The sequence below is a fragment of the Amycolatopsis melonis genome (assembly GCF_040064235.1).
Classification (GTDB): Bacteria; Actinomycetota; Actinomycetes; order Mycobacteriales; family Pseudonocardiaceae; genus Amycolatopsis; species Amycolatopsis melonis.
In genome coordinates, this window is the sequence record NZ_JBDZYD010000024.1 from 1 (window position 1) to 57671 (window position 57671).

The window sequence follows — 57671 nt, forward strand, 5'->3', positions numbered from 1 at the left end:
CACGACCGCGGAGCCCTAGTTCGTGGCCTTGCCCGCTTCGAGTTCGATCGCGGTGACCGCGAGCAGCTTGCCCGTCGCCGAGTCGCGGAGTGCCATGTCGGCGATCTCGGTCTCCGGGCGGGTCGTGTTGCGCCAGTTGCGGACCGTGATGGTGAAGACCGCGCCCGGGTCCGCGTTGCCGAAGTAGCCGACCTTCTGGTCGATCACCCGGCGGCGCAGGAACTGCTCGTCGCCACGGCCGAGGGAACGCCACAGGCGCAGCAACGCCGTGTCGAAGATGGAGAAGTACGACGCGAAATACACCAGTCCCGCGCCGTTGATGTCCCGCGTGACGTCCAGTTCGTACTCGACGGTGAGTTCGGGGCCCGCCACGGCGAATCCCGGCGGGGCAGGCTCACAGAAACCGCCCGCCTCGCGGGCCCGGCCGACGAGCGTGCGCGGCGAATACTCGTTCGGCAGGCGCGGCAGGTCCGCGAAGGCGAAGTCGGGGGGCGAGGTCCGGGCCAGGCCCCGGTTGCTGTCCGGGCGGCTGCGGGCGATCCAGCGGTTGAAGTTCTCCGCGTACATGCAGTCCGGGTGCGGATCGTCGTACACCTCCGCCGGATCCAGCGGCGTGTCCGGCAGATCGAGGTCGGCGGGCGCGAGCCGGTGCAGCGTGAGCACCGACTGGCTGCCGAACTGGAACACCCGGGAACTCACCCGCAGCTCGTCGCCGAACGTGAGCCCGTGGGGGTGGATGGTCTTCCCGCCGCGCACGCGGTAGTAGTAGAACGACAGGTAGGCGGGCTGTCCCTCCGCCGTGCGTGCCGCGTGCACGTTGGTGCGGCAGGCCGCGGCCACCGCATCCCAGGTCCAGTCCCCGATCCGGCCGAAGACGAGTGACCCGCCGCTGCACATCCCCGGGGAGACGACCACCCGCCGGGACACCGAGCTTGCGTCCGGCATGCTGTCCACTGACATCACTTCACCACCGTTGTCAGGCCGCCGCTTCGGCGGGATCGACCGGCCCGGCGAGCCGGCGTTGCTCCATCAGCCTGGCGACGTCGCCGACCGTGGCGAGCTCCAGCAGCTCGTAGTCGTGGATCTCGATGCCGAGCCGGTTGCTCAGCACGATCGAAAGTTCCACCGCGGTCAGGGAGTCCAGCCCCACCTCGGCGCAGCCCGCGGCCGGGGTGATGTCCTCCGTCCGCAGCTGGATGTCGTCCACCAGGATGCGCTTGAGCACCTCATACATGACTTGCCCTCCTGTCGGTGGTTCCCGTGCCGGATTCGCGCAGGGCGAGCGCCACGTCCACGATGAGGTCCTCCTGGCCGGCCACCGCCTGACGGCGGCCGAGCTCGAAGAAGACGTCACGCGGGTCGACGCCCTCGCGTGCGGAGATGTCGAGCACGCGGGCCTTGAACCCGGAGAACACCCCGGCCAGACCGCTGACGATGGAGATGGAGTCGACCTTGGGCGGGGCGGGCATCAGCTCGCGTTCGGCGATGTCCGCCGCGTCCAGGAGCCGGTACAGGTCGATGCCGGTGCGGTAGCCGACGCGTTCGAGCACCGGCACCAGCACTTCCAGCTGGGTGTTTCCGGCGCCGGCCCCGAATCCGCGGGCACAGGCGTCCAAAATGGACGCTCCGGCGTCGGCGGCCGCGATCGAGTTCGCCACGGCCATGCCGAGGTTGTTGTGGCCGTGGAACATCACCGGCACGTCGACCGCGGCGCACATGGCCGAGATCCGCTCGGTCACGTCGGCAGGCAGGTAGTGACCGGCGGAATCCATGATGCCGACCCCGGTCGCGCCGAACGCGACCAGCTGCGCGCAGTGCTCGGCGAGCTGCGCGGGGGTGGCCATGTGGCTCATCAGGAGCACGGCGTGTGCCTCGACCCCCCGCTCGCGCAGGAACCCGAGGTGCCGTTCGGCCAGGCTGGACTCGGTGCAGTGGGTGCCGATGCGGACCAGGTCGACGCCGTGGGCGACGGCCTTCTCCAGGTCGGCGATCGACCCCCAGCCGGGCAGCATGAAGACGCCGAGCTTGCTCGTCGTCAAGGCGTCCCGGGTGATCGACAGCATCTCGTCGTCGCTGAGCCGGGCCCGGCCGACCTGGAGCGACGACGCGCCCAGCCCGTTGCCGTGCCCGACCTCGACCACCGGGATGCCCGCGGCGTCTGCGGCCAGCGCGTAGGCACGCAGCTGGTCGGCACCGAGGCTGTGGCGGACGGCGTGGTGGCCGTCGCGCAGGCTCGGGTCGTGGATCAGGATCGGCTTTGCCTCGGTCATGAGTTCACCACACCTGCCGTCGAAAACCGGTCCGCCGCATAGCTCTCCGCGACCAGGAGCGCAGCGGAATTGATGATGTCGAGGTTGCCGGCGTACTTCGGGATGCGGTCCCCGTGCGAGGTGACCTCCACGGCGACGAACGCCCTGTCGCCCTCGGCGGTGCAGGCCTTCACCTCGTACCCGCGGGCGAAGGTGCGGACATCGGCCGCGGCGCGGTCGACTGCCGCGCGGACGGCTTCGAGGGTGAGTTCCCGGCCCAGCAACGACATGGCGACCCGAAACGTCGCCGGCGGCCGCGCCGGGCTGACGTTGAGGATCGCCTTGACGTCCTGGACGCCGGTGAAGGTGCGGACCGCTTCGGCCGTGGTGTCGATGTACTCGTCGAGGTTCATCCGCGTGCCGCGGCCGATGCTGAGGCTGGCGGCGGTCGTCACGACCTCGATGTAGTCGACCGCGCAGTCACGGGTGATCGCGTGCAGGATCGGCACCGCCGCCTGGCCGCCGCAGCTGACCATGCTGACGTCGCGGTGCGCGGCGATGTCCGCCCGGTTGACCGTCGGGAAGATCATCGGCCCGTTGCGGCTCGGCGTCAGGTCGACGATCATCGTGCCGAACGGCGCGAGCTTCTCGACGTGCTCCAGGTGGGCGGAGGCGTTGGTGGCGTCGAAGACCAGGTCGAACGGGCGCTCGGCGTCCACAAGGGACTGGACGCCGCCCGCCGCGACCGGCACGCCGAGCTTGGCCGCCTGCCGCAGTCCCGAAGTGGCTTCGTCCCGGCCCGCGACGAGCCCCAGGTCGAGGTGGTCGGAACGGATGACCTTGGTCATCAGGTCGATGCCGATGAGGCCGGCGCCGAGCACCGCCACGGACAGCCGGCCTGCCGCTGTCCGCGAGCCGTTGTCGGTCATTCGTCACTCCTGACGCGAGAAAGCCTGGTTGCCGGCCACCATGGTCGCAGCCGCCGGCTCCGGCGGACGTCTCCGAAGCTGCGAACCGGGCAGGCGCGGTGCGCAACAAAGGAGGTGCCCCGCTCCGGCGCCCTGAGCATGCTGAACGGGAACCGCGCCGACCGGGAGATGATGGAGCCTGCACCGTGGATCAGTATCCGCTGAGTACCAAGCAGAAAGACCCGTCAGGCGAAGCGCGCTCGCCCCGGCACGTCGTCGCACTCGCCCTCCGCATCAAGGGAGAACTGGACGTCGACGCGCTCCGGGGCGCGCTCGACGAGGTCGTGGCACGGCAGGAGGCCCTGCGCACGCGGCTGCACTACGACGAGCACGACGGCTCGGCCGGATTCCAGGAAGTGCTGCCGCCGCAGCCGGTTGCGCTCACCGTGCACGACACTCCGCTGCCTCCCGGCCGCACGCGCGACGAGCGGGCGTTCGAGGTGCACCGGGCGCTGCACCACGCGGAACTCGCCTATTCCGTCACGCCGTCCCTGCGTGCCGAGCTGTACCGCTTCGACGCCGAGGACGCGGTGCTGACCCTGGTGACCCACCACCTCTTCAGCGACGGCTGGTCGTCCGACGTGCTCCGCCGCGAGATCGCGGCGTGCTACCGGGCCGAGGTGACCGGGGTCCCGCACACGCTGCCGGACCCGGCACCGTACGGGAAGTTCGCCACCTGGCAGCAGGAGTTCCTGCGCAGCGACCAGGCGGCGGAGAACCGCCGGTTCTGGGGTGAGACGCTGGCCGGCGCCGAGCTGTACACGATGCCCGCCGACCGGCCGCACGGCCCCGAGACGCAGGCGCCGCGCAACGAGGTGCAGACCTTCTTCCTCGACCCCGGCCGGTTCGCCGAGGTGACCGCGGGCGCGGCCCGGCTCCGCTGCACGGCGTGGCACGTCTTCCTGGCGGCGTTCATGGTGCTCGCGGAACGGGTCTCCGGCCGGACCGACCTCACCCTGCTCACCATCAACAACGGGCGGCAGGCCGAGGAGTTCTACCACACCATGGGTTTCTTCACCGACCTCGTGCCGGTGCGCGTCGAATTCGGGGACTGCACGAGTTTCCGCGACCTCATGGCCGTCGCCCGCCGGGCGAGCGGGGACGCCCAGCGGCACCGGCTGCCGTTCGAGACGATGCTGGAGCTCGTCCCCGACCTGATGAAGGCGGCGCAGGATCCGCTGGCACTGGTGCCGGGCTTCAACTACGTCCGCTCGCCGAAGGCACAGGAGCAGACCGAGTTCACCACCAGCGTCGAACCGGTCGTGCCGCCGGAAGAGGTGTCGGTCTCCCACCACCGCGGCGCGCTCATCTGGACCTTCCTCGTCCTGCCCTCCGGCGAGCTGCGGTGTGTCATGGAGTACGAGCCCGACGCGGTCGACGCGGCCACGATCCACCGCTGGGGCACCGAGTTCGTCGAGCTGGTGCAGGCCATTCCCGACTCACCCGACCAGCACTGGAAAGACCGCCGGTAACCGCCGGCCACCGGCACCGAGTCGTGGAGGTTCTCATGCCGACAGACATCGACGTATGGCTCCAGGCGAGTCCGAACAACACGCTGCCCGAGTTCGGCGACCCGCTGGTGCTCGCGGCCGAGTCGTTCAACCGGGCCCACCCCGGCTACCGGGTGCGCATCCGCCGGATCGAGGCCCACCTGCTGCCGCAGAAGGTCGCCGAGGCGGTCGAACACGGGAATCCGCCGGACATCGCGGAGTACATGTACTCGTCGATGCAGACCGCGCTGGACACCCGTGCCGCCAACGGGGATCCGCTGTTCGTGCCGGTCGAGCGCGCGATCGACGGCCGGGCCAAGATCCTGGGCGAGCCGGTCGTCGTCGACGACCTCGTGCCCGCGGTGCGGGACTACTACACCGTCGGCGGGGAGCTGGCCGCCATCCCGACCTTCGTGTCGACGAACATCTTGTTCGCGAACCGGACCGTGCTGGCCGCCGCCGGGATCGAGCGGCTGCCGTCGACCTGGGCGGAGCTGGAGGCCGCGTGCGCCGCCGTCGCCGCGCTGCCGGACGGCCCCGGGCACGGGGTCAGCTGGCCGAACTACGGCTGGGTGTTCCACCAGGAACTCGCCGGGCAGCGCGGGGTGCTGGTCAACAACGGCAACGGCCGGTCCGGCCGGGCCACCCGCGTCTTCCTCGACTCCCCCGAGCTGCTCGCCTACGCGCGCTGGTGGAAGCGGATGCTCGACGACGGCCACTACCTGCCCACCGAGGAACTCCACTACTTCACCACGATGCAGGCCTTCGCGCGCCAGGAGATCGCGTTCGTGGTTTCGTCCTCGGCCATCGGCCGGATGCTCGGCGAAATGGCCGCCGAGGCGGGCTTCGAACTCACCGCGGGCCAGCTGCCGCGGCCGGTCGCGGACTGCTCGCCCGGTGGCCCGGTCGCCGGCGAGGCGCTGTTCCTCGCCCGTGGCCTGGCGAAGGAGAAGGAGGACGGCGCGCTCGCCTTCCTGCAGCACCAGCTCAACGACGTGCACGCGGTGGCCCGCCTGTACGACCCCGCGAGCCCGATGACGTCGCTGCCGATCACCCTCGCCGCCCTCGGGCAGGCGACGGCCGACGAGTGGCCCGAGCCGTTCCCCGGCTACCGCGCGGCGATCGAGCAGGTGACCACGGCCGAGCGCACCCCGGCCGGGGCGGGCCCGGTGGCGGGCAACCTCAACGGCATCAACATCGCCCTGACCGAGGCGATGGCGGACGTGCTGCTCGAGGGTGCCGAGCCGGCGGCCCGGTTCCGGCTGGCGACCGAACAGGCCCAGCGCGTGCTCGACCGGTACAACGCCGCGGCACTGGCCTACCCACCGCGGACTCCCGACGAGCTGGAGGCGGGCTGACCGTCTCCGTCGTCTCCGGCAGTGCGCCGTCGTGTTCCCCACCGGGCAGGCAGGGAGATGAGCACGACGGGCCGCCGGGGGGAGAGTGGAAACCGCCGGCCCCCGTTTGCCTTCCCACCGCGCCCGTCTGCCCGCCGACGAAAGAGAGCAGCACGACGATGTCCCCCTTCACCAACATGTTCGTCGACCACGTCGAGTTCTCGGTGACCGACATCCAGGCGAAAGCCGCCTGGTGGGTCGGCAGCTACGGCTTCGCCGTGAGCGCGACGTCGGACGAGGACGCGCCCGCGCGGTCGATCGGGCTCACCCACCGCCAGGTCGAGCTGGTGCTCACCGAGGCGAAGGACGACGGCCACCCCGCCGCCGCGTACGTGCGCAAGCACGGTGACGGCGTGTCCGGCATCGGCCTCGGGGTCGCCGACGCCGAAGCGGCGTTCCACGAGGCGGTCCGGCGCGGTGCCCGCCCGGTGTCCGCGCCGGCCACCGTCGACGGGGTGACCACCGCGTCGATCATCGGCTTCGGCGACGTGGTCCACACCTTCGTCACGCGGGCGGCCGGGGTGTCGCCGCGGGCGCTGCCCGGGCTGCGGCCGGTGGAGTTCTCCGGCGACTTCGCGGTCGCGCTCGGCGAGGTGGACCACTTCGCCATCTGCGTGCCCGGCGGCCTGCTCGACGAGCACGTCGAGTTCTACCGGGACGTGCTGGACTTCGAGCTGACCTTCGCCGAGCGGATCGCGGTCGGCAAGCAGGCCATGACCACGAAGGTGGTGGAAAGCACCTCCCGCGCGGTGACCCTGACGCTCATCGAGCCGGACGTTTCGCTGGAACCCGGCCACATCAGCGAGTTCCTGCGCGACCACGAGGGCGCCGGTGTGCAGCACATGGCCTTCGCGACCGACGACATCCTGACGACGCTGGACGCCCTGCGCGAGCGGGACATCGCCTTCCTGAACGCGCCGGGCAGCTACTACCAGCTGCTCGCCGAGCGGGTGGACCCGGTCCGGTACCCGATCGAGGAACTGCGGCAGCGCAACATCCTGATCGACGAGGACCACGACGGGCAGCTCTACCAGATCTTCGCCGAGTCCGTGCACCCGCGGAACACGATCTTCTTCGAGCTCATCGAGCGGCTCGGGGCACAGGGATTCGGCAGCGGCAACATCACGGCGCTGTACGAGGCGGTCGAACTCCAGCACCGCCAGGACCAGGAGCACGGCCGGGCGGCCTAGCCCACCCAGACCTTGACGAGGAGAACGGCATGGCAGCCCTTTCGATCCCCGCCCGGTTCGCCGAGCAGCTCGCGCGGACCCCGGACGCGACGGCGGTGACCGAAGCCGCGACCGGCGCGACGCTGACCTATCGGGAACTGGACCGGCGGGCCAACCGGCTCGCGCAGCACCTCATCGGCCTCGGCGCCGGGCACGAGGACCCGGTCGCGGTCCTGATGGAACGGTCAGCGGGCCTGGTGGTGGCGTTCCTCGCCATCCTCAAGGCCGGCGCGGTGTACCTGCCGATCCACGAGTCCTACCCGGCCGACCGCCGTCAGTGGGTGGTCGACCGGGCGGGCGCCAAGGTGCTGGTGACCGACGCGGTGACGCGCGCGGCGGGGCTGCCCTCCGGTGTCCCGGTCGTCGACGTGAACGACCCGGCGCTGGACGGGGAACCGGACGGCGAGCCGGGCGTGACCGTCCACCCCGGACAGCTGGCCTACGTCATCCACACCTCGGGGTCCACCGGCCTGCCGAAGGGCGTCGCGGTGACCCAGCAGGACGTCGTGCGGCTGCTTGACGATCCACAGTGGACACCCGAGCGGTACGAGCGGTTGCTGCTGCTGGCGCCGTACGCCTTCGACATCTTCGTCTTCGAGGTCTGGCTGCCGCTGCTGCACGGCGGCCGGATCGTCGTCGCGCCGCCGGGACGGCTGGAGCCGACGGTGCTGCGCCGGCTGATCGAGACGCACGGGATCACCGGGCTGCACTTGACCGCGGGCCTGTTCCGCGTCATCGCGGAAGAGGCGCCGGAGACGTTGCGCGGGCTGCGGGAGGTGCTCACCGGCGGCGACGTCATCGCGCCGACCGCGGTCAGCCGCGTCCTGGAGGTCTGCGACGGCCTCGTCGTCCACGCGACGTACGGCGCGACCGAAGCGACCGTGCTGTCCACCAGCCAGCCGCTGACCGCGGAGACGCCGATCGGCACCACCGTGCCGCTCGGCGGGCCGCTGACCGGCGTCACCATCCGGGTGCTGGACGACCGGCTCACGCCGGTGGCCGACGACGCGGTCGGCGAGATCTGGCTCGCCGACGGCGGTCTCGCCCGCGGCTACCTCGGCCAGCCCGGCCTCACCGCCGAGCGGTTCGTGGCCGACCCGTTCGGCGCGCCCGGCTCGCGCATGTACCGCACCGGCGACCTGGCCCGCCGCAAGGCCGGCGGCGTCCTCGAATTCCTCGGGCGGGTGGACAGCCAGCTGAAGATCCTCGGCTTCCTCGTCGAACCGGCCGAGGTCGAGGCGACGCTGGCCGGTCACCCGGGGGTCGCGCAGGCCGTCGTCCTGGCCCGCGAGCTGGACAACGGCGAGAAGCAGCTGGTCGGTTACGTCGTCCCGCAGGGCGGCCGGCTCGACGTCGCCGCGGTGCGCGCCCACACCCGCACCCGGTTGCCGGACTACATGGTGCCGTCCGCGTTCGTCGAGCTGGACTCGCTGCCGCTGACCGCCAACGGCAAGCTCGACCGGGCGGCGCTGCCGGAACCGGACTTCGACCAGGCCGCGACCTCGCGCGCCCCGGAAACGGACCTGCAGCGGACCCTCTGCGGGCTCTTCGCCTCCGTGCTCGAAGTGGCCGAGGTCGGCATCGACGACAGCTTCTTCGAGCTCGGCGGCCAGTCGCTGCAGGCCATGCGGCTGCTCAACCGGATCCGCACCGAGCTCGGCGTCGACGTGGTGATCAACGCGCTGTTCGACGCCCCGACCGTGGCCGAGCTGGCCGCGTACGTCGACGCCCAGCAGACCGCGGCCTGAGACGAGGAGAACGCGATGACCGGACCGACCCGGCCGCTGACCGGCGACGAGTACCTGGAAAGCCTGCGCGACCACCGCGAGATCTACCTCTACGGCGAACGCGTCAAGGACGTCACCGAGCACGCCGCGTTCCGCAACCCGGCACGGATGACGGCCCGGCTCTACGACGCCCTGCACGACCCGGCACACCGGGACGTGCTGACCACCGCCACCGACTCCGGCGGCCCCGGCGGCTACACCCACCGGTTCTTCACGACACCGCACAGCGCGGAGGACCTGGTCGCCGACCAGCAGGCCATCGCCGCGTGGTCGCGGCTGGGCTACGGCTGGATGGGCCGCGGCCCGGACTACAAGGCGTCGTTCCTCGGCACGCTGGGCGCGAACGCCGACTTCTACAACCCGTTCGCCGCCAACGCGCGGCGCTGGTACCGGGAGTCGCAGGAGAAGGTCCTGTACTGGAACCACGCCTTCGTGCACCCGCCGGTGGACCGGAACCGGCCACCGGACGAGGTCGCCGACGTGTTCGTGCACGTCGAGAAGGAAACCGACAGCGGGCTGGTGGTCAGCGGCGCGAAGGTCGTCGCGACGAACTCCGCGCTCACGCACTACAACTTCATCGCCCACACCGGCCTGCCGATCAAGGACCGCAAGTTCGCCATCGTGGCCACCGTGCCGATGAACGCGCCGGGCCAGAAACTGATCTGCCGCCAGTCGTATGCCGCGTCGGCCGCGCTGACCGGCAGCCCGTTCGACTATCCGCTGTCCTCGCGGCTGGACGAGAACGACAGCATCCTGGTGATGGACAAGGTCCTGATCCCGTGGGAGAACGTGTTCATCTACGGCGACGTCGCCAAGGTCGGCATGTTCACCGGGCACTCCGGCTTCAACGAGCGCGCGATGTTCCACGGGTGCACGCGCCTTGCGGTGAAACTGGAGTTCATCGCCGGCCTGCTGGCCAAGGCGCTGGACATCACCGGGACCGCGGAGTTCCGCGGGGTGCAGACGCGGCTGGGCGAAGTCCTCGCCTGGCGCAACCTGTTCTGGGGCCTGTCCGACGCGGCGGCGCGCAACCCGGTGCCGTGGCGCAACGGCGCGGTCCTGCCCAACCCGGACTACGCCATGGCCTACCGCTGGTTCTCCCAGGTCGGTTACGCCCGGATCCGCGAGATCGTGCTCCAGGACGTCGCAAGTGGACTGATCTACCTGAACTCCAGCGCACGCGACTTCCACAACGACGACATCCGGCCGTACCTGGACAAGTACCTGCGCGGCTCGAACGGCGTCGACGCGGTCGAGCGCGTCAAGGTGATGAAGCTGCTCTGGGACTCGGTCGGCACCGAGTTCGGCGGACGGCACGAGCTGTACGAGCGCAACTACTCCGGCAACCACGAGAACACCCGGACCGAGCTGCTGCGTGCCCAGCTCGGCGACGGCAAGCTCGACGGCTACCGCGCGTTCGTCGACCGCTGCCTCGCCGAGTACGACCTGGACGGCTGGCAGGTCCCCGACCTGGAGTCGTTCCCCGACCTCGGTGCGGCAGGCCGCGCCGCACTCGGCTGACCCGTGATCATGTTCGGTGAAAGGACGGTCGGCAGATGACAGCCGCCATGGACACCCCGGCGCACGAGCACCGGCTCCCGCCGGAGCCCGGCCTGACCGAGCAGGAGGTACTGGCCCGCGCCGAGCGGATCGCCGAGACCCTCGTCGACCGGCAGCAGGAGACCGAGGACCGCGGGTACTGCGCGCTGGACACGCAGGAAGCACTGAAGAAGGCCGGGTTCTACCGGCTGCTGGTGCCGAAGCGCTACGGCGGCTACGAGTTCGGGATCGACACCCACATGCAGGTGGTGGCCCGGCTCGCCCGCGGGTGCGCGTCGACGGCGTGGATGTACACCTTCGGCGCGTCCCACGCCCACCTGGCGGCCACCCTGTTCAGCGAAGAAGCGCAGGACGAGCTGTTCGCGGACGGCGACTTCATCTGCCCGGGCGTCGTCGCGCCCGCCGGCGTCGCCGAGCCGGCCGACGACGGCGGCTGGATCGTGGACGGCGTCTTCCGCTACGCCTCCGGCTCCCCGTACGCCACCCACTTCGTCGGCCAGACCTTCGTCGCGGGCCGGGAAGGGGAACCGGACGGCCAGCTGATGTTCATCGTGCCGAGGAACCAGTGGGAACGGCTGGACGACTGGGGTTCCCAGATCGGGCTGAAGGGCAGTGGCTCCTCCAGCGTCAAGATCGAGCGGGCGCACATCCCCGCGTACTTCGCGTTGCCGGGCACGCACATGGGGCTGACCTCCGTCGTCGGCGGCACCCCCGGCCTCCGGCTGCACCGCAACAGCCTGTACGGCGGCAGTGTGCTGGCCCCGCTGAACTTCCAGGTCGGCGCGCTGGCCGTGGGCATGGCCACCGCGGCACTGGACGTCTACGGCGAGCTGACGCGGGAACGCCGGATCGCGTACCCGCCGTTCCACCTGCGTGCCGAGGACCCGGACTTCCAGCTGCGCTACGGCGAGGCGGCCGGCCGCATCGCGGCGGCCCGCGCGGCGATGACGGACATGCTGCGGCAGTGGCAGGAGACGGCCGAGCTGGGCAACGCCGACCGGGCGGTGGAGCTGCGGATGTCGATCATCAGCCGCGAAGTCGTGCGGCTGGCGTGGAGCACGGTGTCGGAGATCCTGATGCCGACCGCGGGCACCAGCGCCATCCGGGCGGGCGAACGGCTCGAGCGGATCTGGCGGGACATGTCGACCCTGCACACGCACGCCGGCGTGAACATCTACCTGGCCAGCATCGCCCCCCGTGAGCTCGCGCGGCTGGCGCTCGGCGTCGCGAGCTGAACCCCCACCCCCGTACCGCCATGCTCAGGAGGAACCGGTGATCCACAGTCTGGTGCTGGACCAGCAGATCCAGGAATACGTGACGGACATGTCCCTGCGCGAGGACGACATCGCGCGCGAGCTGCGGGAGGCCACCCTGCAGCTGGGCCTGGCAGGCGGCATGCTGACGCCGCCGGAGGAGGCCCAGCTGCTCGGCTTCCTCGTCCGGCTGACGGGCGCGGCCTCCGTCGTCGAGGTCGGGACGTTCACCGGGTACGGCACGCTGGCGATGGCCCGCGCGGTGCCCGCGCACGGACAGGTCGTCACGTGCGACCTGTCCGCCGAGTGGGCCGGGATCGGCCGTCCGTTCTGGGAGCGGGCCGGCGTCGCCGACCGCGTCCGGCTGGAGATCGGGCCCGCCGTCGACACCCTGGACCGGCTCCTGGCCGAGGGTGCCGCCGGCACCGTGGACTTCGCGTTCATCGACTGCAACAAGGAAAGCTACGCCGACTACTACGAGCGGTGCCTCGAACTGCTCCGGCCCGGCGGGCTGCTGGTGGTGGACAACGTGCTGTGGTCCGGCAAGGTGGCGCGTCCGGGCGTCAGCGACGCGGAGACGGACTCGCTGCGCGCCCTGAACGCCAAGCTGCGCGACGACGACCGGGTCGAGCTGAGCATGCTCCCGGTCTTCGACGGCGTGACACTGGCGCACAAGCGCGCCGGCACCGCGCAAGCCGCGGCCTGAGCGGAGAGCGCGCACGCCCGGCTTGTCGTGAGCCGAAGGGCACCTTCCTTGCGTCACATGCAGGAAGGTGCCCTTCGGTGCGGTGCGGGCCATTCCGGTGCCGTCGCCACACCGCATGCAGGGAGAACGCCGCGGCCCGGGCGGATGCGACGATCCCTGAAGCCGGTCTCCTCGACGCCGGCACTGGGGAGTGAAACGAAATGCTGAACAGAAGACGCGTGCTCACCCTCGGCGGGCTGACCGTGGGCGGCGCGGCCGCCGGGCTCCTGCTGCCCAAGGGCACGCCCCCGCACGTGCAGCCGCTGGCCGACGCGCACATGGGCGGGCAGCTGGCCGGGACGGACATGGCAGGCATGATGCACCACACCGGTGCCGTCCCCGCCGCGGCACCGCCGCCGCCCGTCACCCCGTTCACCACCGCGATGCCCGTGTCGCCGGTCCTGCGCCCGGTGGCGCGCAGCTCCACAACGGACTTCTACCGGCTGGCGATCAGGCCGGCGAACCTGGAGATCTTCCCGGGCACGACGACTCCGCTGCTCACCTACGGCGGTCTCTTCCCCGGCCCGACCATCCGCGCCCGCACCGGCCGCGCCGTGCAGATCGTCTACACCAACGGCCTTGCCGACGGCTCCAACGTCCACCTCCACGGCGGGTACACGCCGCAGGACAGCGACGGCTACTCGATGGACATCGTCTCGCCCGGTGCGTCGCGCACGTACCGGTACCCGAACCTGCAGCAGGGCGCGACCCTCTGGTACCACGACCACGCGATGGGCTTCGAAGCCGACCATCTTTACCGTGGCCTGCAAGGGTTCTACGTCCTCGAAGACGACGCCGAGGCAGGCCTGCGGCTGCCGTCGGGCGAGTTCGACGTTCCGATCATGCTGCGTGACGCGCACTTCGACGAGAACGCCCAGCTGGTCAGCGACTGGCCTGCCCCGCGCGAAACGGTGCTGACCAACGGGAAGATCCAGCCGTACTTCCCGGTCGCCGCGCGCAAGTACCGCTTCCGCCTGCTGAACGCGGCGAACGAGCGGCTCTTCAAGCTGAACCTGGACGGCGCCGAGCTGATCCGGATCGGCTCGGACGGCGGCCTGCTGCCCGCCCCGGTGCCGGAGACCGAGCTGTCGGTCGCCTCGGGCGAACGCACCGACTTCGTGGTCGACTTCGGCAAGGTCGGCGTCGGCAAGCAGCTGGTGCTGTCGGAGGCGACCGCCGGTCCCGTCCTGCGGTTCGACGTCGTGCGGTCCGCGCCGGACCCCAGCCGCGTCCCCGCCGTGCTGCGGCCGCTGCCCGCCCTGCCACCGGCGACGGTGACGCGGGACATCACGATGAGCTTCGACTTCAGCGGCGCCACCCCGCTCGCGCTGATGAACGGGAAGACGTTCGACCCGGACCGGGTGGACTACCGGATCAAGCGCGGCACCACGGAAATCTGGCGCATCCACAACGCCGACGCGGCACCGCTGGACCACACGTTCCACGTGCACCTGGTGCAGTTCCACGTCGTCGACCGCGGCGGCAAACCGCTGCTGCCGGTGGACGCGGGACGCAAGGACACGGTGTTCGTCGCGGCCGGGGAATCGGTCGCGGTCCAGGCCACCTTCGGCGACTACCTCGGCAAGTACGTGTTCCACTGCCACTTCATCGAGCACTCGGTGATGGGCATGATGGGACAGCTCGAAATCGTGCCCTGACCGGCAATCGTAGAGATGAGCCGGGTGAACCGGCCCCGGCAGACTGGGGTCGAGCCGCCTGCGTGGTGAGCGTGCGTGATCCCGTGCCAGCCAGACCGTCCCAAGTGGAATGAGGTTGCCGTGTCCAATCCGTTCGAGGACGCCGACGCCCAGTACCTGGTCCTTGTCAACGACGAAGGGCAGCACAGCCTGTGGCCGGCCGACATCGCCGTCCCGGCAGGCTGGACGACGGCGCACGACGCGGACTCCCGCGCCAACTGCCTGGAGTACGTCGAAGCGCAGTGGACCGACATGCGGCCGAACAGTCTTGTCCGGGCCGAACGGGCGTGACCGGGATGTATCTCCAGCGGCACCCGGAGGACCCGGGGCGGGAGGTGCCCGTGACGGTGTTGCCGGAGCTGTTCTCCGCGCAGGTGCTGCGGACGCCGGACGCGGTCGCGGTGGAGTGCGGTGGCGTCTCGTGGTCGTACGCCGAACTGGACGCGCGGTCGAGCCGGCTGGCCCGGTACCTGGCCGGGCTGGGCATCGGGCCGGAAAGCCTGGTCGCGGTGGCCCTGCCACGGTCGCTGCGGATGGTGGCGGCGGTACTGGCGGTCGCCAAGGCAGGCGCGGCCTACCTGCCGATCGACCCGGGCTACCCGGCCGACCGGATCGGGTACATGCTCGCCGACGCCGCCCCGCGCCTGGTGATCACCGACCGGGCCACCTCCGCGCGGCTGCCGGAGGCGGCGGACGTGGCCGTGCTCGACCTCGACGACGACGCCGTCACCGCGGCGGCAGCGGACCAGAGCGCCGAGGTCGTCACCGACCGGGACCGGATCCGGCCGTTGCGGGCCGCGCACCCGGCCTACCTGATCTACACCTCCGGGTCCACCGGGCGCCCCAAGGGCGTGGTGGTGACGCACCGGGGTCTGGCGAGCCTGTCCGCGTACCTGATCCACGCCTGCGGAATCGGGCCGGAGTCCCGGGTCGGGCAGGTGGCCTCGCTCAGCTTCGACGCGGCCGTCATGGAACTGGTGATGTCGCTGCCCGCGGGCGCGGCGCTGGTGCTGCCCGAACCGCGGCAGCTGGCGGGCGAGGTGCTGGCCGAGGCACTGCACGAGCTGCGGGTGAGTCACGCCCTGATCGGGCCGGCGTCGCTGGCGGGCGCGTCCGGTGACCAGCTCCCCCTGCTCGAGTGCATGATGGTCGGCGGCGAGGCGTGCCCCGGCGAGGTCGTCGCCGAATGGTCGGCAGGCAGGCGGATGCTCAACGCCTACGGCCCGACCGAGGCGACCGTGGCCGTGACGCTGAGCGGGCCACTGTCCGGATCGGACACTCCGCCGATCGGGAAGCCGATCTGGAACGCCCGGGTGTACGTGCTGAACGAACGCCTCGAAGCGGTGCCGCCGGGGGTGCCCGGCGAGCTGTACCTGGCCGGTCCCGGCCTGGCCCGCGGCTACCTGAACCAGCCGGGGCTGACCGCGCAGCGGTTCGTGGCCTGCCCCTTCGGCTCCGGCGAGCGGATGTACCGGACCGGGGACCTGGCGCAGTGGCGGGAAGACGGCCAGCTGGACTACCTGGGCCGGGTGGACCAGCAGGTCCAGATCCGGGGGTTCCGGATCGAGCCGGGCGAGATCGAGGCCGTGCTGGCCGCGCAGCCCGGGGTCGCGCAGGCCGTCGTGGTGGCCAGGGAGGACCGGCCGGGCGACCGGCGGCTGGCGGGCTACGTCGTGCCGTCGCCGGGCAGCGAGGTCGATCCGGTGGCGATCCGGGCCGCCGCGGCCGCGGCGCTGCCCGTCTACATGGTGCCCGCCGCGGTCGTCGTCCTGGACGCGTTGCCGTTGACGGTCAACGGGAAGCTGGACCGCAAGGCCCTGCCCGCGCCGAAGTACGCCGCCGGGACCGGGCGTGAGCCGGCCACCCCGGCGGAGGAACTGCTGTGCGAGCTGTTCGCCGACGTCCTCGGCGTGGACCGGGTGGGCGTCGACGACGGCTTCTTCGACCTCGGCGGCCACTCGCTGCTGGTCGCCCAGCTGATCAGCCGCGTGCGCTCGGTGCTGGGCGTGGAGCTGGAGATCCGGACGGTGTTCGACCACCCGACGGTGCAGCTGCTGGCGAAGTCGCTGGACGACGCCGGTGCCGCGTGGCCGGCGCTGGAGCCTGCCGACCGCCCCGAACGGCTGCCGCTGTCGTTCGCGCAGCAGCGGTTGTGGTTCCTGGCGCAGCTGGAAGGCGCGAGCACGACCTACAACGTCCCGTTCGGCTGGCGGCTGCGCGGCCCGGTGGACGCCGGCGCGCTGAGCGCGGCACTCGCGGACGTCGTCGCGCGGCACGAGGCGTTGCGGACGGTGTTCCCGGTCGCGGACGGCCGCCCGTACCAGCAGATCGTGCCGGCGGCGCTGGCGGCGCCGCCCTTCACGACGGTCGCGGCCACGGAAGCCGAGCTGCCCGAGCTGACCGCTCGGGCGGGCCGGTACGAGTTCGACCTGTCCCGTGAGCTGCCGGTGCGCGCGTGGCTGTTCGAGCTGGGCGCCGACGAGAGCGTCCTGGTGCTGCTGACGCACCACATCGCCAGTGACGGCTGGTCGCTGGGCGTGCTGCTGCGGGAACTGGGCGAGGCGTACCGGGCGCGGCTGGACGGCGACGCTCCCGAGTGGACGGACCTGCCGGTGCAGTACGCGGACTACGCGCTCTGGCAACGGGGTCTGCTGGGCGGGGACGACGACGAGGACAGCGTCCTGGCCGGCCAGCTGGCGTACTGGAAGTCGGCGCTGGACAGCCTGCCCGAGCAGCTGGACCTGCCCTTCGACCGGTCCCGCCCGGCGCACCCGACGTTCCGGGGCGGGCACGTCGAAGCCGTCGTGGACGCCGGCCTGCACCGCGCGCTGGCCGAGCTGGCGCGCGAGCACCAGGTGACGGTGTTCATGGTGCTGCAGGCCGCGCTCGCGGTCCTGCTGTCGCGGTCCGGGGCGGGCACGGACATCCCGATCGGCGTGCCGGTGGCCGGCCGCGGCGCGGACGAGAGCCTGCAGCGGCTGATCGGGTTCTTCGTCAACACGCTGGTGCTGCGCACCGACCTGTCGGGCGACCCGAGCTTCGCGGAGCTGCTCCGCCGCGTCCGCGACTGGGACCTGGCCGCCTACGCACACCAGGACGTGCCGTTCGAGCGCCTGGTGGAGGTGCTGAACCCGGTGCGCTCGGCCGCGCACCACCCGCTGTTCCAGGTGATGCTGGCCGCCGACGACGACAACGGTCGCGAGTGGACAGTGCCGGGCGTGCAGGCGCAGGACCTGTCCCTGGCCGGGAATTCGGCCAAGTTCGACCTGACGCTGACGTTCCGGGCGCGGTCCGGGCCGGACGGCACCCCGGCCGGGATCGGCTTCTCGCTCGAGTACGCCGCGGACCTGTTCGACGCCGGCACCGTGCAGGCGCTGGCCGGGCGGCTGGTCGCGCTGCTGGGCCAGTTCGCCGCCAACCCCGGGCTGCGGATCGCCGACGCCGACCTGCTGACCGCCGCCGAGCGGGAACTGGTCGTCACGACGTGGAACGACACCGCGCGGGACGTCCCGGTGACGGTGCTGCCGGAGCTGTTCACGGCACAGGCCGCGCGGACCCCGGACGCCGTCGCGGTGGAGGCCGGTGGCGTCGCGTGGACGTACGCCGAACTGGACGCCCGGTCGACCCGGCTGGCGCGGTACCTCGTCGGGCTGGGCGCCGGGCCCGAGCGGCTGGTGGCCGTGGCGATCCCGCGGTCACCGGAGATGGTGGCGGCGGTGCTCGCGGTGGCCAAGGCCGGCGCGGCCTACCTGCCGGTCGACCCGGGCTACCCGGCCGACCGGATCGGGTACATGCTCGGCGACGCCGCCCCGGTCGTGGTGCTCACCACCCGGGAGGCCGGTGCGGACCTGCCCGGCCGGGACCGGCTGGTCTTCGTCGACGACCCGGCGGTGGCCGCGCTGGTGGCGGACCTGCCCGGCGGCACGGTCACCGACGCGGAGCGGCTCGCGCCACTGCACGCCGGGCACCCGGCGTGGGTGATCTACACGTCCGGGTCGACCGGGCGGCCCAAGGGCGTGGTGGTCAGCCACCGCGGGGTGGCCAACCTGGCCGCGTTCGCGGTCTCGACGCTGGCCGTCACCCCGCAGTCCCGGGTGGCGCAGCTGCTTTCGCTGAGCTTCGACATGTCCGTGCTGGAACTGCTGTCGGCGCTGACGTCCGGGGCGGCACTGGTCCTGCCCCCGCCGGGACAGCTGTCCGGGGACGAGCTGGCCGGCATGCTGCGTGAGCTGCGGGCGAGCCACGCCGTGGTCGCGCCGGCCGCGCTGGCCGGGGCGGCGCCGGAGAGCGTGCCCGAGCTGGCGTGCCTGGTCGTCGGCGGCGAGGCCCTGCCGCCCGAGATCGTCGGCTCGTGGTCGGCGGGCAGGCGGCTGTTCAACGGCTACGGCCCGACCGAGGCGACGGTGTGCGCGACGATCGGCGGGCCGCTGTCCGGCGGCGGCACCCCGCCGATCGGCGGGCCGAACTGGAACGTGCGGACGTACGTGCTGGACAGCAGGCTCTCGCCGGTGCCGCCGGGCGTGGCCGGGGAGCTCTACCTGACCGGGCCGGGCCTGGCGCGGGGCTACCTGAACCAGGCCGGGCTGACCGCGCAGCGGTTCGTGGCCTGCCCGTTCGGCGACGGCGAGCGGATGTACCGGACCGGGGACCTGGTGCGCTGGCGCACGGACGGCGAACTGGAGTACCTCGGCCGGGCCGACCAGCAGGTCAAGGTCCGCGGGTTCCGCATCGAGCCGGGCGAAATCGAGGCCGTGCTCGCCGGGCAGCCCGGGGTCGACCAGGCGGTCGTCGTGGTCCGGGAGGACCGGCCGGGCGACCGGCGGCTCGTGGGGTACGTGCAGCCCGAACCGGGGTGCACGCCGGACCCGGCGCAGCTGCGGGCCGCGGCCGCGCGCCTGCTGCCCGGGCACATGGTGCCGAACGCGGTGGTGGTGCTGGACGCGCTGCCGTTGTCGCTCAACGGGAAACTCGACCGGAAGGCCCTGCCCGCGCCGACGTTCACCACCGGTGCCGGGCGGGCCGCGCTCACCCCGCTGGAACAGCGCCTGTGCGAGCTGTTCGCCGAGGTGCTCGGCGTCGACCGGGTCGGCGTCGAGGACAGCTTCTTCGACCTCGGCGGGCATTCGCTGCTCGCCGCCGTCCTCGTCGCCCGGCTGGAAGAGCAGTTCGGCATCACGGTCAGCCTGCGGGACTTCCTGGCCGATCCGTCCGTCAGCGGCGTCACCCAGAGGAGGGAAGAACGATGAGGGACCTGGCCGCGAGCGGCGTCACCATCTACACGACCGCTCGTTCCAGCATCCGGCGCGACGTGCCGGACCACCTGGGGACGCTCCTGGAGGTCGCCGGGTGGACCGAGGAGGCGGGCTACCGCGGCTCGCTGATCTACAGCGACGCCACCTCGATCGACTCCCTGATGTCGGCGCAGGCGGCGCTGGCGAACACCGGGAGCTTCGTCCCGCTCGTCGCCGTCCAGCCGCTCGACCTGAGCCCGTTCTCGCTGGCCCGGTCGGTGTCGTCGCTGGCGCACCTGTACGGCAAGCGGATCGACATCAACTTCGTCAGCGGCGGGTTCAGCCGCGACCTCACCGTCCAGGGTGACACCGCCTCGCACGACGAACGGTACGACCGGCTCACCGAGTACGCGACGATCGTCAAGAAGCTGCTCACCGGCAGCGTGGTCAACTTCGCCGGCGAGTACTACGACTACAAGCGGGCGCGGCTCACCGCGCCGGTGCCCCACGACCTGCTCCCCACGGCGTACGTGTCCGGCTCGTCACCGGCCTGCCTGCAGGCGGGCGAAACGCTGGGGCTGACCCAGCTTTCGTTCCCGTTGCTGCCGGAGGAGCACGTCGCCCCGGACGTCCGGACGAACAAGTTCGGCCGGGGCATCAGCGTGGGCATCATCGCGCGCGACGACTCGGCCGAGGCGTGGCGGCTCGCGCACGAGCGGTTCCCGGCCGACCCCGAGGGCAAGGAGCGGATGAAACTGCTCCTGTCCGCCGGGGTGTCGTCGTGGCAGCCGCAACTGGCCGCCGTGCCCATTCCCGACGAAGCGGCGGGACAGCCGTACTGGCTGGTCCCGTTCCGCTACCACCACACGTTCTGTCCCTACCTGGTCGGCAACCACGACGAGGTGGCCAAGGCGCTGGCGACCTACCTCGGCGGCGGCATCCGCACGTTCGTCCTCGACATCCCGCGGGAGCCGGACGACCTGTGGCACGCCCGGATCGCGCTCGAGCGTGCCCTCGACGCCGTCGACGGCGCGCAGCCCGCCCCGCGGGTCGCCTGACGGGGAAACCGCACTCTGAGAAATGACAGCGCTCGCCGGGCGTGTGATTCTCCGGACGGGCAGTGCCGGCCACTGCCGCGTAGGCCGTGCTTCGCGAGCCAAGGAAATTCGCGAACCACAGAAAGCGAGTTCACGATGAAACTCAGTCCGGTCGCGTACGCGAGGTCGCACGTCCCACCGCCGGGACCCCAGCGTGCCTACGTACTGGGCTATTCACTCGGCATGATGGCCAACGGCGTCTTCCTGCCGATCTATGTGCTGTACTGCACGCAGATCGTCGGGATCTCGACCGCGCACACCGGGCTGGCGATCACCCTCGGCGGGCTGATCGGCCTGCCGCTCAGCACGTTCGCCGGTGACCTGGCCGACCGCCTCGGCCCCCGCCGGGTGGTGCTGTTCGGGCTGGCCGGACAGCTCACCGGAATGGGCTGTTACGTCTTCATCCGGGGATTCTGGTCGTTTCTCGTCGTCCTCGTGTGCATGAACATCTTCGCTTTCACCTACATGGCGTCCGAAGGCGCGCTGCTGCGCCGGGTCGGCGGCGAGGATACGGTCACCTTCCGCAGCCAGGTCCAGGCAATCGGCAATGTCGGCCTCACCATCGGCGCGCTCATTTCCGGCGTCGGCATTTCGATCGGGACGCCGTGGGCGTACTACGGCATGTTCCTGTTCTGCGCGGCCGCGTACCTGGTGGACGTCTTCATCACGCTGAAGATCCCGAACTACAAGCCGCTGCCGAAGCCGCCGAGCACCGAGAAGGTCAAGCGCGGCCGGTACATCGTGTTCCGGGACAAGCCGTTCATCGCCTACGTGCTGGTCGCCGGCGCCCTGTCGATGTCGGCCGTCGTGGACGGGCTGCTGCTTCCCGTGTGGATCGTCGCGCACACGTCCGCACCGCGCTGGACCGTCGCGCTCGTCTACGTGCTCAACACCTCGATCGCGATCCTGCTCCAGATGCGCCTGAGCCGGAACATCAAGACCATGCGCCAGGGCGGCTCGGCCCTGCTCCGGGCCGGCGTGACGCTGGTGCTCGGGTTCGTGCTGATGGCGCTGATGCCGGGACACACGCCGGCCGTCGCGACGATCCTGCTCGTCGGCGGGGTCGTGCTGGTCGCCATCGCGCAGCTCTGGCTGACCTCCGGCCGGTTCGTCTTCGAGTTCAAGCTGCCGCCCGCCCACGCGCAGGGGCAGTACGACGGGCTGCTGCAGACCGTCACCACCCTGAGCTTCACGGTGGCCCCGCTGGTGCTGCTCGGCATCGTGGCCGAGCAGGGCTTCGCCGGCTGGCTCGGGCTCGGCCTGTTCTTCCTGGTGCTCGGGCTCTTCTCCCCCGCCATGGCGGCCTGGGGCGAGCGCACCCGCGAGCCCGCGGTGGTCCCCGAGGAGCCGGGGGCCGGGCCCGCCGAGGCAGGCGGCGTCATGGCGGCGGCCGGAGCGGAGGACGGCAAATGACCCGCCCGCTTTCGGCCAACGAGGAGTTCCTGTACGCCTTCGACCGGGGCGACGAGGTCGGCGTGTTCGGCCCGCGGATGATCGTCACGGCAGGCTGGCGCGTGCACGGCGAGCTGGACCTGACGGCCGTGCAGCACGCGCTCGACGACGTCGTCGCACGGCACGAGGTGCTCCGCACCGCCATCGTCCGTGACGCCGACCCGCCCCACGCCCGCGTCTTCCCGCCGCGCCCGGTGTACGTCACGGTCGCCGACCTCCCGTCGGCGACGGGGGAGGGCGAGCGCGAGCGCCTGGCGCACGAGTTCCTCAACGAGATCGACCGCACCGGCAGGCTCGCCGCGACGGAAACGCCGTTGCTCAAGGCCGCACTCGGCCGGTTCGACGACGAGGACGCGGTCCTCGTGCTGGTCGCCAACCACCTGGTGACCGACGGCTGGTCCATGCACGTGCTCATGCGCGACTTCGCGATCTGCTACGCGCAGCGCCGCGGGCTGCCCGCGCCGGAGCTGCCACCCATGCGCCAGTACGGCGAGTACGCCGTCTTCCAGCAGCAGTCCGTGACGACCGAGCGCGCGGCCGCCGCGCGCGAGTACTGGCGGACCAGGCTGGCGGGCGGCCACATCCTCACCCTCCCGACCGACCGCCCGCGGCAGCTGGAGGTCCCGCCGGTCTACTCGGTGTACCGGTTCCTGATCGACCGTGAGCTGGCCGACGCGACCACGGCATTCGCCAAGTCGCTGCACGGCTCGCCGTTCATGGTGCTGTACGCCTGTTTCACCCTGTTCCTGCACCGCCGGACCGGCGTGTCCGACATCATCACGCCGATCATCACGGCGGGACGCACGGAGGAGGGCTACGACAACACGGTGGGAGCGCTGTTCAACTTCCTGCCGATCCGCACCGACCTGACCGGCTGCAAGAACTTCGCCGACCTGGCCCACCGCACCCGGGCGGCGTTGTTCGAGGCGTATTCGTATGATCGGCCGTTCACCGAGATCATCGCCCAGTCCGAACCGGAACTGATGAGCGGCCCGACGGCGGGCGTGAACAGCGTCGTCACGGCGTTCCAGATTTCCCAGGCCCCACCGGAAACGGGCGCCGGCGGCATCGGCGGCCTGCGGTACACGGCCCTGCGCCGCCGCCTGATTTCCTCGGTGGACACGGGCGAAATCCCGGACGGCAACCTCTGGGACCTCGACCTCGACCCGGCAGGCGACATCGTGGGGCTGGTGAAGTTCAACAGCCGCGACTTCGACCAGCAGACGATCGTGACGATGGTCGACGAGTACCGGGAACTGCTGCACGCGGTGCTCAAGTCGCCGGATGCGCCGTTGCCGGAGTAGGAGTCCGAGATGACCCCGCCCCTTTCCCGGGGCGGGGTTTTCTCATGGTTTCACCGGTTCGAGTGATGACGGGTGTTCGATTGCCGGGCACTCTGGGGTCATGACCACCAACGCTGTGTGGAACGCCGAACCGGAGGCCCTTGCCGACCTCCTTGGTGAGCTGTTCGCGCTCATGCGGTCCTGTGAAGCGGCGATCGGTGCTGTGGCTGTGGGGATTGAGCAGCGTGGGGTCATGGAGATGTTCGGATACCGTTCTGTGGCGCGGTTTCTGGAGCATCTCGCCGACCTGCCACGGCAGGCTGCCGAGGTTCTGATGAAGCGGGCTCGGCAGCTTCATCCCGGGCTTGGCCTTGATGGCACGCCGATTCCTCCGCTTGCTCCTGCGACCGCTGTTGCGGCTGGGGAGGGGCGGTTGAGCAACCCGATGATCGACACGATCGTCGGTGTGCTGCGGGATACTCCTCTTGAGCACCGGGATCAGGTTGAGCAGGATCTGCTGGGGTTTGCTGCCGATGCCGGGCACAAGCAGGTCGCCGTCCTCGGTGCGCGGATCCTGGCCCACCTCCATCCCGACGGCCAGCCCCCTCAGGAAACCGAACCTGCCCGGCCGGATCGAGAGTTGTCGTTGCGGCGCAAGAGATCCGGGGTGTGGGAGCTACACGGCCGGTTCGATGACGAGACCGGAACCCGCGCGAGCGCGGTGCTGGATGCCCTCGCCCAGCGCCGCAGCACCGACGAAGGCCCCGACCTCCGCTCCCCACTGGAACGCTACGGCGATGCCTTCTCCGACGCCATCGACCTCGCCGCCAACTCCCCCGAACTCCCCATGCAGGCCGGGGAACGCACGCACGTGATGGTCGCGATCTCCCTGGAAGACTTGAAGACCGGCATCGGCAAAGCCCTCCTCGGCGACACCGGAACCATCTCCGCCGCCGAGGCACGGCTGCACGCCTGCGACTGCATGGTCATCCCCGCGGTCCTGGGCAGCCACAGCGAACCCCTCGACGTCGGACGCCTCCGACGCCTGGTCCCACCCGGCATCCGCCGAGCCCTGTACCTGCGCGACCGGGGATGCGCCTTCCCGGGCTGCCATCGACCACCACGGCACTGCCAGGGCCACCACATCCGGCACTGGTCCGAAGGCGGACCCACCGAACTGGGCAACCTGGTGCTGATGTGTGCCCACCACCATCGGCTGTTGCATCGGTCGGGGTGGGAAGTGCGGATCGCGGCCGATGGGTTACCGGAGTTCCTGCCACCGACCTGGCTGGATCGGCGCCGGAAACCCCGGCGAAACAACCTCCACGAACCGCTGCCATTCGCAGCGTGACGGGGACGGGCCCGCAGCCAACTGGCTACGGGCCTACACCCACGCGCTCAAGACCTCGGCCGCCGTCCCATCATCCACAGTGGACGAATGAAACGGCCGGCCGACGGGGTGGGGAACCCCTTCGGCCGGCCGTGCCGGGCTGGGCCGGGTCATTCAGCGGGCGGGCCCGCCGGTGCCTTGCGGGGCATCAGGGCCACCACCGGGAGGCTGAGGACCGTCAGGCCGAGCACGACGATCAGCGTGACCTCCATCGCGTGGGCCATTCCGGACGCTGCCGCCTGGAAGAAGACCGACGTGACCGCGGCCGAGCCGATGGCCGAGGCGAGCTGCTGGATCGAGCTGAACGAGCCGCTTGCGCTGCCGGCCTCCTCGGGCTTTGCGTCGCCGAGGGCGACCGTCGGGATCGTGGCGAAGCTGAGGCCGATGCCGACGCCGATGACCAGGAACGCCGGGGCCAGGACCCAGAGGCTCACGTCCGTGCCGAAAGCCTCGACGAGGGCCAGGACCAGCCCGCAGCCGACGATGTCGATGCCGAGACCGATGAACACCAGACGGCGGCCGTACTTGGGGATCAGGCCGCGCATCATCGTGGCGAACCCGGCGAGGAACAGGCCCGCGGTGAGCGGGACCAGGCCGAGCGACGTGTAGCGCGGGCTGACGTGCAGACCCTCCTGGAGGAACAGGGACAGCACGAACAGCAGGCCGCTGCCTGCCGCGACCGCGACCAGGCACACCAGCAGGCCGGAGGTGAACCCGCGGTTCTTCATCAGCGACGGCGTGATGAGCGGCTCGGCCGCCGTGCGCTGACGGTGGGCGAAGGCCGCGAAGAACAGGACGCCGACGACGATCGAGGCGATCGGGATGACGCCCCAGCCGTTGGTCGAGCCCTCGATCAGGCCGTACAGCAGGCCCAGCATGGTGACCGCGAGGAGGCCGGACGCCCGGCCGTCGACGGTGGCCGACCGGTCGGCGCTGTCGTCACGCGGCAGGATCTTCGCGCCCACGACCAGACCGATGACGCCGAGGATCAGGTTGATGAGGAAGATCGGGCGCCAGGACAGGCCGAACCAGTCGGCGCTGATGATGAAGCCGGCCAGGACCGGGCCGCCGATGCTGGACAGGCCGAGCACGGGCGCGAACAGGCTGAACGCCTTGCCCAGCATCTGCTGGTCGAACGCCTTGGTCATGATCGCCATGCCCTGCGGGATGAGCAGCGCCCCGAACGCTCCCTGCACGACCCGCGCGACGATGAGCACCGTCGGGTCGAACGAGAAGCCGGCGATCGCCGAGGCGAGGGTGAACCCGCCCAGTCCGATCAGGAACATTCTGCGCTGGCCGAACTTGTCCCCGAGCCGTCCGCCGACCACGAGCAGCACACCCATGGCGAGCATGTAGGCCGGCCCGACCCACTTGATCAGGATTTCACCACCGCCGAGGTCGCCGGCGATGGTGGGAGCGGCGATGTTCGTGATCGTGCCGTCGATCACGTCGAGAGCGTCGGCAAGCAGCACCAGCGCCAGAATCGCCCACATCAGGCGGCTGGAGCGGCGTGTGGTGACCGCGCCCGGCTCCGTCGAGGTAGTCATGGGAAAACATCCTTCTCGGCTCGGTCGGGGCGCCCCTCCTGGGCGGCCTCCTCCTTCTTGCTACGAACGCCCCTGCGCCGATCCGACACCGCCTCCGAGATTTTCCGAGAACTGCAGGCGTGACCAGACAGTTGCTGTCCGCTGCCGAATGGTGACGCAGTTCCGCGACCGGACGCACCTCCCAAAGTGCTCCACCCCCGGCGCGGCCAGGCAATCGCAAGGAAAATGCGCGGAGCCTGGCCCAGCTCGTCGCGACGCCGGGTCAGCGCAACGGTTTCCGCAGCGTTGCCCGCCAACTCGATCGCCCGGTCGAAAGCCTCGCGCGCCAAGCGGTGATGGCCGACGCGGCCCGGAAATACGCCGAACTAGCCCAGCTCGTCGCGACGCCGGGCCAGCGCAGCAGTTTCCGCAGTATTGCCCGCCAGCTCGATCGCCCGGTCATAAGCCTCCCGCGCCTGGCGGTGATGGCCGATCCGGCGCAGGAGGTCCGCGCGGGTCGCGTGGTAGGCGTGATAGCCGTCCAGTGCCTTCTCGAGGCGGTTGACCGCTGCCAGTGCCACGTCCGGGCCGTCCAGCTCGGCCAGGGCGATCGCTCGGTTGAGGGCGACCGTCGGCGACGGGTCTATCCGGGCCAGCTGGTCGTAGAGAGCCAAAATCTGGGACCAGTCGGTGTCGCGGATGTCGCGAGCCGAAGTGTGCACCGCGTTGATCGCCGCCAGGATCTGGTAGCGGCCCGGGGTCGCTCCGGCCGCCGCCGCGGCGAGGCGCTCGCGGACCAGGCGGTGGCCCTCGCGGATCAGCGCCGCGTCCCATGCTCCGCGGTCCTGCTCGGCCAGGGGCACCAGTTCGCCGCTGACGGACAGCCGGGCCGGGCGGCGGGCTTCGGTCAGCAACATCAGCGCCAGCAGGCCGGACACCTCGCCGTCGGCAGGCAGGAGGCCGTGCAGCAGGCGGGTGAGCCGGATCGCCTCCGCCGTCAGGTCCTGCCGTACCGGGTCGGTGTCCGGGCCGGTGGCCAGGTAGCCCTCGTTGAACACGAGGAACAGGACGGCGAGCACGCCGGACACGCGGGCCGGGAGGTCTTCCGCGGACGGCACCCGGTACGGGATGCGCGCCGCCTTGATCTTCGCCTTCGCGCGGGTGATCCGCTGTCCCATGGTGCTTTCGGAGACCAGGAAGGCGCGGGCGATCTCGGGCATGGTGAGCCCGCCGACCATGCGCAGCGTCAGCGCCACGCGGGCTTCCGTCGACAGGGCCGGGTGGCAGCAGGTGAAGATCAGCCGCAGCCGGTCGTCGTCGATCGCGCCGGCGGGCTCGGGTGGGCTGTCGTCGAACGCCAGCAGGGCTTCCCGCTGCTTGTCGTCCCGCTTGTTCTCGCGCCGGATCCGGTCGATGGCCTTGCGGCTCGCCGTGGTGGTCAGCCACGCGCCGGGATTGGGCGGCACGCCGTCGGCGAGCCAGCGTTCGACGGCGGTCGCGAACGCCTCGGCCGCCGCCTCCTCGGCGAGGTCCAGGTCGCCGAAGCGCCGGGCCAGTGCGGCGACCACGCGGGCCCACTCGTCGCGGTGGGCACGGGTGATCGCGTCGGGCGCGGTCACTCGTCCAGGAACGGCCGGACCTCGATCTTGCGGTTGCAGGCCTTCGATCCCTCGGTCGCGAGCTTCAGCGCGACGTCGAGGTCGGGCGCCTCGATGATCCAGAACCCGATGAGGTACTCCTTGGACTCCACGAACGGCCCGTCGGTGACCACGGCCTCCGCGCCCCGGTTGTCGACGACGGTGGCGTTCACCGGTGCCCCGAGCCCGCCGGCGAAGACCCAGTATCCGTCGGCCCGCAGCCGGTCGTTGAACACGTCGATCGCGGCGTCCTCGTCCGGGTCGGCCACGCTGTTCTCGTCGTCGATCACGGAAAGCAGGTACTGCATCCGCACCATCTCCTCGGTGTCAGGACGGCGGACAGCCAGAATGCCACTGCCGCGTTCCGGCACCGCACGCGGCCCGCACCCCCGGGTACAGCACAGACACAGCACGGACACAGCACAAAGGCGCTCCCCGTCCGGATGGGACGGGAAGCGCCTCGGTGGATTTCACCCGGACGAGTTCATCCGGAATAACTGTTCACCTGGTCCAGTACGTGCTTGGCCAGTTCCGGTGTCACCGCGTCGGGCCGTTCCGCGGGCGGCGGCGGGGTGATCCGGCACCGCCCCGGCCCGGTACCCGGGAGGACGAAGCCGGGATCGTCGGTCAGCACCGAGACCGCGACCGCCTCGGCGGGCACCTTCACCGGCTGGTCGTTGCGGCAGGCCAGCAGGAACGCCAGCCAGGTCCGGTAGGACACCTGCAGCTCGGAGAAGGCCAGCGGGGCCTTGGTGAGCCCGAGCCGCTTCGTCAGCCCCGCCAGCCCCTCGTTCATGAGCTGCTCCATCCCGGCGACGCACGACCACGGGTCGCCGTCCAGGTCGGGGCAGGGCCCGCTGCCCAGGCCCAGCTTGCCCTGGAACTCGGCGAACCGCTCGGTGACGTGGTCGGTGCCTGGCCAGGTCGGCTGCACCAGGATGGCGGTGACCTCCCGCGGCCCGGCCAGCCTGTCGGCAATCTGCAGGGCCAGCGCCGCGGCACTGCAGTGGCCCACGACGAACACCGGACTGCCGCTCGCCGCGGCCGGCTCGCCTGCCCGGAAGGTGGCCGCGGTCTCGGCGGCCAGCTCCGGCAGCTCGGCGTACAGCCGCTCGCCGGACAGCGCGCCGCGCGGATCCACCTGGTGGACCGGGTGCCCGGCGGCCGCTTCGCTGACCAGCTTGCTCAGCCGCGGCGCCGCGGTGAGCGGCTGGAAGTCGGCAACCAGGATGGCCGCCCCGTCCCCGGAGCTGAGCCTGCTGCACAGTGGTCTGGTACCCACGACGGCCTGCATCGAAGTTTCCTTCCTTCGGGCGCTTCAGCCCTTCAGCAACAGCGGGACTTCCGCGTACCCGTTGAAGATGAACGTCGGCGCGGGCTTGAGCTCGGCGGCCGGGACGGCCAGCTTGAGGTCGGGAAACCGCTCGAACAGCGCAGGCAGCGCGACCAGCGCCTCCATGGTGGCCAGTGCCGGGCCGAGGCAGCGGTGCCGCCCGAACCCGAAGCCGAGGCTGCTCTTGTCCTCACGCGTGATGTCGAACTCGTCGGCGGTGTCGCCGTACTTCGCCGGGTCGCGCCCGGCCGCCAGGTAGTTGATCAGCACCAGGTCGCCCTTGGCGATGGTCACCCCGCCGATCTCGATGTCCTCGAGCGCGCAGCGGAACGGCATCGAGCCGACGGCACCGTCCTTGCGGACCTCCTCGTCCCACGCCGCTTCCCAGCTCGCTTCGCCGGACAGGATCGCGGCGAGCTGGTCGGGGTGGGTGAGCAGGTCGACGACCGTGTGGCACAGGACGTTGGCCGTGGTTTCGGTGCCCCCGCCGATGAGCAGGTGCACCGACCCGACGACCTCCTCGTCGGTCAGCGGCGCCTCGTTGTCCTCGGTCGCCTTGATGATGATGGTGGTGAGGTCGTCGCCCGGCTCGCGCCGCTTGGTCTCGACCAGCCTGCCGAGTGCCTCGTGCCACTGGTGGAGGTTGGCTTCGGACTCCTCGGCGGTGTTGTCGGTCTTGGCGTTCACCTGGGCGCCCTGCAGCATGGCCGCCTGGTCCTCTTCGCGGATGCCCAGCAGGTCGCAGACGAGAATGGTCGACAGCGGGTAGAAGAACCGGCCCTTGATGTCGACCACCTCGTCGGCGGGCACCGTCGCGAGATCGTCGAGGAGGCGGTTCACGATGCCTTCGATGATCGGCCGGGACTTCGCCACCTGGCGGCTGGTGAACGCCTTCGCGACGAGCTTGCGCAGCCGGTCGTGCTCCGCGCCGTCGCGGGTCTGCATGTTGTCCATCGCGACCCAGGTGAACAGCTCCCAGTCCTGCGGCACCCGGCCCGCCTGAAACTCCGGCCAGTTGTCCTTGGTGTTCTTCGCGATCCGCGGGTCGACGAGCAGCTGCTTCGCCTCTTCGTACCCCGTCACCGACCAGGCGGTGTAACCGCCGTGCAGTTCGACGCGGGTGACCGGGCCGCGGGCACGCAGGTTCTTGTTCTCCCCGTGCAGATCGCTGCCGCTCCGGTCGAGGACGTACGGGCACATTTCCATTTCTCACTCCACACTGCCGGCGACACCGGAAAAGATCGGGATTGGTGCTTGGTCCCGGTACAGGAAGCCCCATTCATCATCCGCGCCGTCCGCGCTCCGGGCGTCTCGGATGCTGCGCTCCCCATGGAAAACCGGCGACGCCTTCGTGAGGCGTCGCCGGTTCCGGGGGGGCGGGTCACGGGGTCAGGACGCGGCCTTCGTCCGGTGCCTGGGTTCCCGTCGCGAGACTGCGGAACGCGTCGGCCACGGCGGCGGGTCCCTGCCCGTGCCGGATGGTGAGCCAGGACGCCATGCTCCGCAGGTACCGGGTTTCCGCCTCGTGGTAGCGGGCGTAGTAGGCGTCCGCGCCCTCCTCGCCGATCGTGTGGTCTTCGACCATCGGCGTGAAGAAGAGCTCCGGCTGCGGGTCGGGCAGCCCGGCCGGGGCCTGCTCCCCCGGCTCCGGGTGGTTGAACCCGATGAGGACGCCCTGGGTCAGCGACGGCGCGAACTGCGCGTACACCGCGTGGAGCACCTTGGCCGAGCCGGTGAAGTCGACGAGGACGGCCGGTGCCGTCACGCCTGCCGACTCGAACGCGTCGTAGGTGGCGACTTCGCCGTAGACGCCGAGGCTTTCGACGAACGCCTTCTTGTCCGCGGACGTGATGCCCACGGTCGCGATCCCGGTCTGCCGCGCCCGCAGCTCCTCGGCCAGCCCGATCGCCGTCTTGCAGGAGGCGCTGGTGACGATCAGCGACTTCGCGCCCTGCGCGGCCTGCCGCTCGACGAGGTCGGCGAGGGTGAAGGAAGCCGGGAACACCGGGCGCATGAGGGCACGGAAGTCGTCCAGCTCGTCCGGTTCGCCGACGCTCTGGAAGGTCAGGTACCACGGGTGCAGGAAACCGCGTTCGGGCGAGGTGTCCAGGAAACCGCGCGGCGTGACCTGCGCCTGCACGGTGTGGTGGCTCGCCATCGGCACGTACCCGAAGTAGCGGCTGCCGACCGCGATGGCGTCGTTGCGGGACTCCGCGACGCGCACGAAGGCCCAGACCGGCACACGGCCGTACTCCGGCGGGGCGGGAAAGGCGTTCCAGAAGGCGATGAGGTTCCCGGCGCCGAACTTCGCGTAGCTGACGTTGTTGGCGGTGAGACCGAACCTCTCGACTTCGAGCCGGACTTCGCCGGGCTGCAGCGCGGCAGGCTCCGGGACCCGGATCTCGGTCGCGGTGATGTCGTCGCGCTTGACCAGCACTTCCCAGTTTTCTCGCGTGGGCACTGCGCCCCCTTCGCGTCAGTGGGGTTTTCCTTCGCCGGCTTGGCATCCCGCACGAAGGGGGTGGACCCGATCGGTCACGCAGACAGCTTCGCGACGGCCGCGCACCCCGGCAACTTCCTCGTTGCGGCCCGGTCCGCGTGCGCAGTTGGCGGTTCGGCAACGTGGGATACGTGGGTGCGGGGGCGGCGCTGGTTGACTCGGAGGTGCTGCTGGTTTCACGAGCCCCGTGAGGAGAGTGCTGAGCCTTGTTCACCACTGACGCTTTTGCCGCCCCGGCCGAGGGCGCCCCCCTCGGGGCAGCGACGATCACCCGGCGGGACGTCGGGGCGCAGGACGTCCTGATCGACGTGGCGTACTGCGGGATCTGCCACACCGACATCCACCACGTGCGCGGCGAGTGGGGGCCGCAGCCGTACCCGCTGGTGCCCGGCCACGAGATCATCGGGACCGTGGTGGAGGTCGGCGCCGACGTGACGCGGTTCTCGCCGGGAGACCGGGTCGGGGTCGGCTGCATGGTCCGTTCCTGCGGCGAGTGCGGGAGCTGCCAGGCAGGCCAGGAACAGGACTGCGCGGGCATGGTCGGCACCTACGCCGGCACCGACGCCGACGGCACCGTCACCCAGGGCGGCTACTCGGGGAAGATCGTGGTCGGCCAGAACTTCGTCCTGCGCGTCCCGGAGGGACTCGACCCGGCCGGCGCCGCACCGCTGCTGTGCGCCGGCGTCACGATGTACTCCCCGTTGCGCCGCTACGGCGCCGGCCCCGGCAAGAAGGTGGCGGTGCTCGGGCTCGGCGGCCTCGGCCACGTCGGCGTCAAGCTCGCCGTGGCGATGGGCGCGGAGGTGACGGTGCTGTCCCAGACGTTGAAGAAGCTCGAGGACGGCCTGCGGCTCGGCGCGACGGCGTTCCACGCGACCGGCGACGCCGAGGCCCTCGCGGGACTCGCGGGCCGGTTCGACATCCTGATCAGCACCGTGACGGCACCGCCCGACCTGCCGACGCTGCTGTCCTTGCTGGCACCGGGCGGCACCCTGGTCAACGTCGGCATCCCCGCCGAACCCCTTGTGCTGCCGGCGTTCTCGCTCATCATGGGCCGCAAGACGGTGGCCGGTTCCCTGTTCGGCGGCATCGCCGAGACCCAGGAGATGCTCGACTTCTGCGCCGCCCACGACATCACCGCCGACGTCGAGGTCATCGAGCCCGCCGGAATCAACGACGCCTACGACCGGGTCCTGGCGTCCGACGTCCGCTACCGCTTCGTCATCGACACCGGCACGCTTTCCTGATCGCGGTTCCCCACGGCCGAGCGACCTGCCCCTGAGGTGGCAGGCCGCTCGGCCGTTGCATGGCCGCCGCGTGAAGACCGCGTGCTGAAAGGGACGTTCCTGGCATCTGGTGCGACAAAAGTCCCTTTCACCGCACCTCATGAGACGAAAGCGCCTTTCAGCCCACCGGAGCCGGGGCCGCCGCAGGGAGGGGTCGTGAGTGGTAATGAGGGTTCTAACCCTAGTTACCACTCACGACCCTCACTTGAAATAGCGCAAATCGCCCAAAAGCGGGCATCTCGACTCACCCTCGTGTCCTATGTGGACATCGGCAGGTGACCATCGCCCGAGAACACGCCGTCGCGCCACCTTTGGCTTACCCCTCAATAGAACGCGAATTACCACTCACGACAACCTGCGGCAGACCTGCTACCCGAGCTTCGAGGACGCAGCGAAGGGCACCTTCCTCGCGGCTGGCGCAAGGAAGGTGCCCTTCGGTTCTGGATCAGGCGGCCCGGTCGGCCTGGCCGCCGGACGGGACGGCGGTCACCGTGGCCGGGGCCAGCTTGCGGCGTGGTGAGGCGAACCGCTTCATGATGGGCTGCTCGACCAGCTTGAACGTCAGCCAGGCCAGTACCAGGGACACCGCGAACAGCAGGACCTCCACCGCGGCCGAGGTCAGCGTGCTCCAGTTCTCGCCCTGGCCCAGCCAGTGGTGGCCGGCCACGAGGACGAAGTAGTGCCACAGGTAGAAGGCGAACGAGATCTCGCCGAGCCACACCATCAGCCGGTTGCCCATGAACGTCTTCACGCGGTCGCGGTCGGCGACCGCCGCGGCGGCGATGAGCAGGCCGAGCGGGATCGCCATCAGCGCGCCGAACTGGAAGAGCGCGCCGAACAGCGGTGTCACGAAGTAGGCGGTGACGGTCAGTGCGACCGCGCCGCCGAGCTTCAGCGGGAGGCGCCGTCCGGCGAGCACCACCTTGGCCAGGAACATGCCGAAGACGAACGTCAGCAGCTGGCCCGCCGGGCAGTGGAAGACGTAGTACAGCTGCATGTCGCTGAAGCCGAACGGCAGCATCGTGCCGGCCGGCAGCACGCCGGCGACGACCGGCAGGGCCAGCACCGAGGCGGCGGACAGGATCGTCCAGAGCCACAGCCGCTCCGGCCGGACCTTGTTGACCAGCTTGATGATGAGCGGGAAGAGGAGGTAGAAGAGCAGCTCGCAGGACAGGGACCAGGCGACCGGGTTGAAGCTCGTGCGGACCTCGAGGGTGGTGCTCCAGCTCTGCAGCAGCAGCACGTTCAGCAGCCCGTCGGAGAACCGGACCCCGCCCTGGCCGGTGATCACCGTCAGCAGGAGCAGCGCCGCCCCGAACGTGAGCAGGTGGTTGGGGTAGATCTTGAAGAACCGGCGCCGCCAGAACCGCACCGTGGTGTCCCGCGGCCGCACCGCGCAGGTCAGGACGAAGCCGCTGAGGATGAAGAAGAAGGTCACCCCGGTGAAGCCGCCGACGCCGAACAGCGTGTTCGTGACGGTCTGGGCGCTCTGCGAGGCGTAGGGGTTCAGCGCGACCGCGTGAAAGGCGAAAACCATCACGGCCGCGACGAAACGCAATCCGGTGAGCGACGGCAGACGCGGGGCGAGATTTCTCGCCGGGGCGGGCCCCGAGCGGGATTGGATTGCTTCGTGCGACATTGTCCTACTCCCTGTTCCTGCTTTCGTGGTGGGCAGCTTCAGGAGTTTCGCACGATCGGACGCACGCGGACGCCTTCCAGAAATGCCAACGTACGGTACCCGCACCGGCGCCGTCGGTGATGCGCCGGAAAAGCGGAAGAACCGCAGCAGGAAACGACAAGCCCCGGGCGTTCGGGAAAGGGGCTTGCCGTTTCAGGACACGGATGGTCAGTCGCTGCCCGGCACCGGCATCCCGGCGGCCACGAGCTTCGCGGTGATCGGTTCCAGCTCGGTGATCAGCTCGTCGAGCTCGGCGGCGGAAAGGGTCTCGTACGGCGCGGCGGCCAGCTCGTCGGTGAGGTTCTCGATGCGTTGCCGGGTTTCCCGGCCGGCGTCGGTGAACCGGCTGCCGGCGTCGATGAGCCCACGCTCGCGGAGGTCGGCCAGTACCGCGTCGAGCCGTTTCTTCGGCAGGTGGCCGACGCGCCCGTAGGTCTCCGGCGGGTGGACGCCCTGTGCCAGCGCGGCGAACAGGTGGGCCGCGATGCCGCCGATGCGGGCGCCGACGAGTGCGGCGACATGCCCGTCGCAGCGGTGCTCGCGCAGCATGTTCGCCGAGTGCCACAGCCGGGCGACCGGTTCCTCCGGCACCGGGACGGCGCGCAGTCCCGCGTACATCACGCGGCCTTCGGTCGGCGCGCTCGTCGCGGCCTTGGTGAGCAGCTCGGCCGCGCGTGCCAGGCCGGGGGAACCGGCCAGCTCGTCGCCGAGGATGCGCCGCAGGGACGCGGCACTGCCCCGCTCCCGCGCCGCGAGGGACGCCTCGGGCGGGATCGTCTCCCACGCGCTCGGGATGTGCCGCGCGGCCTCCGCCGGGGTGAAGCTGTAGAACGCCGCGTGCACGACCTGTGCCGGCACCCGCCCCAGCGGAGCGGCACGGCTGGCGAAATAGCCGTCCCAGTAGGTGCGGTGACCGAGCTTGGCCAGTTCCTCGTTGCACTCGTCAGCCAGGAAGGTGACCAGGCAGATCGGCTCCAGGAGCTCGAACATGCGACGGGCGGTTTTTGTCATGCCGGACATCATTACTCCGATCGCCTGCCGCCGACAAGGCGCCGGATCGGGCGGCAAATACGAGACCAGGCCGGGTGCCTCGCACGGGATCCGCAAAAAGGCACGCAGGAAGAAGACGGCCCTCAGGCGGCGGCCGCGACCAGCCGGGACAGCCGGTGCACGCCTTCGGCGATCTGTTCCGCCTTCAGGTAGCTGCAGGACAGCCGGAGCGCGTTGGCGCCGCCGTCGGAGTAGAAGAACCGCATCGGTGTCCACAGCACACCGAACTGTTCCGCGGAGATTTCGAGCAGTTTCTCGTCGGCCTCGAACGGCAGGGCGACGACGGCGAAGAATCCCCCGCGCGGCACGTTCCACCGCACGGCGTCCTCCCCGCTCGGCGACCGCGGGAAATGCCGCTCCAGCGCCGCGAGGAGGGTGCGCAGATTGTCCCGGTAGAACTCGACCTTGTCCCGGTTGGCGGCACGCAGGCTGCACCCCGATTCGACCAGGACGCCGCCGATGACCGCCTGGGAAATCGGCGAGGTGTTGACCGTCAGCATGCTCTTGACCGCCGACATCTCCTCGGCGAGCAGGGTGCGCCGCCCCTCGGCGTCGACCACGGTCTGGTCGGCGACGAGGAAACCGACGCGGGCGCCCGGAAAGCAGGACTTCGCGAACGACCCGAGGTAGAGCACGCGGCCCTCGGTGTCCAGCGACTTCAGCGTCGGCCGCGGCTCGTCGTCCAGGCCGAACAGCCCGTAGGGGTCGTCTTCGAGCAGCAGCAGGTCCTGCTCGGCCGCGACGTCGAGCAGACGGCGGCGGGTGGCCACCGGAAGCGAAACACCCGATGGGTTCGAGAAGTTCGGCACGAGGTAGAGCGCGCGGGGGCGCTTGCCCGCGGCGCGGACCGCGCGCGCCACCTCGGCGACGGTCTCCGGGCCGAGCCCGGCGGGCGACTCCGGCACGGGCACGACGTCGACGCCGAGAATCCGGGCCGCGCCGGTCAGCCCGACGTAGCAGGGTTCCGCCGCGAGCACGACGTCGCCGGGGCCAGGGCACAGCGCCCGCAACGCGATGATCATCGCCTCCTGGCAGCCCGCCGTGACCATCACCGATTCCGGTGCCACCATGATGCCCTCGTCCTTTTCGAGCATCGTGGCGATCAGCGAGCCGAGCTGGCCGTTGGTCCGGCCGTACTGCAGCAGCAGGCGGCGCACCTGCTCCTCGGACAGCCCGCCGTCCCTCAGATGGTCCACATAGGACGCGAAGTACCGCTGCACGTCCTCGGTCGAGTAGAACCCGTCGTAGGGACGGCCGGCGGCCAGCGAGATCGCGTCCGGGTACCGGCCCGCGATCTCGTTGAGGAAGTTCATCGAGGTCGCGACCGGGTCGGACACCGAGACGTGCAGCTCGGCCCTGGACAGCTCAACCATGGCTCTCCGTTCCGGTGGCGGTCCGCGCCGCCAGGTCCACGAGCCGGGCGCCGACGTCGATGACGGGCAGGTCGCAGCTCGCGGTGATCAGCGGCAGGATGCTGGTGAAGTGCGTGCAGGCGAGGACGACGGCGTCGAGGTCGAGCCGCCGCGCCAGGCGCAGCGTCGTCGGCAGGTGCGAGGTGGTGTAGGCCTCTTCCGGGTCACCGGCCTCGATGCCGCGCACCAGGCCGGGATCCGACACGCCGAGCATCCGGTGGCCGGGGCTGACCTCCCAGGCGGCCCGCTCGACGCCGACGACGGCCTGCGCGTTCCCGGTGATCACCAGCGACGAGCGCAGCTGCGGGAACACTTCCCGGTAGACGGTGACGGGCGAGACCACCGGCAGCGCCGAGGCGTCGTGGTACACCACGGCGGAAAGCGAGTTGCAGAACAGCATCGCCAGCTCGGTTCCCTCGGAGTGCAGCTCGTGGAGCTGGGCGTGGAACGCCGCCGACAGCGCGTCGGGATCCCGGTACTGCAGCGAGTCCTGCTCGTCCGGCGAGCCTGCCATGGCGTAGGGCGCCGTCGCCAGTCCCTTGGCCCGCAGCAGCTCGGCGCCGAGGCCGGAGTCGTACGGCGTGCCGGCGATGACCGCCACCGCCGGTCTTGCCTCGTCCACGATCATCACCGTCTCCGTCCCCAGGCGTCCTCGTCCGCCCATGGTTCCAGCCGGGACGGCCGCTGCCTTCCTCCGGAGTGCCGGTCAGCCGGGCGCGATCACCTTGCCGGGGTTGAAGATCCCGTCGGGGTCCAGAGCCCGTTTCAGCGCCCGGTGGACCTTCGTGCCGACCGGGCCGATCTCCCGGGCGAGCCAGTCCCGCTTGAGCAGGCCGACGCCGTGCTCGCCGGTGCAGGTGCCGCCCAGTGCCAGGCCCAGCCGCATGATCTCGTCGAACACCTGCCGTCCACTGTCCATACTGGACTCGTCCGCCCGGTCCACGACGATGACCGGGTGCAGGTTCCCGTCCCCGGCGTGCCCGACCACGCCCACCAGCACGCCGTGCCGGGCCGCGATCTCCTCGACGCCCGCGACGAGGTCGGCGACCCGCGACCGCGGCACCGCGACGTCGTCGACGACCAGGCCGCCGCGGCCGCCGGGAAACGCCTGCGCGGCAAGGTGTTCCATCGCCGGGTGCGCCAGCCGCCGCGCCGCGGTCAGCGCCTCGGCCTCGGCCGCGTCCCCGGCGACGTACAGCTCGCTCGCGCCGGCCGCCCGGCAGCATTCGGCGATCGCGGCGAGGTCGGTCCCGTCGCCGGTGTCGGTCGCGGCCAGCAGCATGGCCGCGGCGCCGGTGTCCAGGCCCATCGGCCGGTAGGCCTCGATCGCGCGCAGGTGCGTGCGGTCGAGCAGTTCGAGCATGCTCGGCACGTGGCCGGCGGCGACGATCGCCGACACCGCCTGCCCGGCCGCCGTCATCGCCGGGTACACCGCGACCAGTGCCCGTGCCTCGGCGGGCGCGGGCCGGAGCCGGACGGTGATCTCGGTGATGATCCCGAGCGTGCCCTCCGCCCCGACGAACAGCCCGGTCAGGTCGTACCCGGCGACGCCCTTCACGGTCCGGCGGCCGCAGCGCAGGATCTCGCCGTCGGCGAGCACGACTTCCAGGCCGAGCACGTACTCGCCGGTGACGCCGTACTTGACACAGCACATGCCGCCCGCGTCGGTCGAGACGTTGCCGCCGATCGTCGAGGACTCCCACGAGCCGGGGTCGGGCGGGTAGGCCAGCCCCTCCTTGGCCACGGCCCGGCGCAGCTCGGCGTTGACCACCCCGGGCTGCACGACCGCGATCCGCTCGCCGGGGTCGATTTCGAGGATCCGGTTCAGCCCGGCCAGCGACACGAGGAAGGCGCCGTCGACGGCGTTGGCCGCGCCGGTCAGCCCGGTGCGCGCGCCCTGCGGCACGACCGGCACCCGGTGCGCGGCGGCCACCCGCACGGCGGCGGCGACCTCGGCGGTGCTGCGCGGGCGCACGACGGCCAGCGGCGTGCCCGCGTCGCATAGGTCGGCCTCGTCGCGGGCGTGGGCGGTCAGCACGTCCGGATCGGTGAGCACGCGACCGGCGGGCAGCGCCGCCAGCAGGTCGTCGATCGGGGATCCCATGGGGACCAACGTAACCGCGCGCCCGGCGGGACTCCAGGCGTCCCGCGCGAAACGGCACTCGCGAGGACCTGCCGCTGGGCAACGGCAGAGACGTGGAACGTGCGGTTTCCCGGCTAGTCTCGCCATTTCCGTTCGGTTCAACCGGAGGTGGGCCAGGTGAAACGTCCGACAGTCACCGTAGTCGCCGTCGCGGTCATGGCGGTTTCGGCGGTGACCGCTCCGGCCGCCACCGCGGCACCACCGGCCATCGCCTGGAGTGCCTGCCAGGATCCGGGACTGGCCGCGGTCGGCGCCCAGTGCGCCACCCTCGAAGTGCCGGTGGACCACCGCAGGCCGCACGGCAGGCAGCTGCGGATCGCGGTGTCCCGGCTCGCGCACAAGACGCCGGACAGCGCTTTCCAGGGCGTCATGATGACCCTGTCCGGCGGTCCCGGGCTGCCCGGGCTCGGGATGGCCGCGCTCGGCCCGCTGGTCCCCGGCCACGCCGGGGACGCCTACGACTGGATCGGTTTCGACCCGCGCGGGGTCGGGACCAGCACCCCCGCGCTGTCGTGCGACCGCGACTACATGGACTACGACCGGCCGTCGTACGTGCCGGTCACGCCGCAGCTGGAACGGGCATGGCTCGACCGCGTGCGGGGGTACGCCGCCGACTGCGGCGCGCGCAACGATCCGGAGCTGCTGGCGAACATGAAGACCACGGACACCGTGGCGGACGTGGAAAGCATCCGGGTCGCGCTCGGCGTGGACCGGATGAGCTTCTACGGCTACTCGTACGGCACGTACGTCGGCCAGGTGTACGCGACCCTGCACCCGGAGCGGGTGCGCCGGATGGTCCTGGACAGCAGCGTGCACGCGCGGGACGTCTACTACCGGATCAACCTGGCACAGGACGCCGGGTACGACCGGAACCTGAACGCGTTCTTCGGCTGGGTGGCGGAGCACGACGACGTCTACCACCTGGGCCGGACCCAGGCCGCGGTGAAGGCCGTGTTCGACCGGCAGCTGGCGACGCTGGCGCGCGAACCGGCCGCGGGCGTGATCGGCCCGGACGAGTGGCTGGACGTCTTCCAGCTGGCCGTCTACCGCAGGCTGGGCTGGCCGTCGGCCGCCGAGGTGTTCGCCGGCTGGGCCGGGCACCGGGACGGCGCGCTGCTGAAGACGTCCTTCGAGCAGATCGGCGGGCGCGGGAACGACAACGGGTACGCGGCGTACCTGGCCGTGGAGTGCACGGACGTGCAGTCGCCGGTGAACTGGCGCAAGTGGCGGGCGGACACCTGGCGGGCGTTCACCGAGGCACCGTACTTCGCCTGGCAGAACACCTGGTTCAACGCGCCGTGCCTGTTCTGGCCCGCGCCGGCGGGCAGGCCCGTGACCGTCGGCAGCGACCGCGTGGGCAGCATGCTGCTGGTCGACGAGACGCTCGATCCGGCAACGCCGTTCGCGGGCAGCCTCGAAACACGCAAGCGGTTCCCGGGCAGTGCGCTGCTCGCCGTGCCCGGCGGCATCAACCACGCGAGCACGCTGGTCGGCGGCAACACGTGCGTGGACGGCAAGATCGCGGAGTACCTGGCGGCGGGCACGCTGCCCGCCCGTCTCCCGGGCAATCGGTCCGATGTGGACTGCCCGCAGGCGCCGCCGCCGCTCCCGGGCTGACCGTGCCGCGGTGAGTCCGAAGCCGCGGCAAGAACGAAGACGCGCTCGCTCCGACCGCGCTGCGAAGCTGGGACCGTCGACAATCTAGGAGGTCAAGGTGTCGAGCACCGATGTTCCGACGCGGGAGGAACTGGTTCGCCGCGTGGCCGAACTGGCTCCCGTACTGAAGAAGCACGCGAACTGGTCCGAGCAGAACCGGCGGGTGCACGACGAGTCCATCGAGGCACTGGCCGAGGCGGGCGTGTTCAAGCTGCGCCGCCCGAAGCGGTACGGCGGGTTCGAGGCCGACACCCGCACCCTCGTCGACGTCGCCACCGAGATCGGCCGCGCCGACGGCTCGACCTCCTGGGTTGCTTCGGTGTACTGGATTCCCACCTGGATGGCCTGCCACTTCCCGGAAGCGGTGCAGGACGAGGTGTTCTCCACCCCCGACGTCCGCATCTGCGGCACGCTCAGCCCGTCCGCGATGGCCGCGCCCGCCGACGGCGGCGTCGTGGTGAACGGCAAGTGGGGCTTCATCAGCGGGGCGCTGCACGCGCAGTGGCAGGAGATCATCGCGATCTTCGTCCCGCCGGAGGGCGAGCCGTACCCGATCATGGCGCTGGTCCCGTTGTCGGACCTGCTGATCGTGGACGACTGGGACACCGCGGGCCTGCGCGGCACCGGCAGCGTGTCGACGGTGGCGCAGGACGTCTTCATCCCGGCCGAGCGCGTGCTCCCGCTGCCGGCGGTGCTGGAGGGCCAGGGCGGTCCTGGCGGCTCGATCTACCGGTCGCCGCTGCTGCCGGTCGCGTCGGCGTCGTCGGTCGGCACGCTGGTGGGCATGGCGAAGTCGGCGCAGGACAGCTTCCTCAAGCGGCTGCCGGACCGCAAGATCACCTACACCGCCTACGACTCGCAGCGCGAGGCGCCGATCACCCACCACCAGGTGGCGGAGGCGGCGCTGAAGATGGACGAGGCCCAGTTCCACGCACACCGGCTGGCCGGCCTGGTCGATGCGAAGACCGCCGACGGCAGCCCGTGGAAGCTGGAGGAGCGCGCGGTCGCGCGGGCCGACCTCGGCGCGGTGGTGCGGCTGGCCAAGGAGTCCATCGACATCCTGGCAGGCGCGTCCGGCGGTTCGTCGATCTACCACGGCATCCCGATCCAGCGCATCGCCCGCGACATCGCCGCGGTGAACCTCCACGCGCTGATGCACCCGAACACCAACACCGAGCTGTACGGCCGCGTGCTCTGCGGGCTCGAGCCCAACACGCTCTACATCTAGGGAGACTCCGATGACGACGACCGAAAGCGGCACGGCCGCCGACCAGGCCGCGATCGCGGCACTCACCCAGAAGGTCATCGCGGCGTGGGCCTACCACGACGCCGACGGTTTCGCCGACGTCTTCACCGAAGACGGCACGATGATCCTGCCCGGCATCTTCAAGAAGGGCCGCGAAGAGATCCGCGCGTTCCTCAAGGAGTCGTTCGAGGGCAACTACAAGGGCACCCAGGTGACCGGGCGCCCGATCGAGATCCGCTTCTTCACCCCGGACTCCGGCGTCCTGATCACCCAGGGCGGCGTCCTCGGCCCCGGCGAGACCGAGGTCGCGGACTCCCAGTCGATCCGGGCGTCCTGGACGGTCGTGAAGCGGAACGGTGCCTGGCAGCTGGCGTCCTACCAGAACACCCCGGCCAAGCAGCAGCTGCCGAAGCCGGGCACGGTCTGATCCCGCCGCATCGCAGAAAGAACCCGGGCCGCCTCGCGCGGCCCGGGTTCTTTCTGCGCCGGAAGCTCAGAGCAGGGCGGCCAGGCCCGCGTAGCCGCCTTCCTTGAGGCGCAGGCCGGACGTCGTCGCGTACGCCTCGTCGGCGCGGATGCCCAGGCCCTCCACCATGCGGTTCATGAAGTTGAACAGCGCGCACACCAGGACCGCGTCGTGCAGGGCGCGCTCGTCCCAGCCCGCGGCGAACACGGCTTCGGCGTCCGCGTCGGTCATCCGGGACGGGGTGCGGGTCAGCTTGCCGACGTAGGCGAGCACGGGCCGGAGCTTGTCGTCGACCGGTGCGGTGTCCAGGTCCGCGACCGCGGCCGCCAGCAGTCCCTCGGGGACACCGAACGCCTCCGCGGTGATCGTGTGGATGCCGTGGCAGTAGGTGCAGCTGTTCACCCCGGACACGTACGCCGCGATCAGCTCGCGCTCCCCCGCCGTGAACGGGGACTCGCCGCGCATCAGCACCTCGTGGAGGTCCAGCAGGTGGCGTGCCGGGTCGGGGTTCGCCTGGAACACCTGGAGCAGCGTGGTCTCAGCCGGCAGGGACCTCAGGTACGACATCGGAGGGTTCCTTTCCGTCCGCCGTCGCGGCGGCGAGCTGGTCGATTTCGGTGCCGCGCAGCGCGCAGGCGGTCAGGTAGGCGATGGTGCCCGCGCCGGCGCCGGGCACCGCCGCCGCGACGAGCTCCAGCCGCCGTTCCCACTCCCGCCGCAGCGAGCCCGGCGACGACGTCGACGGCGGGCCGCCGACCCGGTCGCGCAGGGCCAGCCAGTGCTCGCGCCCGGATTCGAGAAGCCCGCCGAGGCCGAACGCGGCCGAGCCGTGCCGGGCCTGGTCGACGACCTGGGTGACCAGTGCGGGGTCGTCCGCGAGGCGGGCGACGGCGAGGCCGGCGAGCAGCCGGTCGGCGTCGAGGCCGAGCAGGATGACCCCGGCCTCGGTAGCGGCCGGGGCGTCGACCTCCGGCAGCGAAAACCGCGAGTCGTGCCGCTCAGACACCGACGACCTCCCCGGACGGCACGGCAACCCCGGAGCGCAGCTGCGCGGCGATCGCCGCGGCGACGCGCGTGGTCGCGACGCGGTGGCCGTCGATGTTGCGGGCCGCCGGGCCGAGCACCATGCCCGCCGCGGCCCCGACGACCGACACGCGCGGCTCGCGGCGGTAGGACAGCGTGCGCTCGTCCAGGGACGGCCAGCCGTCGCGGGCGTCGACGACCTCGTCGGGCAGCAGCCCGGTGCCGATCGACGGCGTCGTGCCCAGTGCGAGGACGACGTGGTCGCCCGCGACGCGCCTGCCGCTCGCCAGGCGCAGTACCACGCTGCCGCCGACGGCGGGCGCGATCTGCTTCACCGCTTCCCCGCGGTGGACGACCAGCCTGCCTTCGGCCTCGGCGCGTTCGAGCAGCGGGCGGAACTCGAACATGATCGACGCGCGCCGGAACCGGCTCATCAGGTCGAGCCGCTCGGCCCAGCCGACGCTGTCGAAGCGTTTGCGGCCCTCGGGCCGGAAGAACGTGGAGTTGACGTCCGCGCACTGGTAGCGCTCGCCGGTCTCGCGGACCACCCAGTGCACCTCGCGCCCGGCCTCGAGCGCGCCGGTGATCAGGTGGGCCGCGGTGAGTCCCGCGCCGACGACGACCTGGCAGCGCACGCCTGCCGGTACCGATTCGTCCCAAAAGGACACTCCGCGCGGCGGATGCCCGCCGCCCCACCAGGTTTCCGGGGCCGGGCGGCGTTCCTCGCCGGGACAGAGCACGACGTGCCGGGCGGCGACGGAGAAGCGGTCGGTGTGCACGGTGACCGCGTCCGGGCCCGGCACGACCTCGCGGACCGTCGCCTGCCAGGTCTTCTCGCCCACGTGGTGGGTGGTGACCAGGTGCGCGCAGTAGGCGTCGAAGACGTCGACCGGGACGACCGAGCGGTGCCCCGCCTGCGCCATCCGGATCTCGCGGCGCTCGGTCGGGGTCAGCCTGCCCCAGTGCAGCCGCGCGAAGTCGAGCAGCTCGCAGTCGCGGAAGCCCTCGACGCCGGGGTGGTGCTCGTAGGGCGAGCGCAGCACGCGCTGGCCGAGCAGGTCGATGCGGCCGAAGAAGCGGCCGCAGGGACGTCCGGTGCGGTCCACCACGGCCACGTCGGTGACGCCGTGGTGCCACAGCGCCGAGGCGACGGCCAGCCCGGCGGGGCCGGCGCCGACGACCACGACGTCCGCGGCCGGGGACGGCGACGCCTCCCGCGCCGGGGAAGGTGGCGCGGGAGGACGCGGCCAGGCGCGGCCACGCGGCGAGCCGAGCAGGTGTGGCTCCGGTACGAACGTGATCACTGCTCGTCCCGCCGCCGGCTCAGAGCACCGTGACGGGGACGATCAGCTCCACCACCGGCCGCTGGCTCATCCCGTTGGTGACCAGCTCGTCCAGCGTCTGCTGGGACTGCTCGGCGCTGTCGGTGGCGATCGGGCTGTAGCGCGAGTAGAAGTACGTCGGCTTGCGGCCGCTGGTCTCCATCGAGTACGTCTTCAGGACGGTCTCGCCGGGGCGGACCTCGCCGTCGTAGAAGGTGAGGCGGCGCTGGTCCGGGGTCATGAAGCTCTTCGAGAACTGCGGCGACATCAGCATCTCGTCGTCGAGGAACGTCGAGTCCTCGTCCATCACCGCCTGCATCGCGACCCACGTCTGGTCGGTCAGGTTGGTCTCGGCCTTGATGACCTGCCAGCGGCCGGGTTCGGGGAGGTTGACGCTCACCGACACGTCGTGGTCGGTGGTGTCGATGGCACCGGTGATCATGAGCACCCGGCGGCCGACGTCGGCGGTCCCGGTCATCTGGACGTCCCGGGCGCGCACCCGGCTGGAAACATCGAGTCCTGGCAATTCGGGTGAAGACATGGTGCAGCCTCCTACGTTTACCCACCCCAGAAATAGCGGCCTGACCAGCGAACACGCAAAGGCTTTCATACGGCAAGTTACGCTGTCAAGGTGAGGAATGCACGTCTGCGAAGCCGATAATGTGCCACCGAACAGCGGAAACCCGCACAACCGGCTGCGAACGCCCATTACGCCGTTCGGACCAGCGGCTTCGCGCGCCGGTCACTCCGGGCTGGACGTCTCCTGGGCCGCGGCCGCGGTGTCGATGCCGTCCTCGACCGCGCCGACATAACGGATCGCGAACGCGGATTCGGCGCGGCGCACCATCACTTTCATGACGAGTCCCGATTTCACCACGATGAGGAAATGACCGGGATCATGGGGATCCGCGAAAATGTCGTAAACAATGAAAGCGGAACCGTCACCGACGGCGAACAGGGCCTCGTAGACGCTGTTCCGTTCCGCCTGTGTTGCCGTTTCGGCCCAGCTTTCGAGGACTTCGAGGCCCTCCGTGAGCTGGAGGCGCATTGCCATCCGCCGGCCTCCCAACCGCACGTATGGGCCACCGTGCTGCGGTGACACTCCGGCCCGGACAAGGTCGATTCTCCCCGGCGCGGCCCGGGGTGCTCATCTCCGAGCGTGCGGTCGGAGCCCCGGGCCGGAGCCCGCCGCTTCAGTTGTAGCCGAGCACGATGTGCTCGCCGAGCTCTTCCTCGACCGGTTCGGGCGGCTGGACCAGCCGGAGCCCGCGGGGTTCTTCGGCGGGTGCCGGATTCCGGTCGTCGGCCGGCACCGCTGCTGCTGCTGTCATGGCGTTCCTCCGCTGTGTCGGTGTGTGGAATCACCATGCGCCACCGGAGTCGAGGATCGGATGGGAACCGCTGACGTGCGCAGCCTGCGGCGCGCAGTTCGGGGAGGGAGAACGCACGGAGGTGAAGCCGTTCTCGGACGGCGAGGTGCGCTACGCGGCGGTCCACGCAGGCCAGACGACACACGCCGCGGGCCGCGGCGCGGAGGCTGCGGCAGGTGCCGGGCCGGGCGGCCTGAGCGGAGGTGGAGGGAAGCGCGCGGTCCGTGGTGGCCGGGCCCGGGGCGAGCCGCTGCCCAGGCCACGGCAGGCGCCCGGCCGAGCCGCCTAAAGCGCACGTTGGGGCGAGCCGCCGCCCACGCCACAGCAGGCGCCCGGCCGAGCCGCCTGAAGCGCGAACCACGGCGGGCGGGTGGTCCGGGCTAGCACCTGGACCACCCGCCCGCAAGGGCTCAGCGCGGCAGCCCGGACAGCCGCCAGGCGCTCGCCCCGGCCGTCCAGGACTCCCGGGCTTGCCACGCCGGCTCCTCGGCGCCGTCTCCGGGCTCCTGCCGCCGCAGCGACTGGAGGACCGCGATCAGGGCCGCCAGCTCGCAGTCGTCCGGGGCACCGTGGAGCACGCGGATCGCGGACATCGGGAGCACACCTTCCTCAGCGGGTCAGATCGGCAGGTTGCCGTGCTTGCGGGACGGGCCGGGCTTGCGCTTGCCGCTCAGCATGGCCAGCCCCCTGGCCACCGCCGCGCGGGTCTCTGCCGGGTCGATGATGTCGTCGACCAGGCCTCGCTCGGCCGCGTACTGCGGGTTCAGGAACTCCTCGGTGTACTCCGCCACCAGTTTCGCCCGCAGGGCCGCCGGGTCGGCCGCCGCCGCCAGGTCGCGGCGGTACAGCACGTTCACCGCTCCCTCCGCGCCCATCACCGCGATCTGGTTGGTCGGCCACGCCAGGGACAGGTCGCAGCCGATCGACCGCGAATCCATCACGATGTACGCGCCGCCGTAGGCCTTGCGCAGGATCACCTGGATGCGTGGCACCGTCGCCTCGCAGTACGCGTGCAGCAGCTGCGCGCCCTGGCGGATGATCCCGCCGCGCTCCTGCTCGACCCCCGGCAGGAACCCCGGGACGTCGACCAGGCTCACCAGCGGGATGCCGAACGCGTCGCAGAACCGCACGAACCGCGCGGCCTTCTGCGACGCCGGCCCGTCGAGCACACCGGCGAACACCACCGGCTGGTTGCCGACCAGGCCGACGACCCGGCCGTCGATGCGGGTCAGCGCGCACAGCACGTTGCGGGCCCAGCCCTCGTGCAGCTCGAAGAACTCGCCGTCGTCGGCCAGCTCGGCGAACACTTCCCGCATGTCGTACGGCTGGTTCGGCTCGACCGGGACCAGCTCCGCCAGCCGCGGCCGGTAGTCGTCCTTCGCGTTCGACGGCGCCGTGGCAGGCGGCGGGTCGAGGTAGTTCGACGGCAGCAGCGACACCAGGTAGCGGACGTCGGCGAGGCAGGTCTCCTCGTCGTCGTGCACCACCGTCGCCACGCCCGACGCGCTGCCGTGGACGTCCGCGCCGCCGAGTTCCTCGTGCGTGACGCGCTGGCCGCTGACGGCCTCGACGACGTCCGGCCCGGTCAGGTACATGCGCGCGGTGTCACGCACCATGAACGTGAAGTCCGCCAGTGCGGGCGAGTACGCCGCACCGCCCGCGCACGGGCCGAGGATGACGCTGATCTGCGGGATCACGCCGGACGCCTCGACCTGACGGCGGAAGATGCCGCCGTAGCCGTTGAGGGCGAGCACACCCTCCTGGATCCGGGCGCCGCCGCTGTCGTTGAGCCCGATCACCGGGGCGCCGTTGGCCAGCGCGAGGTCGAGCACCTTGTGGATCTTCGCCGCGTGCGCCTCGCCGAGCGAACCACCGAAGAGCGTGAAGTCCTGGGCGTAGACGAACACCCGGCGCCCGTCGATGGTGCCGGAGCCGGCGACCACGCCGTCGGTGTGCGGTCGGTTGCCCGCCAGCCCGGGACCGCTGGCCTGGTGACGGCGGTAGGGCTCGATCTCGGTGAAGGAGTCGTCGTCGAGCAGCAGGGCGAGCCGTTCGCGTGCGGTCAGCTTGCCCAGCGAGTGCTGGCGCCGGACGGCGTCGAGCTTGCCCTCGTGGATGTGCGAGCGCAGTTCCTCGCGGCGTTTGCGCAGCAGCGGCATGTCGGGCGGGGCCGGCCGCGCCGGGCCCGCGGCGCGGACCAGCTCGATGACCTGGGCGTCCCCGGACGCGGCCGTCCGGCCCAGCCGGCGGCGCCGTCCCCCTTCGGGGACCGGCACCACCTCGGCGTCACCGGCCCGCGCCGCGCCGGCGTCCTGGCTTCCGCTCACGCGGCATCCCTCATCCGGACCTGGTGGTCCCGCTCGATCTCGGCGACGATGTCCGACCACACGATGCCGCGGCCCAGCCGGGGCATCGGCCGGACGACGGCGTCGGTGGCCGACGGGGCGAGGGGTGCCCCGGCCTGCCGGTCACCGGTGTCCACATGCCCGGCGTCGCTGGTGGTCATGGCAGGACCTCCTCGGTCTGGACGGTCCCGGATCCGGGACCGGTGCGAACTGCTGACGAAAGTGCCGTGCCCGCCTGCCGCCGGGTGAGCCACCCGGCCGCGTGCAGCCACGCCACGGTGTCGCGCACGGTGTCGAGCACCGGCCGCGCCGCCACTCCCGCGGCGGGCGCGTCGGCGGCGACCGGCACGGCCGTCGCGCAGACGTGGATCGCGCCGTACTGCACCGGCAGCGCCCACGGCCACGCGCGCTGCAGCCGGTCGGCGAGCCACCCCACCGGGTACAGCGCCCGCGGCGGCAGGAACACCGCAGGCAGCGCCCGCCCGGTCGCCGCCCGGACCGTCGCCAGGTACTCCCGGGTGGTCAGGAAGTGCCCCGGCCCGAAGAACGCGCCGCCCGGCGCCTCGCCGGTGAGGAGCCGGGCGTGCAGCTCGGCGGAGTCGCGGACGTCCCCGACGGGGAGGCCGCGGCCCGGCCAGATCGGCGTCAGCCCGCGCAGGACGGCCCGCAGCCGGGCGTTCTGGTCGCCCAGGTGCGGGTCGTCCGGGCCGAGCAGCGCGGGCGGGTGGGTGACGGCGACCGGTGCGCCGTCCGCGCGGTGCTCCCGCGCGATCCGCTCGGCCGCCGCCTTCGACGCCAGGTAGGGCTCCCGCGAGCCGCCGACCGGGCTCGCGGGCCCGATCGACGGCTCGGCGGCCGGGTACAGCGCCCCGACGGTCGACACGTGCACGATCCGGCCGGTGCCCGCCCGGCGCGCGGCGGCGAGCACGACTTCGGTGCCGTGCACGTTCACCCGCCACAGCTCGCCGCGGCGCCTGCTGTCGAAGGTGTAGACGCCTGCCGCGTGCAGCAGGACGTCCGCACCGTCGACCAGCCGCCGGGCCGCGGCCGGATCGGTGACGTCACCCGCCGCCACGTCCACTGTGGACGGAGCGGCGCCGGGGTCACGGGCGAGCAGCCGGACCCGGTGCCCCCGCCGCAGCAGTGCGGCGACCGTGTGGGCACCGAGGAAGCCGGTGCCGCCCGTGACCGCGATCAGCATGACTGTCCTCCTCAGGCCGCGCGGGCCTGTCCGTCGACGTGGTGGTACGCGCCGCCGTAGAAGACGAGCGCGTGCTCGCCGGTGCCGCGGCTGGTGGCGACCACCCGGCCCAGGAAGATCGAGTGGTCACCGCCCTCGACCACCTGCGCCAGCTCGCACTCCAGCCAGGCCAGCGCCCCGTTCAGCAGCGGCGCCCCGGTCCGGGCGCCCAGCGTGTGGCCGACGGAGTCGAACTGGCTCATCCCGTTGGGACGGCGCCAGTCGGCGAAGTACTTCGACGTCTCCTGCTGGTCCGCGGCCAGGATGTTCACCCCGAACGAGCCCGCGGTGACGATCGCGGCGTGCATCCGCGCCGCCTTGGACACGCAGCACAGCACCATCGGCGGTTCCAGCGACACCGACGAGAACGCGTTGGCGGTCATGCCGTGCGCGTCCTCCCCGCCCGCCGTCAGCACCGTCACCCCGGTCGCGAACTGCGCCATCACTTGCCGCAGTCCCGGCTGGGTCGACAAGCCCCGGCGTGCCGGCGGCGTCGGCAGCCGCTTCAGCACGGGAGGCTCCGATTCGTAGCCCACTGTCAGACTCCCTTGCCGTTGACCGCGCCCGTCGAGTACGGAACCAGCGCTTCCCGCAGCTGCTCGGGGACCCGCGACGGCACGGTGGCCGTGTTGGGCCCGCGCATGCAGGCGATCCGCTGCCGTCCCCTGGCCACCAGCCGCTCGTCGCCCTCGGGGGTGAGGTGGACGTAGTCGAACGCGAACTGGATCTGCGTCGAGGTGAGCTCCTCCAGCCGCAGCCGGATGGACAGCTCGTCGAACGCGGTGATCTCGGCGAAGAACTCGCACTCCACCTTGAGGGTGAACAGCTTGAGGTCGTGGCGGACCTCCTCGAGCACCGCCGGCGCCTTCTCCTTGAGGAACATCTCGCGGCACCGGCCCTGCCAGCGCACGTAGTTCACGTAGTAGACGTTGCCCACCAGGTTGGTCTCTTCGAAGCCGACCGTGTGGCGGATCTCGTAGTAGTCGGACATCTTCAGTTCCCCTCTGCGTGGAGCACGGCGAAGACGATCGGGGCGGTCCGGTCGTTGACCGTGGTCGACCAGGTGGCGATCCGGGCACTGCCGGAGGCGAGCAGCGCCCACCCGTCGGCGTCGACCTGGCGCACGGTGAGGGCCTGGGTCATCGACCCGGTCTTGCGGACGCACTCCAGCGCGCTCCAGACCCGCGTGTAGGCCACGCTGAGCGGTTCGCCGGTGTCCGCGGCCAGCAGCCGCCCGAGGGCGAGCAGTTCCTCGCCCAGCAGCCCCGCCCAGTCCTCTTCGGTGCGGTCGATCGCCGTCTCGATGTCGCAGGCGACCTGGTCGGAGCCGGCGACCACGAGGGTCAGCTCCGACGTGTGCGACGCGGTCACCTGGACGCCGTCGCACTCCGGCTTGCCGTCGGGGCGGTAGCGGACCTCGACCGGGCGGTCGAGCGCGCGGCCCGCGGCGAGCGCGGTCTGCGCCCGGCGCTCCGCGATGCCCTCCGCCGGGCGGCCGACCGGGTCCGGTTCCAGCACCACCGACCGCGTCCCGCCGAGCAGCCGTTCACAGGCACGCTCCACATAGGACCCGAGCATCGTGGGGACCCACGGCCCGGCGCCGTCGCGCTTGCGGACCGCACGCAGCTTCAGGCCTTCCCAGCGCTCGACCAGCGTCCCGTCCGGGTTGCGCACGTCGAGGTCGTAGACGTAGCTGTCGCCGTCCTGGAGCCGTTCCTTCGCGTCCAGCAGGACGTACTCGTCGTGCTGGCTGCCCGGCTCGGCCAGGTAGAGCTTCTCGATGCCCTGCGGCAGCAGCGTCGCGTCGGGGATGCAGCACTGGATCGCGTGCATCATCGCGTCGCGGGTGCCCGGGTCGGCCAGCAGCCGCTCCTGCGGGAGGAACGGGGCGAACCACTCGTGGTCGGCGCCGGTCGCGATCTCGGCGACCGCGTGCCGGGCACTCGCCCGCCGGTAGCCGAGGACCCGCTGGAACCGCTTGCCCTGGAACAGGACCGAGCCGTACAGCTCGCTGATCGGCTCCACCGGGACCGGCGGCAGCGCGACGTCGCGGGCCTGGCTCGCGCCGATCTCGGCAGGCCGGGCGAAGCTCAGCCGGGCTCGGAAGTGGTCGGCGCTGAAGCCGGTCTCGTCACTGCGGATCACGACGTCGACGGTGTCGGCGTCGCGGGCCAGCGTGGCCAGCCGGACCGTGGTCGACCCGCCCGGCGAGACGATGATCGGCCGCAGGAACTCCACGTCCGAGAGCACCGGGGTGCCGGTGCGGTCCAGCGTCGCCGCCGCGGCCTGCGTCATGGCCTCCATGCCGATCACCGCGGGGAACAGCAGCTGCCCGTCGAGCAGGTGGTCGGTCAGGTACGGGTCGGCACCGTCGGACAGGTCGGCCTCGGTGATCAGCTCGACGCCCGGGTAGTGCACGACCGCGCGGTCGACGAACCGGGTCAGCGGCAGCTCCCGCTTCTGGATCGGCAGCGTGGCCAGTCCCGACGTGCGGCCGCAGACGACCAGCACCGGCGGCGCGGCCGGGTCGGCCAGCACCTGGCGGAGGATGGTGATGCCCTCCTCGGTCGGGATCGGCGTGATGCCGTCGCGCATCAGGGCGCTGACCACGCCGAGCTTCTCGCCCATGCCGGTGCCCGACCAGACCGACCACTCCAGCGCGATCGCCCGCGCCTTCGGGTGTTCCTGGCCGAAGCGCAGGGTCAGCTCGGTCATCCAGTCGTTGGCCGTGGCGTAGTGCGCTTCACCGCGCAGGCCCGCCCGGCCGATGATGCTGCCGAAGGTGACCAGGAGCTTGATGCGGTCCTGGTCGACCGCGGCGAGCACCGCGTTGAGGCCGCCGATCTTCGGGGCGAGCGTCTTGCGGAAGCTGTCCTCGGTGAGGGAGAACAACGCGGCGGGCTCGTTGCGGCCCGCGCCGTGGAGGATCGCCGTGACCGGGCCGAGTTCGGCCTCGACCCGGGCGACCGCCTCGGCGATCTGCGGGGCGCTGGTGACGTCGGCGCGCTCGTAGCGGTAGCGGATGCCCGCCGCCTCCATGCGGTCGAGGTTCTCGGCCAGCTCGCTGTCGGACTCCGGGTCGGAGCGGCCGAGCAGGGCGAGCTTGGCACCGGAGTCCTTGGCCAGCGCGAGCGCGCTCTCCGCGGTGATGCCCTTGCCGCCGCCGGTGACGAGCAGGACGTCGGAGGCGTCCAGCGAGTCGCGGATCGGGCCGGGCTTCGGGGCGGGCAGCGCGGACAGCCGCGGCACCGTGCGCCCGCCGTCGGCGCCGTAGCGGGCTTCGGTGAAGTCCGTGGTCGCGGCGACCTCGGCCACCACGGTGTGCACGGCCTCGGCGACTTCGTCCACATCGGACGGTGTCGGGTTCGCGAAGTCGATGATCGTCGTCTTCGCCGACGGGTCCTCCAGGCGCAGGGTCCTGGCCAGGCCTGCCGCACCGTAGCCGTGGTGCACGACCACGAAGCGCGTGCCGTTGGGGGCGGCCATGACGGCGCGGCCGGCGTCGAGGAACAGGCCGACGTGGCTGGAGTCGCAGTCCGCGGGCAGGCAGAGCAGCACGCCGTCGCCGGTGCCGGACGCGGCGAGCGCGGCCCGCAGCGGTTCGGCGAGCGGGTGCCGCGGCGTCGCGAAGACCTGCCATTCGGCGCGGCCGGTGCCCGGCGTGAGGTCCGCGGCGGGCCGCGGCGCCGGCACGTACTCGACCGCGAACGGCCGGACCCACGGCCCGACGCCCGGGGCCTCGCCCTTGTTCGACGCGTCCGCGGGCTTCGCCGTCTGCGCCAGCTCGTCGATCATCTCGGCGAGCTCGCCGAGGCACACCGTCGCGAAGTTCGGCATGCCTTCCAGCGCGGGACGGCCCAGCGCCCGGGTGACGTCGTTGACCAGCTGTCCCACCGTGATCGACGACAGGTGCAGGTCGTCGAGCGGGTGGGTGTCGGCGGTGACCGCCTCCAGCGGCAGCTCGACGCGCTCGGCGGCGAGCTTGCGCAGCAGGTCCAGGGTCGAGCCGGAGTCGCCGTCGGCCGCGGCGGCGTCGGCCTCGGCGGCCTGTGCCCGCTCCGCGGCCAGCTCGGCGGCCAGCTCGCTGTCTATCGACGGCGCGGCCTCGCACGGGCTGGCGAGGAAGCTGAACTCGCCGTCGGCGGGCAGGGCCCGCACGACCCGGCCTTCGAACAGCGCGTCCACCGAGACCGGCGCCCCGAGGGCGAACGCCGCGCCGACGACCCGCAGCAGGGCCTGCAGCGACGCGTTGTCGGTGTCGACGGCCAGCACCGGCGTCTCCGGCGCGATCTCCTCGAACAGCCCGGTCAGCACCCGGCCGGGGCCGACCTCGACCACCAGGTCGCTGCGCTCGGCCACCTTGGCGGCGGCCTCGCGGAAGCGGACCGGCAGCACGATCTGGTCGCGCAGCAGCTCGGGCAGGTTCTCGGCGGCGTGCAGCACGTCGCCGCTGACCGTGGAGACCACCGGCCGCTCCAGCCGGGTGAAGGTGAACTCGCCCAGCCGCTCGGTCATGGCGTTCGCGGCAGGCTCGACGGCAGGCGAGTGGAAGGCGTGCGAGACCTTGATCCGGGTCGCGCCGACGCCCTGTGCCTTGGCCCTGGCGACGATGCGGTCGATCGCCTCGGCCGGTCCGGAGATGACCGTCTGCTCGGGCGCGTTGTACCCGGCGATGACGACCTCGTCGCCAAGGCCCAGTTCCTCCACCCGGCCGGGCGAGGCGGCGATGCCTGCCATGGCGCCGGTGCCGTCGCCGGTCGTCGTGGCCATCACCTTGCCGCGGACCTTGGCCAGGTCGAGCAGCCCGCGCTCGTCGAGCGCGCCACCCCAGTGCAGGGCGGTCAGCTCGCCGAGGCTGTGGCCGGTGGCGGTGGCGGCCTCGATGCCGAACGAGCGCAGCACCCGCAGCGCGGCCAGCGAACCGGTGACGATCCGCGGCTGGGCCACCTCGGTGGCGACCTGGTCGCCGGTGACCGGCAGGCCCGCGGCGCGGAAGATCTCGTCGGCCACCGGGAACCGGCGGCGCAGCGCGCTGTCCCCGCCGCGCCCGGAGCCCTGGCCCGGGAACAGGTAGCCGATCTTCGGGGCGGTGGTGCGGGTGCTGGCGAAGATGCCGTCGGCGCTGTCGAAGACGGCGTCGCCGGACTCCAGCTGCTCGAGCAGCTTCGTCAGCTTCCGCTCGGCGTGCTCCGGGTTGGCCGCGACGACCGCCGCCCGCATTGAGCGGCCTGCCAGTTTCCCGGCCAGCTCGCCGGCGAGGTCGGTCAGCTCGGCGAACGACAGCTTCGGCACGACCTCCAGCGTCGCGGCGATGTCGCCGCGCAGGGTCGCGACGTCGTCGGCGTCGAACAGCAGCAGCTCGGCGTCCTGCCGTCCGGCGACCAGCGTCCGGGCCCGCTCGTCGAGCTCGCGGCGGCGGGCCGCGGTCGGCGCCTCGGTGACCGTGACGTGGGAGTTGATGCCGCCGAAGCCCATTGCCGAGACCCCGGCGCGGACCGGCTGGTCCTCGGGCCAGATCGTGGCCTCGCGCGGGACGTACATCCGCGCCGAGGAGCCGGTCAGCGACTCGTGCGGCTCGTAGTGGCCGGTGGCGGGCGGGATGACCTGGTGGTAGACCGCCAGCGTCGCCTTGATCAGGCCGGCGACCCCGGCCGCGGCCTTGGTGTGCCCGATGTTGCCCTTGATGGTCGACAGCGCGGCAGGCTTGGCCAGCGGGTCGGCGTCGCGGCGGGCGGTGGACAGCGCCTCGATCTCGGTGGCGTCGCCCAGCGCGGTGCCGGTGCCGTGGCCCTCGAAGTAGGAAACGGTCTCGACGCCGTAGCCGGCCCGGTCGTAGGCACGCTTGAGCGCCAGCCGGTGCCCGGCGGCCTCGGGCCGGGTGATGCCGCCCTTGCCGTCGGAGGACACGCCCCAGCCGCCGATCGACGCGTAGATCCGCTTGCCCTGCTCCAGCGCGTCGCTCTCGCGCATCAGGACGAGCATGCCCGAGCCCTCGCCGGGCCAGAAGCCGTTGGAGTCGGCGTCGTAGACCTTCATCTCGCGCTTGGCCAGCGCACCGGTCTTGGCGAAGCCGATCACCTCGAACGGGTCGATCGACAGGTCGACACCGCCGGCGATGGCGAGGTCGAGGTCGCCCTGGGCGAGCGCGTTGGCCGCGGTCACCACCGACAGCAGCGACGACGAGCACGCGCCGTCGACGGTGTACCCGCCGCCGGCGAAGTCGAAGTGGTTGCACACGCGGCCGGCGATGGTGTTGGCCAGGCCGCCGGCGAGGGTGTCCTCGTTGATCTCCGGGAACGGCTCCTTGTACTGGATCTCCAGTTCCCGCAGGAAGTTCGCGGTCTCCTCGTCCTCCCAGCCGCGGGCCGACAGCGCGGCCGCGACCGTGCGGCGCACGTACGGCCAGCGCAGCCGCATGATGTTGGCCCGGGAGAACTCGCCGGTCAGGCTGTTGCCGATGACGACGCCGGTGCTCTGCCGCGGCGCGCCCTCACCCTCGCCGAAGCCGGCGTCGGCCAGCGCCGCGGCCGCGACGTCGAGGGCCAGCCAGTGCGTCGTGTCGGTCGCCCGGAACGTGCTGCCGGCGACCTTGTGCGCCACCCGGTCGAACTCGTAGTCCCGCAGCACGGCCGCCTTCTGCGCGTAGAAGCGGTCCGGCGCCTTCGGGTCGGGCGAGTAGTAGTCCGCCCGGTTCATCCGCTCGTCCGGCAGCCTGCGGAACGCCCGGCGCCCGGCCAGCACGTTTTCCCAGAGCTCCTCCGGAGAACTCGCATCGGGGTACCGGAGACCGATACCGACGATCGAAATCCGCTCTACGCTCATGCCACCGCACTCCCACTGGCTCTCGAGCCCCGTATCACCGGAACCATCAGGTCCCCGCTGTCCTCCGGCGCGGGAACCCGAGGTTCCCGCCGCCGGTCTGTCGTCCCCGGGCGGCGAGGCCGCCGCCCGGTGCCCGGTCCGCCGGACTTCCGGTCCAGCATCTCTTCCGGTGGTGCGGACCGTCATCTCCCTGCCTGCCCGCGCGCCGCACCTCAGCACGCTCGGACATGGCCATTTCGTGTCTGCGAAAGGAAAGTTCAGGCCCGGAACTGGCCGGGACGGCGGCCTTCGCCCGCCGGCCCGCGGTAGGCCTGCGCGATGTCGAGCCACTGGTCCGCCAGCGTGCCCTTCGCCCGCACGTCGAGGTCGTAGCGGTGCCGCCGCCGGGTGACGAGCAGGCAGAAGTCCTCGGCGCTGCCGCTGATCCGCTGGGTCGCGTCCGCGGGCCCGAACGTCCAGAGCGCGCCCGAAGGCGCGGTCAGCTCGAACCGGAACTCCTCGGCGGGCGGCGTCAGGTTCCGCGCCTCGTACCCGAAGTCGCGCACGCGCACGGCAAATCCGGCCAGGTGCTTGATCCGGTCGGTGCGCCGCGGGCGCACGCCGAGGGCGTCGGCGATGTCCTGGCCGTGCCCGAACAGCTCCATCATCCCGGCACAGGCGAGCACGTACGGCGGCAGCGGGTTCACCAGCCACGGCACCAGCTGGTCGCCGGGCACGGCCGCGAGGGCCTTGATGCCCGCGTCCCGCTCGGCGCGCCAGCGCGTCAGCAGCACCTCGGCCGGGTCGTG

The 57671-nt window shown here is 71.5% G+C and carries 47 protein-coding genes (1 of these 47 running past the window's edge); 18 read left to right on the forward strand and 29 right to left on the reverse strand.

What is annotated here, in order from left to right:
• Positions 1-15: 15 nt before the first annotated feature.
• From ABJI51_RS42750 to ABJI51_RS42765, 4 genes are read right to left on the reverse strand one after another with little or no spacing between them, the layout of a single operon-like run.
• Positions 16-960, reverse strand: coding sequence for an LnmK family bifunctional acyltransferase/decarboxylase (locus ABJI51_RS42750; protein ID WP_348956930.1), 945 nt, complete (start codon positions 958-960; stop codon positions 16-18).
• Between the two features lie 16 nt (positions 961-976).
• Positions 977-1234, reverse strand: a complete 258-nt coding sequence (locus ABJI51_RS42755) for an acyl carrier protein (RefSeq protein WP_348956931.1) — start codon at positions 1232-1234, stop codon at positions 977-979.
• A complete protein-coding gene (gene dmpG / locus ABJI51_RS42760; RefSeq protein ID WP_348956932.1) occupies positions 1227-2270 on the reverse strand; it encodes a 4-hydroxy-2-oxovalerate aldolase in 1044 nt (347 codons plus the stop codon). Before dmpG ends, ABJI51_RS42755 begins: the two co-directional genes overlap by 8 nt.
• Positions 2267-3178 (reverse strand): acetaldehyde dehydrogenase (acetylating), encoded by a 912-nt coding sequence (locus ABJI51_RS42765; RefSeq protein WP_348956933.1) that lies wholly within the window; start codon positions 3176-3178, stop codon positions 2267-2269. The genes dmpG and ABJI51_RS42765 overlap by 4 nt, the downstream gene beginning before the upstream one ends.
• Before the next feature lie 185 nt (positions 3179-3363).
• Here ABJI51_RS42765 and ABJI51_RS42770 point away from each other — a divergent pair, with 185 nt between their 5' ends.
• From ABJI51_RS42770 to ABJI51_RS42835, 14 genes are all read left to right on the forward strand, one after another.
• Positions 3364-4689 carry a condensation domain-containing protein gene (locus tag ABJI51_RS42770; RefSeq protein WP_348956934.1) on the forward strand — a complete coding sequence of 442 codons (1326 nt, stop codon included), beginning with the start codon at positions 3364-3366 and terminating at the stop codon, positions 4687-4689.
• A 35-nt stretch (positions 4690-4724) separates the two neighbouring features.
• Positions 4725-6065 (forward strand): extracellular solute-binding protein, encoded by a 1341-nt coding sequence (locus tag ABJI51_RS42775; protein ID WP_348956935.1) that lies wholly within the window; start codon positions 4725-4727, stop codon positions 6063-6065.
• Between the two features lie 158 nt (positions 6066-6223).
• The gene (gene hppD / locus ABJI51_RS42780; protein WP_348956936.1) at positions 6224-7294 is read left to right on the forward strand and encodes a 4-hydroxyphenylpyruvate dioxygenase; all 1071 of its coding nucleotides are present in this window, start codon (positions 6224-6226) and stop codon (positions 7292-7294) included.
• A gap of 29 nt (positions 7295-7323) precedes the next feature.
• Positions 7324-9081, forward strand: a complete 1758-nt coding sequence (locus ABJI51_RS42785) for a non-ribosomal peptide synthetase (RefSeq protein ID WP_348956937.1) — start codon at positions 7324-7326, stop codon at positions 9079-9081.
• 15 nt (positions 9082-9096) lie between these two features.
• Entirely contained in the window at positions 9097-10641 is a 1545-nt protein-coding gene (locus tag ABJI51_RS42790; RefSeq protein WP_348956938.1) for a 4-hydroxyphenylacetate 3-hydroxylase family protein, read from the forward strand.
• Positions 10642-10676: 35 nt separating this feature from the next.
• Positions 10677-11915: an acyl-CoA dehydrogenase family protein gene (locus ABJI51_RS42795; protein WP_348956939.1), complete on the forward strand. Its 1239-nt coding sequence runs from the start codon at positions 10677-10679 to the stop codon at positions 11913-11915.
• 37 nt (positions 11916-11952) lie between these two features.
• Positions 11953-12639, forward strand: coding sequence for an O-methyltransferase (locus tag ABJI51_RS42800; protein ID WP_348956940.1), 687 nt, complete (start codon positions 11953-11955; stop codon positions 12637-12639).
• A 200-nt stretch (positions 12640-12839) separates the two neighbouring features.
• Positions 12840-14336, forward strand: coding sequence for a multicopper oxidase family protein (locus ABJI51_RS42805; protein ID WP_348956941.1), 1497 nt, complete (start codon positions 12840-12842; stop codon positions 14334-14336).
• Between the two features lie 120 nt (positions 14337-14456).
• A complete protein-coding gene (locus tag ABJI51_RS42810; RefSeq protein WP_348956942.1) occupies positions 14457-14666 on the forward strand; it encodes an MbtH family protein in 210 nt (69 codons plus the stop codon).
• Between the two features lie 50 nt (positions 14667-14716).
• Positions 14717-19621: an amino acid adenylation domain-containing protein gene (locus ABJI51_RS42815; RefSeq protein WP_348956943.1), complete on the forward strand. Its 4905-nt coding sequence runs from the start codon at positions 14717-14719 to the stop codon at positions 19619-19621.
• Positions 19618-20664: an LLM class flavin-dependent oxidoreductase gene (locus ABJI51_RS42820; protein WP_348956944.1), complete on the forward strand. Its 1047-nt coding sequence runs from the start codon at positions 19618-19620 to the stop codon at positions 20662-20664. Before ABJI51_RS42815 ends, ABJI51_RS42820 begins: the two co-directional genes overlap by 4 nt.
• 135 nt (positions 20665-20799) lie before the next feature.
• Positions 20800-22116 carry an MFS transporter gene (locus ABJI51_RS42825; protein ID WP_348956945.1) on the forward strand — a complete coding sequence of 439 codons (1317 nt, stop codon included), beginning with the start codon at positions 20800-20802 and terminating at the stop codon, positions 22114-22116.
• Entirely contained in the window at positions 22113-23459 is a 1347-nt protein-coding gene (locus ABJI51_RS42830; protein ID WP_348956946.1) for a condensation domain-containing protein, read from the forward strand. The genes ABJI51_RS42825 and ABJI51_RS42830 overlap by 4 nt, the downstream gene beginning before the upstream one ends.
• Before the next feature lie 100 nt (positions 23460-23559).
• Complete coding sequence (locus ABJI51_RS42835) at positions 23560-24789, forward strand: HNH endonuclease signature motif containing protein (RefSeq protein WP_348956947.1); 1230 nt, start codon at positions 23560-23562, stop codon at positions 24787-24789.
• A 149-nt stretch (positions 24790-24938) separates the two neighbouring features.
• Here the strand turns inward: ABJI51_RS42835 and ABJI51_RS42840 are convergent, their stop codons facing one another.
• The 6 genes from ABJI51_RS42840 to ABJI51_RS42865 form a co-directional block, all read right to left on the reverse strand.
• On the reverse strand, positions 24939-26375 hold the full coding sequence (locus tag ABJI51_RS42840) for an MFS transporter (RefSeq protein WP_348956948.1): 1437 nt from the start codon (positions 26373-26375) through the stop codon (positions 24939-24941).
• A 365-nt stretch (positions 26376-26740) separates the two neighbouring features.
• Positions 26741-27973: an RNA polymerase sigma factor gene (locus ABJI51_RS42845; protein ID WP_348956949.1), complete on the reverse strand. Its 1233-nt coding sequence runs from the start codon at positions 27971-27973 to the stop codon at positions 26741-26743.
• Entirely contained in the window at positions 27970-28299 is a 330-nt protein-coding gene (locus ABJI51_RS42850) for a YciI family protein (protein WP_348956950.1), read from the reverse strand. Before ABJI51_RS42850 ends, ABJI51_RS42845 begins: the two co-directional genes overlap by 4 nt.
• A 176-nt stretch (positions 28300-28475) precedes the next feature.
• Positions 28476-29273, reverse strand: a complete 798-nt coding sequence (locus tag ABJI51_RS42855) for an alpha/beta fold hydrolase (protein ID WP_348956951.1) — start codon at positions 29271-29273, stop codon at positions 28476-28478.
• 36 nt (positions 29274-29309) lie between these two features.
• Positions 29310-30530, reverse strand: coding sequence for a cytochrome P450 family protein (locus tag ABJI51_RS42860; RefSeq protein ID WP_348956952.1), 1221 nt, complete (start codon positions 30528-30530; stop codon positions 29310-29312).
• A 175-nt stretch (positions 30531-30705) separates the two neighbouring features.
• On the reverse strand, positions 30706-31785 hold the full coding sequence (locus ABJI51_RS42865) for a DUF2855 family protein (RefSeq protein ID WP_348956953.1): 1080 nt from the start codon (positions 31783-31785) through the stop codon (positions 30706-30708).
• A 245-nt stretch (positions 31786-32030) separates the two neighbouring features.
• Here ABJI51_RS42865 and ABJI51_RS42870 point away from each other — a divergent pair, with 245 nt between their 5' ends.
• A complete protein-coding gene (locus tag ABJI51_RS42870) occupies positions 32031-33071 on the forward strand; it encodes an NAD(P)-dependent alcohol dehydrogenase (RefSeq protein WP_348956954.1) in 1041 nt (346 codons plus the stop codon).
• 484 nt (positions 33072-33555) lie between these two features.
• On the opposite strand, the gene ABJI51_RS42875 is transcribed toward ABJI51_RS42870, so the two are convergent.
• From ABJI51_RS42875 to ABJI51_RS42895, 5 genes are all read right to left on the reverse strand, one after another.
• Positions 33556-34749, reverse strand: coding sequence for an acyltransferase family protein (locus tag ABJI51_RS42875; RefSeq protein ID WP_348956955.1), 1194 nt, complete (start codon positions 34747-34749; stop codon positions 33556-33558).
• Positions 34750-34956: 207 nt separating this feature from the next.
• The gene (locus tag ABJI51_RS42880; RefSeq protein ID WP_431605724.1) at positions 34957-35808 is read right to left on the reverse strand and encodes an SCO6745 family protein; all 852 of its coding nucleotides are present in this window, start codon (positions 35806-35808) and stop codon (positions 34957-34959) included.
• 113 nt (positions 35809-35921) lie between these two features.
• Positions 35922-37211 (reverse strand): aminotransferase-like domain-containing protein, encoded by a 1290-nt coding sequence (locus tag ABJI51_RS42885; protein ID WP_348956957.1) that lies wholly within the window; start codon positions 37209-37211, stop codon positions 35922-35924.
• A complete protein-coding gene (locus tag ABJI51_RS42890) occupies positions 37204-37872 on the reverse strand; it encodes an aspartate/glutamate racemase family protein (RefSeq protein WP_348956958.1) in 669 nt (222 codons plus the stop codon). The genes ABJI51_RS42885 and ABJI51_RS42890 overlap by 8 nt, the downstream gene beginning before the upstream one ends.
• Positions 37873-37956: 84 nt before the next feature.
• Positions 37957-39354 (reverse strand): FAD-binding oxidoreductase, encoded by a 1398-nt coding sequence (locus tag ABJI51_RS42895; protein WP_348956959.1) that lies wholly within the window; start codon positions 39352-39354, stop codon positions 37957-37959.
• Positions 39355-39510: 156 nt separating this feature from the next.
• Between ABJI51_RS42895 and ABJI51_RS42900 the strand changes: the two genes are divergently transcribed.
• From ABJI51_RS42900 to ABJI51_RS42910, 3 genes are all read left to right on the forward strand, one after another.
• Complete coding sequence (locus tag ABJI51_RS42900) at positions 39511-41010, forward strand: alpha/beta hydrolase (RefSeq protein ID WP_348956960.1); 1500 nt, start codon at positions 39511-39513, stop codon at positions 41008-41010.
• 97 nt (positions 41011-41107) lie between these two features.
• The gene (locus tag ABJI51_RS42905; protein WP_348956961.1) at positions 41108-42277 is read left to right on the forward strand and encodes an acyl-CoA dehydrogenase family protein; all 1170 of its coding nucleotides are present in this window, start codon (positions 41108-41110) and stop codon (positions 42275-42277) included.
• A 10-nt stretch (positions 42278-42287) separates the two neighbouring features.
• Positions 42288-42722 (forward strand): SgcJ/EcaC family oxidoreductase, encoded by a 435-nt coding sequence (locus ABJI51_RS42910; protein WP_348956962.1) that lies wholly within the window; start codon positions 42288-42290, stop codon positions 42720-42722.
• A 66-nt stretch (positions 42723-42788) separates the two neighbouring features.
• Here the strand turns inward: ABJI51_RS42910 and ABJI51_RS42915 are convergent, their stop codons facing one another.
• From ABJI51_RS42915 to ABJI51_RS42980, 14 genes are all read right to left on the reverse strand, one after another.
• On the reverse strand, positions 42789-43328 hold the full coding sequence (locus ABJI51_RS42915; protein ID WP_348956963.1) for a carboxymuconolactone decarboxylase family protein: 540 nt from the start codon (positions 43326-43328) through the stop codon (positions 42789-42791).
• A complete protein-coding gene (locus ABJI51_RS42920; RefSeq protein ID WP_348956964.1) occupies positions 43300-43767 on the reverse strand; it encodes a DUF6187 family protein in 468 nt (155 codons plus the stop codon). Before ABJI51_RS42920 ends, ABJI51_RS42915 begins: the two co-directional genes overlap by 29 nt.
• On the reverse strand, positions 43760-45088 hold the full coding sequence (locus ABJI51_RS42925) for an FAD-dependent oxidoreductase (RefSeq protein ID WP_348956965.1): 1329 nt from the start codon (positions 45086-45088) through the stop codon (positions 43760-43762). Before ABJI51_RS42925 ends, ABJI51_RS42920 begins: the two co-directional genes overlap by 8 nt.
• A 19-nt stretch (positions 45089-45107) precedes the next feature.
• Positions 45108-45584 carry a DUF6423 family protein gene (locus ABJI51_RS42930; RefSeq protein WP_348957008.1) on the reverse strand — a complete coding sequence of 159 codons (477 nt, stop codon included), beginning with the start codon at positions 45582-45584 and terminating at the stop codon, positions 45108-45110.
• A gap of 264 nt (positions 45585-45848) precedes the next feature.
• Positions 45849-46160, reverse strand: a complete 312-nt coding sequence (locus ABJI51_RS42935) for a DUF6235 family protein (protein ID WP_348956966.1) — start codon at positions 46158-46160, stop codon at positions 45849-45851.
• Positions 46161-46299: 139 nt separating this feature from the next.
• Positions 46300-46437 (reverse strand): hypothetical protein, encoded by a 138-nt coding sequence (locus ABJI51_RS42940; protein WP_348956967.1) that lies wholly within the window; start codon positions 46435-46437, stop codon positions 46300-46302.
• A gap of 449 nt (positions 46438-46886) precedes the next feature.
• Positions 46887-47069 carry an acyl-CoA carboxylase subunit epsilon gene (locus ABJI51_RS42945; RefSeq protein WP_348956968.1) on the reverse strand — a complete coding sequence of 61 codons (183 nt, stop codon included), beginning with the start codon at positions 47067-47069 and terminating at the stop codon, positions 46887-46889.
• A gap of 24 nt (positions 47070-47093) precedes the next feature.
• Positions 47094-48803 (reverse strand): acyl-CoA carboxylase subunit beta, encoded by a 1710-nt coding sequence (locus tag ABJI51_RS42950; protein ID WP_348956969.1) that lies wholly within the window; start codon positions 48801-48803, stop codon positions 47094-47096.
• Positions 48800-48982, reverse strand: coding sequence for a DUF6222 family protein (locus ABJI51_RS42955; RefSeq protein ID WP_348956970.1), 183 nt, complete (start codon positions 48980-48982; stop codon positions 48800-48802). Before ABJI51_RS42955 ends, ABJI51_RS42950 begins: the two co-directional genes overlap by 4 nt.
• Positions 48979-50022, reverse strand: coding sequence for an NAD-dependent epimerase/dehydratase family protein (locus tag ABJI51_RS42960; RefSeq protein WP_348956971.1), 1044 nt, complete (start codon positions 50020-50022; stop codon positions 48979-48981). The genes ABJI51_RS42955 and ABJI51_RS42960 overlap by 4 nt, the downstream gene beginning before the upstream one ends.
• 11 nt (positions 50023-50033) lie before the next feature.
• On the reverse strand, positions 50034-50597 hold the full coding sequence (locus ABJI51_RS42965) for a flavin reductase family protein (protein WP_348956972.1): 564 nt from the start codon (positions 50595-50597) through the stop codon (positions 50034-50036).
• A 2-nt stretch (positions 50598-50599) separates the two neighbouring features.
• Positions 50600-51052, reverse strand: coding sequence for an acyl-CoA thioesterase (locus ABJI51_RS42970; RefSeq protein WP_348956973.1), 453 nt, complete (start codon positions 51050-51052; stop codon positions 50600-50602).
• 2 nt (positions 51053-51054) lie between these two features.
• Positions 51055-56883, reverse strand: coding sequence for a type I polyketide synthase (locus tag ABJI51_RS42975; RefSeq protein ID WP_348956974.1), 5829 nt, complete (start codon positions 56881-56883; stop codon positions 51055-51057).
• A 257-nt stretch (positions 56884-57140) separates the two neighbouring features.
• On the reverse strand, positions 57141-57671 hold the 3' portion of the coding sequence (locus tag ABJI51_RS42980; RefSeq protein ID WP_348956975.1) for a TIGR03084 family metal-binding protein. 267 nt of this gene lie beyond the right edge of the window; 531 of the gene's 798 nt are visible here — the last part of the coding sequence; its start codon lies beyond the right edge, outside the window; the stop codon is at positions 57141-57143.

Bases quoted from the DNA above. Each gene is read 5' to 3' on its own strand.
- dmpG (WP_348956932.1), bottom strand. From the start codon at position 2,270: ATGACCGAGGCAAAGCCGATCCTGATCCACGACCCGAGCCTGCGCGAC.
- ABJI51_RS42875 (WP_348956955.1), bottom strand. From the start codon at position 34,749: ATGTCGCACGAAGCAATCCAATCCCGCTCGGGGCCCGCCCCGGCGAGA.
- ABJI51_RS42960 (WP_348956971.1), bottom strand. From the start codon at position 50,022: ATGCTGATCGCGGTCACGGGCGGCACCGGCTTCCTCGGTGCCCACACG.
- ABJI51_RS42830 (WP_348956946.1), top strand. From the start codon at position 22,113: ATGACCCGCCCGCTTTCGGCCAACGAGGAGTTCCTGTACGCCTTCGAC.
- ABJI51_RS42840 (WP_348956948.1), bottom strand. From the start codon at position 26,375: ATGACTACCTCGACGGAGCCGGGCGCGGTCACCACACGCCGCTCCAGC.
- ABJI51_RS42935 (WP_348956966.1), bottom strand. From the start codon at position 46,160: ATGGCAATGCGCCTCCAGCTCACGGAGGGCCTCGAAGTCCTCGAAAGC.
- ABJI51_RS42910 (WP_348956962.1), top strand. From the start codon at position 42,288: ATGACGACGACCGAAAGCGGCACGGCCGCCGACCAGGCCGCGATCGCG.
- ABJI51_RS42775 (WP_348956935.1), top strand. From the start codon at position 4,725: ATGCCGACAGACATCGACGTATGGCTCCAGGCGAGTCCGAACAACACG.
- ABJI51_RS42885 (WP_348956957.1), bottom strand. From the start codon at position 37,211: ATGGTTGAGCTGTCCAGGGCCGAGCTGCACGTCTCGGTGTCCGACCCG.
- ABJI51_RS42755 (WP_348956931.1), bottom strand. From the start codon at position 1,234: ATGTATGAGGTGCTCAAGCGCATCCTGGTGGACGACATCCAGCTGCGG.
- ABJI51_RS42850 (WP_348956950.1), bottom strand. From the start codon at position 28,299: ATGCAGTACCTGCTTTCCGTGATCGACGACGAGAACAGCGTGGCCGAC.
- ABJI51_RS42825 (WP_348956945.1), top strand. From the start codon at position 20,800: ATGAAACTCAGTCCGGTCGCGTACGCGAGGTCGCACGTCCCACCGCCG.
- ABJI51_RS42975 (WP_348956974.1), bottom strand. From the start codon at position 56,883: ATGAGCGTAGAGCGGATTTCGATCGTCGGTATCGGTCTCCGGTACCCC.
- ABJI51_RS42805 (WP_348956941.1), top strand. From the start codon at position 12,840: ATGCTGAACAGAAGACGCGTGCTCACCCTCGGCGGGCTGACCGTGGGC.
- ABJI51_RS42930 (WP_348957008.1), bottom strand. From the start codon at position 45,584: ATGACCGGGACCGCCGACGTCGGCCGCCGGGTGCTCATGATCACCGGT.
- hppD (WP_348956936.1), top strand. From the start codon at position 6,224: ATGTCCCCCTTCACCAACATGTTCGTCGACCACGTCGAGTTCTCGGTG.
- ABJI51_RS42820 (WP_348956944.1), top strand. From the start codon at position 19,618: ATGAGGGACCTGGCCGCGAGCGGCGTCACCATCTACACGACCGCTCGT.
- ABJI51_RS42880 (WP_431605724.1), bottom strand. From the start codon at position 35,808: ATGTCCGGCATGACAAAAACCGCCCGTCGCATGTTCGAGCTCCTGGAG.
- ABJI51_RS42940 (WP_348956967.1), bottom strand. From the start codon at position 46,437: ATGACAGCAGCAGCAGCGGTGCCGGCCGACGACCGGAATCCGGCACCC.
- ABJI51_RS42895 (WP_348956959.1), bottom strand. From the start codon at position 39,354: ATGGGATCCCCGATCGACGACCTGCTGGCGGCGCTGCCCGCCGGTCGC.
- ABJI51_RS42945 (WP_348956968.1), bottom strand. From the start codon at position 47,069: ATGTCCGCGATCCGCGTGCTCCACGGTGCCCCGGACGACTGCGAGCTG.
- ABJI51_RS42765 (WP_348956933.1), bottom strand. From the start codon at position 3,178: ATGACCGACAACGGCTCGCGGACAGCGGCAGGCCGGCTGTCCGTGGCG.
- ABJI51_RS42955 (WP_348956970.1), bottom strand. From the start codon at position 48,982: ATGACCACCAGCGACGCCGGGCATGTGGACACCGGTGACCGGCAGGCC.
- ABJI51_RS42970 (WP_348956973.1), bottom strand. From the start codon at position 51,052: ATGTCCGACTACTACGAGATCCGCCACACGGTCGGCTTCGAAGAGACC.
- ABJI51_RS42795 (WP_348956939.1), top strand. From the start codon at position 10,677: ATGACAGCCGCCATGGACACCCCGGCGCACGAGCACCGGCTCCCGCCG.
- ABJI51_RS42860 (WP_348956952.1), bottom strand. From the start codon at position 30,530: ATGGAAATGTGCCCGTACGTCCTCGACCGGAGCGGCAGCGATCTGCAC.
- ABJI51_RS42785 (WP_348956937.1), top strand. From the start codon at position 7,324: ATGGCAGCCCTTTCGATCCCCGCCCGGTTCGCCGAGCAGCTCGCGCGG.
- ABJI51_RS42835 (WP_348956947.1), top strand. From the start codon at position 23,560: ATGACCACCAACGCTGTGTGGAACGCCGAACCGGAGGCCCTTGCCGAC.
- ABJI51_RS42915 (WP_348956963.1), bottom strand. From the start codon at position 43,328: ATGTCGTACCTGAGGTCCCTGCCGGCTGAGACCACGCTGCTCCAGGTG.
- ABJI51_RS42750 (WP_348956930.1), bottom strand. From the start codon at position 960: ATGTCAGTGGACAGCATGCCGGACGCAAGCTCGGTGTCCCGGCGGGTG.
- ABJI51_RS42790 (WP_348956938.1), top strand. From the start codon at position 9,097: ATGACCGGACCGACCCGGCCGCTGACCGGCGACGAGTACCTGGAAAGC.